Source organism: Pseudoflavonifractor phocaeensis, from assembly GCF_021531375.1.
In the GTDB taxonomy this organism is placed as follows: domain Bacteria; phylum Bacillota; class Clostridia; order Oscillospirales; family Oscillospiraceae; genus Lawsonibacter; species Lawsonibacter phocaeensis_B.
The window spans coordinates 1-57,288 of record NZ_JADYTU010000004.1 but is presented as its reverse complement, the minus strand read 5'-3'; the positions used below and the strand labels follow the sequence as shown (position 1 = coordinate 57,288).

Here is a 57,288-nt window from a genome sequence, read left to right as displayed (position 1 = left end):
CTATCGGCGGGCTTCTAAGCGGCGTGGAACCTTTCTTACAGCGTGCGGAAGGCAAAGACCGTCTCGCTGTGGAGATGCTGGCCCGCATGGAGGATGGGGGAGGGGAAGCCGTAGCAATTCATGGCGTTGGGAAACAGCTGGGTCTCCAGACACACAGCGTCCCGGGGACGCATGGTGGTCCCGTATTTGCCGGAACGCTCCGTCAGAAAGTTGGCGGTGTACACCTGCATGCCGGGCATGTCAGTTTCCACGGTCAGCTCAATGCCGGTGGAAGCGCTGCGCAGGATCGCGGCTGTCTTTCCGGAGAGGACAAAATTGTGGTCGTACCCGTTACCGTACTCCAATTGAAGATCCGCAGCGCCGATCTCAGCGCCGATCTTCTTGGCGGCGCGGAAATCAAAGGGGGTGTCCGCTACCTCCAACAGCCTGCCGGTGGGCAGGCTGCCGGCGTCATTTTCCGTGATGCGGCTGGCGAACACCTGAAGCTCATGGTCTAGGACGCTGCCTTGCCCGTTGAGGTTGAAATAGCTGTGGTTCGTCAGATTCACGATGGTATCCTGGTCGGTGTCAGCGTCGTATTGGATCCGAAGGGCGTTGTGGGACGTCAGGGTAAAGGTGACCTTCACCTCCAGGTTGCCGGGGTACCCCTCCTCGCCGTCGGGAGACAGGCGGGAGCAGACCAGAGAATCGTCCCCCAGAGGAAGAATGGTCCAAAACTGCTTGTCAAAGCCCTTCCGTCCGCCGTGCAGGTGGTTTTCGCCGTCATTCTTTTCCAGCGGATAGGTGTGTCCGTTCAGACGAAACGCGGCACCGCCGATCCGGTTGCCCACCCGTCCAATGGTAGCGCCCACATAGCCGCCGTTTTCCTCGTACTCCAAGGCGGTGTCATAACCCAACACCACGTCGGTCATACCACCGGCGCCGTTGGGGACTATGAGGGACTGTACCGTGGCCCCGTAATCCAATACGGTGACAGACGCCCCGGAGGGGTTTTCCAGGCGGTATGCCATAACAGGATGCTCGTTCCGGGTATTTCCAAAATTGCTGATGGTAACAGACATGGGGGAGACCTCCTGAGCAATCAAATATTTTCGAGAAATTGATTGACGAAATGGAGCGCCGCGCCTAACGGAACATTGTGCCGGCGTAAAACGCTCAGGTGCAGGTAATCGGAACTGGAGTCAAAGGGGTCGCCGGCGGCGACATATTCCCGCAAGAGCGGCAGATACGGGGGCAGGTATTGGGTCAGGAAGCCGCCCAACACCACGTCGCAGTCCAGTGCCATACGGATGTTGTTGATGCCGATGGCCAGGTGACGGAGGATGTCATGCCACAGGGCCTCATATTCCGGATTGTGCTGATCAATTCCGGTAAAAAATTCTTTCAGAGTGATGCCCAGGTCATTGCTGATCCGGAGAGCGGAACAGTAGGCCTCCAGGCAGCCGCGCTTTCCGCATTTGCAGAGAAGACCGCCCGGCTCGACGCACATGTGGCCGAACTCTCCGCTGCGCCGGTTGTCCCCGGTGTAAAGAGTACCGTTGGCCAGGACGATTCCGCCCACGCCGTTTTCCAAGGAAAGGTAGGCCATATTCCGTTGGCTGGCCCGCATGAACCACTCGGCGTAGCCGCCGCAGGTGCCGTCATTTTCGATATGGAAGGGGTACGGAATGTCTTTGGTCAGCCCCTGCAAGGAAAAGTTGCGCAGCCGGAGCGTTGGAGCCAGTGAAATCTGGTCGCTGTCGGGGGAGATAACTGCCGGCAAGGCAATGCCCACACCCAGCAGCCGGGTGCGGTCAATTTGGTTTTCGTCCAAAAAACGTTCCAGTTCCTGGGCACAGAAGGTCCCGAATGAGCCGAATTGTGTGAACTGGTCGAGGGTCTTGTGGGCGACCTTCTTATAAGCGATCTCCTGGAGCCGGAGGTCCGTTGCCACCAGGCGCAGACGGGTCTCTGTAATAGATACGCCTACGGCGATCCGGGCGTCAGGTACGATATCCAGTCCCATGGCCTTGCGGCCTCCGGTAGAGCGCTGCTCGCCGGAATACCGGACCAGCCCGGCGTCCATCAGTTCGGTCAGGTTTTGATAGACGGTGGGGAGACTGAGACCCAGATCGTGAGCCAGAGATTGCTTGGAACAGAACTCTTTGGACGTATATAGATGGTGGTAGATGCTGCTGCGCGTCTGCCGCCGACGCTCAGTGATTGTCGTGTCTAATTCCATTGAAAGACCACACTTTTACAAAAGTATTTAACATATTAATATATTAACATGATTTGGAAAAGAGTCAACCGATTTTTCGAGAAAAAATTAAAAAAGCGGCGAGGGAAAAAGATTTATCGAAAAAGGAACATGCCAAAAGAAAATACGGGGATTAGTCGTAATACACAATAATTGCCCATTGAATAAAAGCACAATAAACAAAAATGCCATGAGGGACCAAAAAGGAATTGACTTTTATAAATATATTTTATAAAATACGATTGCAGAAGCGGAAAGCTTCAAAATACTTCATATTTATGGAAAGTAAGGAGTAAAAGGTATGAAAAAGTTTCTTGCACTGGCCCTTGCAATGGCTATGTCCCTGACCCTGGTTGCCTGCGGCAGCAAGGATGGCGGCAGCTCCGCCCCCGCCGCCTCCGGCTCTAGCGACGCCTCCGTGTCTGTCAGCGGGGAGGGCGGCACCGTCGGTATCGCCATGCCCACCAAGTCTCTGGAGCGTTGGAACCGCGATGGTTCTTACCTGAAGGAGCAGTTTGAGACTGCCGGCTACGGCGTGGAGCTGAAGTACTCCGACAACGACGTGGAGCAGCAGAACAACGACATCGCCGCCATGATCGCCGACGGCGTGGATCTGCTGATCGTGGCCGCCATCGACGGCGACTCCCTGAGCAACGTTCTGGGCGACGCCAAGGACGCCGGCATCCCCGTCATCTCCTATGACCGTCTGATCATGAACACCGACGCCATTTCCTACTATGTCTCCTTCGACAACTACACCGTCGGCACCCTGCAGGGCCAGTTCGTCATTGACCAGCTGGGCCTGGATCTGGCCGACACCTCCAAGACCTACAACATCGAGTTCACCGCCGGCGACCCCGCCGACAACAACGCCGGTTACTTCTTCAATGGCGCTTTTGACACCCTGAAGGACTATATCGACGCCGGCATCCTGAACGTCGTCTCCGGCAAGACCACCTTCGAGCAGGTCGCTACTCCCAGCTGGTCCACCGACACCGCTCTGGAGAACATGCAGAACACTCTGGCTTCCTACTACTCCGACGGCACCGTGCTGGACGTGGCCCTGTGCTCCAATGACTCCACCGCTCTGGGCGTGGCTCAGGCCATCACCTCCGACTACGCTGGCAGCAACGCTCCCCTGGTTACCGGTCAGGACGGCGACATCGCCAACCTGCGCAACATCGTGGACGGCATCCAGACCATGACCGTCTATAAGAACGTGGCTAACGAGGCCATCGTCACCCTGGAGCTGGCCAAGGCCATGCTGGTCGGTGAGACTCCCGACGCCAGCCTGATCGACACCTTCGGCATTGACTGTGCCTATGATACCTCCTCCTATGACAACGGCACCGGCATCATTCCTTCCTACCTGCTGGTCCCCTCTGTCATCACCAAGGACAACCTGCAGGAGCTGGTGGACACCGGCCTGTATGCCTGGGACGGCGACTATCTGAAGTCCACTGCCAACTAAAGCGGCCTACATAACAATTCCAAAATGGGAAATGCGAGGGGCGGGGCACTCACCCCGTCCCTCGTTCTATTGTGATCCGCTTTTGGTTACGCGGATGAAAAGCAGGACATTTTCCTGATGCCGCGGCCATGCGGCGTAAGGAAGCAGGAGGAGGTACTGAACTTGGCAGACAACATTCTGGTGATGAAGAACATCACAAAGGAATTCCCCGGCGTCAAAGCGCTGGATAACGTCAACCTGGAAGTGGAGCGTGGGGAGATCCACGCCCTGGTTGGCGAGAACGGCGCGGGAAAGTCCACATTGATGAACGTACTCAGCGGCACCTACCCCTACGGAAGTTATACCGGAGATATCATCTATAACGGTGAGATCTGCCAGTTTAAAACGCTGAAGGACAGCGAACGGAAGGGCATCGTCATCATCCATCAGGAGCTGGCGCTGATCCCTGAGTTGTCCATCGGCGAGAATATGTTCCTTGGAAACGAGAGAAAAGGAAAATTTGGAATCGACTGGGACCGCACCTATCATGAGGCAGAGGAGCACATGAGTCAGGTGGGTCTGAAGGACAGCGCCACCACCCTGATCAAGGACATCGGCACCGGCAAGCAGCAGCTGGTGGAGATCGCCAAGGCCCTGTCCAAAAACGTGAAGCTGCTTATCCTGGACGAGCCCACCTCCTCCCTGAACGAGGAGGACTCCCGGATGCTGCTGAATCTGCTTCTGGAATTCAAGAAGCAGGGGATGACATCCATCATCATCTCCCACAAACTCAACGAGATCGCCTATGTGGCGGATAAGATCACCGTGGTCCGGGACGGCGCTACCATCGAGACCATCGACAACGCCAAGCGGGACATTGACGAGGACCGCATCATCCAGGGTATGGTGGGCCGCGAGCTGTCCGACCGCTATCCCAGCCGGGAACACAAAGTCAGCGCTGAGGTGGGCATGGAGGTCCGGGACTGGAACGTCTACCACCCGGTCTACACCGAGAAAAAGGTGGTCAACGATATCGCTTTCAACGTACACCGGGGTGAGATCGTTGGCTTCTCCGGCCTGCAGGGCGCGGGACGTACGGAGCTGGCTATGTCCATTTTCGGGCGTGCTTACGGCACCAACATTTCCGGCCAGCTGATCATCAACGGCAAAGAAGTGAATTTGAAGAACGAGCGCGAAGCCATCGAGGCCGGCCTTGCCTATGTGACGGAAGACAGAAAGGGAAACGGTCTGGTCCTGAACGATACTATCGCCATCAATAATACCATGGCCCGTCTGGAGAAGGTCTGTAAACGGGGCATCATCGACGTGGACAAGGAGAACGCGGTGGCCGAGGACTACCGGGAGAAGCTGAAGACCAAGACTCCCTCGGTGAAGCAGGCGGTGGGCAACCTCTCCGGCGGCAACCAGCAGAAGGTGCTGCTGGCCAAGTGGATGTTTGCCGATCCCGATGTGCTGATCCTGGACGAACCCACCCGCGGTATCGACGTGGGCGCGAAATATGAGATCTACTGCATCATGAACGATCTGGTGGCCCAGGGCAAGTCGGTGGTGATGATCTCCTCCGAGATGCCGGAGCTGCTGGGTATGTGCGACCGCATCTATGTAATGAACGAGGGAAATATGGTGGGTGAGTTCACCGCCCAGGAAGCCACCCAGGAGAAGATCATGGCCGCGATTTTGAAATCGGACAAAAATGATGAGAAAAAGGGAGCAGTGATCGCATGAAAAAGACTGGAAATAATACCATTGACACAATGCCGCTGGAGCAAAAGGCTGCGGTACACACCGCTCTGAGAAGAGCCGATGTGGTCAATTTTATCAAGAAGTACACCATGGTCATCGCTCTGGTGGTGGTGTTCGCCCTCTTTGCGATCCTGACCAAGGGACGGCTGCTGAATCCCCAGAACCTGTCCAACCTGCTGCTGCAGAACGCCTACGTTCTGGTCATGGCCTGCGGCATGCTGCTGTGTATCCTGACCGGCGGTAACGTGGACCTGTCTGTAGGTTCCACCGTCTGCCTGATCGGCGCCATCTGTGCCCAGCTGCTGGCCAACACCGGCCTGAACGCCGTGGTGGTCATCCTGATCTGCCTGGCCGCCTCCTGTGCTATCGGCGTGTGGCAGGGCTTCTGGATCGGCAACGTCCACATCCCCCCCTTCATCTGTACCCTGGCGGGCATGTTCCTGTTCCGCGGCCTGGGCCGTGTCATTCTGGGCTCCAAGACTGTGGCCATCCATGACGACCTGTTCCTGAGCATCTTCGCCTCTTACATCAACATCCCCGGCCTGGACAGCGGCAAGGTGAAGTGGTCCGCCTTTATCGCGGGCATCATCGTGGCCATGGTCCTGCTGGCCTATACCGCTACCAGCCGCGCCAAGAAGGCCAAGATGGGTTATAAGCAGGCTTCCGCCGCCTCTGCTTTCGGCAAGATCATTGTGATCGACGCTCTGGTCCTGTATTACACCTGGAAGCTGGCCCACTACAAGGGTATCTCCGTCATGCTGCTGTGGGTACTGGCCGTCATCTTCATCTACGCCTTCATCACCTCCAAGACCGCTTTTGGCCGTTACTTCTACGCCGTGGGCGGCAACGAGAAGGCCACCAAGCTCTCCGGTATCAACACCAAGAAGGTCTACTTCATGGCCTATGCCTCCATGTCCCTGCTGGCCGGCCTGTCCGGCCTGCTGGTGGCGGCCCGTATCGGTTCCGTCAACGGCGACACCGGCACCTCCTTTGAGATGGACGCCATCGGCTCCTGCTTCATCGGCGGCGCTTCCGCCTACGGCGGCTCCGGCACCGTCCCCGGCATCATGGTTGGCGCTATCCTGCTGGGCGTGATCAACCAGGGCATGTCCATCATCGGTCTGGACAACAACTGGCAGTACGTGGTCAAGGGCGCGGTGCTGCTGGTGGCCGTTATCTTCGACGTGGTGTCCAACCACAAGACCGGCAAGGCCGGCTAAGGAGGGCTTATGCTGTATATCGGTGTCGATCTGGGCACCTCCGCCGTCAAGCTGCTGTTGATGGATGAGGCCGGCCAGATCCAAAAGATCGTGTCCCGTGAATACCCCCTCTCCTTCCCGCAGCCCGGCTGGTCGGAGCAGAACCCCGAGGATTGGCTGCGGGAGACCGTGGCGGGCATCCGGGAACTGACTGCCGATTGCGACCGGACCCAGATCGCGGGTATCGGCTGCGGCGGTCAGATGCACGGACTGGTGGTCCTGGACGAGGACGACCGGGTCCTGCGTCCCGCCATTCTCTGGAACGACGGGCGCACCACGGAGGAGACGGAGTACCTCAATACCGTGGTGGGCAAGGAAAAGCTGTCCGACCTTACGGCAAATATCGCTTTCGCTGGCTTCACGGCCCCCAAGCTGCTGTGGATGCGCAAGCATGAGCCGGAGCTCTTCGCCAGGATCCATAAGATCATGCTGCCCAAGGACTACTTAAACTATATGCTCACCGGCGTCCACTGCACCGACGTGTCCGACGCCTCCGGCATGCTGCTGTTTGACGTAGCCAACAAGTGCTGGAGCCGGGAGATGCTGGACATCTGCGGCGTCCGGGAAGAGCAGATGGCAAAAATCTTCGAGAGCTACGAGTCGGTGGGCACTCTGAAGCCGGAAATGGCGCGGGAGCTGGGCCTGCCGGAGACGGTGCGGGTCTGCGCCGGCGCAGGGGACAACGCCGCGGCGGCGGTGGGTACTGCCACCGTGGGCGACGGACGGTGCAACATCTCCCTGGGCACCTCCGGCACCATCTTCATCTCCAGCGAGCGTTTCGGCGTGGACCCCAACAACGCACTCCACGCCTTTGCCCACGCTGACGGGCACTACCATCTGATGGGCTGCATGCTCTCCGCTGCCTCCTGCAACAAGTGGTGGATGGACGAGATCATCCGCACCCAGGACTACGCCGGCCAGCAGGCGGGCATCACCGATGAGAAGTTGGGCCGCAACCATGTGTTCTTCCTGCCCTACCTCATGGGTGAACGCTCCCCCCACAACGACCCCGCCGCCCGGGGAACCTTCATCGGCCTGACGATGGATTCCAGCCGGACCGATATGACCCAGGCGGTGCTGGAGGGCGTGGCTTTCGGCATCCGGGATTCTCTGGAAGTGGCCCGGTCCCTGGGCCTCAGCATCCCCCGCAGCAAGATCTGCGGCGGCGGCGCCAAGAGCCCCCTGTGGCGGAAGATCTTCGCCAATGTGCTGAATCTGGAGATCGAGACGGTGGAGACCGAGGAAGGCCCCGGCTACGGCGGCGCCATCCTGGCTGCCGTGGCCTGCGGCGAGTACCCCTCCGTGGAGGCTGCCGCTGACGCCCTGGTGAAGAAGACGGATACCATCCGTCCCGATCCCGAGATCGCGGCCCGCTATGAGGCGCAGTACCGGAAGTTCCGTGAGATCTATCCCACGGTGAAGGAGCTGTTCCCCAAGCTGCAGTGAGTGCCATGAAAAAGAAATATCATTATCTGAAGAAGAATCAGGCGAACCTCCGGGCTGCCTTTCGGGGCGCGGTCTCGGTGTACCTGGTGTACCTAGCGGTGCGGACTGTCCGGGGCGTGTATCAGGACCCGTACACTACCATGCCCGTCTGGGCCGCGTGGCTGGTGGGAGCGCTCTTCGCCGCCGTAGCGGTGAGCTTCGGCCTGTATACCTGGAAGCGGTATCAAGCTGACCTGAGGGACGCGGAGCTGCCCGAAGAAGAGTCTGAGGGAGACGAGTGATGGGAAAGTGGACGATGCGGGAAGCAGCAGCCCGTGTGATACTCCTGCTGGTGGGACTGTGTATCGCCCATCTGGGGGTGACGCTGTTCCTGCTGGCGGAGTTGGGCTCCGACCCCTTTAACGTGCTGATCCAGGGCCTGTTCCGGGCCATCCCGTGGCCCGCCTGGATGACCCACGGCCGGGTACATCTGCTGGTGTCCCTTCTGATCCTCTGCATCCTGCTGGTGGTGGACCGTACTTACGTCCGGATCGGCACCGTGCTGTGCATGGCTCTGGGCGGCCCCATCATCGACGTGTACATGGTGTTTTTGGCCCCGCTGTTTCAGGGACTGGCCTTTGTCCTGCGGCTGGCGGTGCTGGTGCTGGGGTGCGTGATCCTGGCCTTCGGCATGACGGTGGTCATTCGCTCGGAGGCGGGCACCGGCCCCAACGACCTGGTGGCCGTGGTGCTCAGCGACAAGCTCCGTAGGCCCTTCGGCTCGGTCCGGGTGACGGTGGACGTTTGCTTCGCCGTGGTCGGGTGGCTCTTGGGCGGGACGCTGGGCCTGGGTACGGTGGTCTGCGCCTGTCTGGTAGGCCCAACGGCCCAGATCTTCCTTCCGGTGAGCCAGCGGCTGTGTGACCGCTGGGTGGAAAAAATCGCGGGAGAGTCTCCTCTCCCCAAGAGGTGAAAGACATGAAGATTTTAAATGTGACCGACCCCGCCTTCGCCCCCTACGGCAAGGTCCTTCCCGGCTACGATACCGCGGAGCTGCTCCGCACCCTGGAGGAAGTGACTCCCCTGCCGGAGGGTGTGGCATATGTGCCCTCCCAGCCGGAGCTGGAGGCGCTGCCCATCGCCGGACTGCTCTCCAACAACGGCTACGGCGGTATGCCCATCCAGCTGGGCTGGTGCAACGGACATAACACCAAGCTCAACTGCCTGGAATACCACCGGGACAGCGAGATCAACGTGGGCACGGAGGACTTTATCCTGTTGGTGGCCAAGGAAGACGACATTGTGGACGGCCGGCTGGACACCGCCAAGGTAGTGGCCTTCCGTGCCCCCGCCGGCGCGGTGGTGGAGGTCTATGCCACTACCCTGCACTATGCCCCCTGCTCCGCCAAGAAGGGCCAAGGCTTCCGGGTGCTGGTGGCCCTGCCCCGGGGCACCAACGGCCCCAAACCGGCCATGACGCCCCTTGACGGAAATCTCGAGGACACCACTCTCTGGGCCTGCAACAAGTGGCTGCTGGCCCATGCGGAAAGCAGCGAAGCCGCCCAGGGCGCCGTGGTGGCGCTGGACGGCGAGAACATCGACATCGCCGCCGACATCTGATCGGCGGAAATAAAAAGGAAAGGGGAAATTACCATGTTCAACAACATTCCCGAGGTCAAACTCGGCATCATCGCGGTCTCCCGTGACTGCTTCATCGTCTCCCTGTCCGAGCGCCGCCGGGCGGCCATCGTGGCGGCCTGCCAGGAGAAGGGCCTGGACCTCTTCGAGTGCAAGACCACCGTGGAGAACGAGAAGGATATGCTGAAGGCCGTGGCCGAGGTGAAGGAAGCCGGCTGCAACGCCCTGGTGGTGTTCCTGGGCAACTTCGGCCCCGAGACCCCCGAGACCCTGATCGCCAAGAACTTCGACGGCCCTGTGATGTATGTGGCTGCCGCCGAGGGTGACGGCGACCTGATTAACGGCCGCGGCGACGCCTACTGCGGCATGCTGAACTGCTCCTATAACCTGGGCATGCGCCATCTGAAGGCCTTTATCCCCGAGTACCCCGTGGGCACCGCCCAGGATATCGCCAAGATGATCGCGGAGTTCAAGCCCATCGCCTGCGCCCTCATCGGCGTTTCCAACCTGAAGATCATCACCTTCGGTCCCCGGCCCCAGGACTTCTTCGCCTGCAACGCCCCCATCAAGGGCCTGTATGAGCTGGGCGTCGAGGTGGAGGAGAACTCCGAGCTGGATCTGTTGGTGGCCTACAAGGCCCACGCCAACGACCCCCGCATCCCTGAGGTCTGCGCCGACATGGCCAAGGAGATGGGCGAGGGCTGCTATTATCCCGACATGAACGCCCGGATGGCCCAGCTGGAGCTGACCCTGCTGGACTGGGCGGAGGAGCACAAGGGAGCCCGGAAGTATGTGGCCTTCGCCGACAAGTGCTGGCCCGCCTTCCCCGAGGCCTTCGGCTTTGAGCCCTGCTATGTGAATTCCCGCCTGGTGTCCCGGGGCATCCCCGTGTCCTGCGAGGTGGATATCTACGGCGCTCTGTCCGAGTACATCGGCATGTGCGTCTCCGGCGACACCGTGACCCTGCTGGACATCAACAACTCCGTGCCCGCCTCCCTGTATCACGAGGACATTGAGGGCAAGTTCCCCTATCAGCTGACCGACACCTTTATGGGCTTCCACTGCGGCAACACGCCCAGCTGCAAGCTGTGCTCTGACCGCGCCGTGAAGTATCAGCTGATCCAGCACCGCCTGCTGGAGCCCCAGGACTCTGAGCCCGACTTCACCCGCGGTACCCTGGAGGGCGACATCGCTCCTTCCGACATCACCTTCTACCGTCTCCAGTGCGACTCTGAGGGCCAGCTCCGGGCCTATATCGCCCAGGGCGAAGTGCTGCCCGTCAGAACCCGCTCCTTCGGCGGCATCGGCGTGTTCGCCATCCCCGAGATGGGCCGCTTCTACCGCCATGTGCTGATCCAGAAGCGTTATCCCCATCACGGCGCCGTGGCTTTCGGCCATTATGGCAAGGCCCTGTTCGAGGTGATGAAGTTCCTGGGCGTGGAGGATATTGCCTACAACCAGCCCAAGAACCTGCCCTATCCCACGGAGAATCCCTTCGCCTGAGCGAGGATGGAGTACCTGGACACAGTCCGGCAGCTGTATGAGGCATACCTTGCCAAAACGGAGCAGCTGGAGCGGGACCGCAAACCGGGGGACGGCCTGTTTGGGATGGGCAGCGGCCCCGCCGACGACCCCTGCCATGACCGGTTCGCCGAAGAATTGGAGGCGGTACTGGGGGCCATGGCGCGGGAAACGCTGTCATCCGGGCAGGTGAGGTCGGTGCTGGAATACATCTACCGCATGCCCCTGGAAAATAAAGAGAATTCCCTGGCCTACTGGATGCTGCTGGCGGTCCATAACCTGACGGTGGAGCTTGCACAGCGGCTGGACGCCCCGGACGCGGAGGCGTTGTGGAGGGATTACCGGAAGAAATACCCCCGCTGGGACCGGCTCCCGGCCCAAAAACGAGTTCTTTCTGTGCTGGACACAGGGCGGAAGGGATAGGGAAAAGACGGCCGTGGCCGGACAAAAGTGCCGCTCCGTTCCACAACGCCGATCACCACAATGTGACCTGAAAAAGCTCCCTTTAGAGGGATCATATCGAAAACCGACATGGCCGGGAACCTATGGGTCCCCGGCCATGTCAGTTTTTCCCAGGACTTTGGCAGAGGCAGGAGTAAAATTTTCCCCCATCTTGTAAAGACAATTTTTTTGCTGTATCATGAGAAACCTATATGGAACATGATATAACGAACTTTGCAGGAGGGCGATTATGGACATCCATGCCGCACGCCAACAACTGAGGACCAGAACGATTTACGACCTCCCGCTCCGCGTGACGTTCTATGCCCGGGTGTCCAGTGAGAGCGATGAGCAGCTCAATTCTCTGGGGAACCAGGTCCAGTATTATGGGGACCTGATCCGCAGAAATATCAACTGGACCTATGTAGAGGGCTATATTGATGAGGGCTTGTCCGCCGCCACCACCAAGAAGCGGGAAAATTTCCACCGCATGGTGGAGGACGGTAAGGCCGGAAGGTTCGATCTCGTTATTACCAAAGAGATTACCCGGTTTGCCCGTAACACCCTGGACTCCATCCAGTACACCCGGGAGCTGCTGAACGCAGGAGTAGGGGTCTTCTTTCAGAACGACAACATCAACACCCTGGACGAGGATTCGGAGTTGCGTCTGACCATCATGTCCGGCATTGCCCAGGACGAGCTGCGAAAGCTGTCCAGCCGTGTGAAATTTGGCCATCAGCAGGCGATTAAAAACAACGTGGTGTTGGGCAACAGCCGTATTTTCGGCTACCGCAAGGATGCGGGGCGTTTGCTCATTGACGAGGAAGAGGCCCCAATGGTGCGGGAGCTTTTCGAACTGTACGCCACCGGAGAATATTCCATGAAACAGATCGAGACGCTGTTCTGGGAAAAGGGCTACCGCAACCACAACGGCAAAAAAATTGCCCACACCACCATGTCAGGGATGATCTCCAACCCCAAGTATAAGGGCTACTATGTGGGCAATAAGGTGAAGGTCATCGACCTGTTCACCAAAAAGCAAAAATTCCTCCCACCGGAGGAGTGGGTCATGTTTAAGGACGAGACTGGAGATATTGTACCGGCTATCATACCGGAGGAACTTTGGGACCTGGCCAATGCCGTTTTGAAGAAGCGCAGCGAGGATGTGAAAAACCGCCAGGGCATCTGTAACCACGCCAATCTCCTCACAGGTAAGCTCTGCTGCACCCACTGCGGCGCATCCTACTACCGCCGGGATTCCGTGGACAGGAGCGGGAAGAAGAACAGCAAGTGGGTGTGCTCCGGAAAGATCAAAAACGGCGCCGGATCGTGCCCTTCCTTCGCTATTTATGAGGAGGAGCTGAAACCCATCCTGTTCCAGGTGTTTCGGGAGACGGAAGCCGACGCCGAAGCGCTGATCGAGGAATATATCCAGATGTACAAGTCCTTGGACCAAAACGGGGACTTGGCCAAACGCATCGCCACACTGGAGCAGACGATTGAAACAGCGGAGAAGAAGAGACAGAAGCTGCTGACCTTCAATGCCTTGGGAGAATTGTCCGACAGGGATTTCCTTGCCATGAATCAGCAATGTGCCGAAGAAATTGACACGGCCCAAAAAGAGCTGATGGAGTTGACTGCGCAGCGGGACTCCGCCGCTGATTTCAAAAAGCACATGGATACCATCCGCCGTGTCCTCCGGGAGGCGGAGCGGGACGCGGCGGACGGCGTGATCAACAAAGAATTTGTGGACAGATATATCGACAAGATCTTCGTCACGCCGGAGACAAATGGAACCATGCAGCTCCAGATCAAGATATTTACCGGGGAGACCACCGATAAATATCTGACCAATCTCAAAAGTCGTACGGGGCACACGTTCAAGAAGATGATTGAGTCCTACGAGAGCGGCCTGAAGTAAGGATTCCCGATTCAGGACAGTGTTTGCGCGGTAATCGTATCAGAGAACAAACAGCGGACCGGAACTTGTTTCCGGCCCGCTGTTTTGAGGTGGCAAATTTGACAAAAGTTTCGTGGATATCTGAGACAAAATCAGTTAAAGAGAAGAATTCTCAAAAACATATTTACACTAGTTCGCTAGCGTGCTAAAATGCTGAATCGAACCGAAGTGATCGGCGAAAAGAATGGAGGATATATAACCATGAAAAAGATTCTTTCTCTTGTGCTGGCTGCGGCCATGGCCCTGTCTCTGGCGGCCTGCGGCGGTCAATCTGACAACACCCAAGACCAGACCAGCGGTTCCGGTTCGGCTTCCAGCTCTGCCGGCAGCGCCTCCAGTCAGGCCTCTTCCGAGGACAGCTCCGCGGCCAAGAGCGATTTGGCCTATGTGCAGGATAAGGGCACTCTGGTGGTAGGCATCACCGAGTTCGAGCCTATGGACTACCAGGATGCTTCCGGCCAGTGGATCGGCTTCGACGCCGACATGGCCAAGGCCTTTGCCGATAGCCTGGGGGTAGAGGTAGAGTTTCAGGTCATCGACTGGGACAACAAGGTTTTTGAATTGGACGGCAAGACCATCGACGTGGTGTGGAACGGCATGACCCTGACCGACGAGGTCAAATCGGCTATGGAGTGTTCCAACGCCTACTGCAACAACGCGCAGGTCGTCATCGTTCCCGCCGACAAGGCCGCGGACTATCAGACGGTGGACAGCGTGAAGGGATTGGCCTTCGCCGTGGAGTCCGGTTCTGCCGGTAAGGCGGAGGTCGAGGCTCTGGGTGCCGACTATACCGAGGTCATGGACCAGGCCACCGCTCTGCTGGAGGTCAGCTCCGGTACCGCCGATGCCGCTGTCATCGACTCCCTGATGGCCGCCGCCATGGTTGGGGAAGGCACCAGCTATGCCGACCTGACCTATACCGTGGGCCTGAACAGCGAGGAGTACGGCGTGGGGTTCCGCAAGGGCTCTGATCTGGCCGCCGCGCTGAACGACTTCTTTAAGGCCGCCTATGCCGACGGGTCCATGCAGACCATGGCTGAGGCCTATGGCGTCCAGGCCGCTCTGATCGCCCAGTAAATCCAGTCGGTCCGGGAAGCCTTCCCGGTGCTGAAAACAGACACAAGGTGGGACGTCATGTTCGCGACAGTCATTGGTGCCCTGAATGTGGGCTTTTTGCAGACGCTGAAGCTGTTTGCGGTCACGCTGCTGGGGGCGATCCCGCTGGGTTTGATCGTTTCCTTCGGCTCCATGAGCCGGTGGGCGCCCCTCGGGCGTCCGGTGAAATGGTTTTTGGCAAAGACCCGGCGTGAGGCAGGCGGGTGCTCCCGTTTCCTGATGGGCCTTCGTCCGATCTCCCTGTTGACCCGGCTGCTGGTGTGGGTCATCCGCGGGACGCCCCTGATGCTCCAGTTGATCATTCTGTACTATGTGCCCGGCAAGGTACTGGATCAAAGCCCCTGGGGCAGCGGTGAGACGGGCCGGTTCCTGGCCTCGGCCATCGCCTTTATCATCAATTATTCCTGCTACTTCTCGGAGATCTACCGGGGCGGCATCCAAGGCGTCCCGGTGGGGCAGCAGGAGGCCGGCATGGTGCTGGGCATGACGAAGAGCCAAATCTTTTTTAAAGTTACGCTGCTCCAGATGATCAAGCGTATCGTGCCGCCAATGTCCAACGAGATCATCACCCTGGTGAAGGATACCTCCATCGCGCGCATCATCTCCATGCAGGAGGTCATCTGGGCGGGCTATGCCTTTATGAAGGGCTCCCACGGTTATTCCGGTCTGCTGTGGCCGCTGTTCTTCACCGGCGTCTATTATCTGGCCTTCAACGGCTTCCTCACGCTGTTTTTTGGCTGGATCGAGCGAAAACTCAGCTATTTTCGTTAGGGGGTGCCGCAATGCCGATTCTGGAAGTACATCACATCGAAAAACATTTCGGCGCCACCCGGGTCCTGGAGGACATCAGCTTCTCCCTGGAGGAGGGCAGGGCGCTAGCCATCATCGGCTCCTCGGGCAGCGGAAAGACCACTCTGCTGCGATGCCTGAATTTTCTGGAGACGCCTGACCGGGGGCAGATCCTGGTCAGAGGCAAGACGCTTTTTGACGCCGGTGATCCCGCCACCCAGCGGGAGAGTGAGATCCGGAAAAAACGGCTTCACTTCGGCATGGTGTTCCAGTCCTTTCATCTGTTTCCCCAGTACACCGCGTTGGAAAACGTGACCCTTGCTCCGCGGCTGCTGGCCAAGGAGCGGCCGGATTTCAAATCCACCAGGAGAGAGATCTGCGGAGAGATCGAGCGCCGGGGAAAGGAACTGCTGGACCAGATGGGGCTGGCCGACCGGGCCAGACACTATCCCCACCAACTCTCCGGCGGACAGCAGCAGCGGGTGGCCATTGCCCGAGCCTTGGCCATGAAGCCGGATATCCTCTGCTTTGACGAGCCCACCTCCGCCCTGGACCCGGAGCTTACCGGCGAGGTGCTGAAGGTCATCCGGTCTCTGGCTGAGCAAAAGACCACCATGATCATCGTCACCCATGAGATGGCGTTTGCCCGGGATGTGGCCGATCAGGTCATCTTTATGGACCGGGGTGTCATCGTGGAGCAGGGAGAGGCCCGGCAGGTCATCGAACGTCCCGCACGGGAGCGTACCCGCCAGTTTTTGGCCCGATACGCCCAGCAGTGAAAGAACAACGGACCGGCGCCCAGACGGGCGCCGGTCCGTTTGTATGATGTGTTGATTGACCGCATAGAGGGATGAGATGCCGGCGGCGGGGCCAGCAGGGGAAGGGATCATCAAGGGAAGGTCGAAATAGCTAATATTAGCACTCTTAAATATAGAGTGCTAATATTTACAATTTAGACACACTCTTTGCGAGAAATGTTCATAATCCCGGGCTATACTAAAGACAAATTTAAGAAGGACCTGAAAGCGGACACAGGGTCCGCCCAAAGAGGTCCGAAAGGAGTTTTTATTATGTATAGTCTGATTCCCTTTAGCCGTACCAACAGTCTGAACAACCTGTTTGATGATTTTGAGCGCAGCTTCTTCCCTGCGGAGCACCGCCAGATGCCTGCCTTCCGTACCGATATCAAGGACGAGGGCGACCACTACCTGATGGAGGCCGAACTGCCCGGCTTCAATAAGGAGGACATCGACCTGGACGTGAAGGACGGGATGCTGACTGTCTCCGCCCACCACGAGGAGACAGTGGAGAACAAGGACGACGCCGGCAAGTACATCTGCCGGGAGCGCCGCAACGGCAGCTACAGCCGCTCCTTTGACATCACCGGCATCCAGGAGGACGCCATCGGTGCTTCCTATGAAAATGGTGTGCTGAAGCTGACTCTGCCCAAGCTGGCGGAGATCCAGCCTCAGAGTCGTAAGATCGCCATTCAGTGACCCGATCCGGACAGGGGCAGACCGACGGTCTGCCCCTGTTTTTTGGAAAAATCCAAAGATCCCTCTTGAAAAAGAGAAAGACATGGTATATGATTAAATTAGCACTTAAGAATATAGAGTGCTAATCTTTGAGAAACTAAACCCGAGGTAAAGGAGGGTTTCATCCATTATGAACATGAATCAGTTTACACAGAAGTCTCTCGCCGCGATTCAGAACGCCCAGAGTCTGGCGCAGGAGTACGGCAACCAGCAGATCGAGCAGCAGCACTTGCTGCTGGCCCTGGTCAGTGACGGCGAGGGCTTCATCCCCCAGCTGCTCACCGCCATGGGCATGACCGTTCCCAGCTTTGAGGCGGCGGTCCGGGCCGAGGTGGGCAAGCTGCCCAAAGTGTCCGGCGGCGGCCGGGAGGCGGATAAGGTCTATGTGGCCCAGGATGTGGACAGGGCTTTAAAGGGGGCGGAGCAGATTGCCCAGTCCATGAAGGACGAGTATATCTCCGTGGAGCACATCTTCCTGGGACTGATGGACAGCGCCAACAGCGCCCTGAAGGAGCTGTTCCGCACCTACAACGTGAACCGGGAGAAGGTCATGCAGGCGCTGGCCAACGTCCGGGGCAACCAGCGGGTCACCAGCGACAACCCGGAGGATACCTACGACGCCCTGAAGAAATACGGCACCGATCTGGTGGAGCGGGCCCGGCAGAACAAGCTGGACCCGGTCATCGGCCGGGACGATGAGATCCGAAACGTGATCCGTATCCTGTCCCGGAAATCCAAGAATAACCCCGTCCTCATCGGCGAGCCCGGCGTGGGCAAAACCGCCATCGCCGAGGGACTGGCCCAGCGGATCGTCAAGGGGGACGTGCCCGGCTCTCTGAAGGACAAGACCATCTTCTCCCTGGATATGGGCAGTCTGGTGGCCGGAGCCAAGTACCGTGGCGAGTTTGAGGAGCGGCTGAAGGCTGTCCTCAACGAGGTGAAGAAGTCCGAGGGCAGGATCATCCTGTTCATCGATGAGCTGCACACCATCGTGGGGGCGGGTAAGACCGAGGGCTCCATGGACGCCGGCAACCTGCTCAAGCCCATGCTGGCCCGGGGCGAGCTGCACTGCATCGGCGCCACCACTCTCAACGAGTACCGCCAGTATATCGAAAAGGACGCCGCCCTGGAGCGTCGGTTCCAGCCCGTGATGGTCAACGAGCCCACGGTGGAGGATGCCATTGCCATCCTCCGCGGCCTGAAAGAGCGCTACGAGGTGTACCACGGTGTCAAGATCACCGACGGCGCTATCATTGCCGCCGCCACCCTGTCCAACCGCTATATCACCGACCGCTTCCTGCCCGACAAGGCCATCGACTTGGTGGACGAGGCCTGCGCCATGATCCGTACGGAGATGGACTCCATGCCCACCGAGCTGGACGTGATCCAGCGGAAGATCATCCAGCATGAGATCGAGGAGGCCGCCCTGAAGAAGGAGACTGACAAGCTGTCCCAGGAGCATCTGGCCGAGATCCAAAAGGAACTCTCCGATATGCGGGAGGAGTTCAAGGCCAAGAAAGCCCAGTGGGACAACGAGAAGGGGGCTATCGGCAAGGTCCAGCAGCTGCGCGCCGATCTGGAGGAGGCCAACGCCGCTCTGGAGAAGGCCCAGCGGGAGTACGACCTGGAGAAGGCAGCCGAGCTCCAGTACGGCCGCATCCCCGAGCTGAAAAAGGCTCTGGAGGCGGAGGAGCAGATCGCCAATGACAGCAAGGCACGTTCCCTGCTCCGGGATAAGGTCACCGAGGAGGAGATCGCCCGGATCATTGAGCGCTGGACGGGTATCCCGGTCTCCCGCCTGATGGAAGGGGAGCGGGAGAAGCTGCTCCATCTGGAGGACATCCTGCACCAACGGGTGGTGGGCCAGGACGAGGCCGTCCGTCTGGTGTCCGAAGCAATTTTGCGCAGCCGTGCCGGGATCGCTGATCCCAGGAAACCCATCGGTTCCTTCCTGTTCCTGGGTCCCACCGGCGTGGGCAAGACTGAGCTGGCCAAGACTCTGGCCGAGGCGCTGTTCGACAGCGAAAAGAATCTGGTCCGTATCGACATGTCCGAGTATATGGAGAAATTCTCCGTCTCCCGGCTCATCGGCGCCCCTCCGGGATATGTGGGCTATGAAGAGGGCGGCCAGCTCACCGAGGCAGTCCGCCGCAAGCCCTACTCCGTCATCCTCTTTGACGAGGTGGAGAAGGCCCATCCCGATGTGTTCAACGTACTACTCCAGGTATTAGACGACGGATGTATTACAGATAGTCAAGGCCGGACTGTGGATTTCAAGAACACCATCATCATTCTGACCTCCAACCTGGGATCTCAGTTCCTGCTGGACGGCATCCAGGACAACGGCGAAATCAGCCAGGAGGCCCGGGACCAGGTGAACGAGCTGCTCAAGCGCTCCTTCCGGCCCGAGTTCCTGAACCGGCTGGACGAGATCGTGTTCTACAAGCCACTGACCAAGGAGAATGTGACCCATATCGTCGATCTGCTGGTGGCCGATCTGAACAAGCGTCTGGCCGACAAGCAGCTGACGGTGGAGCTGACCCCCGCCGCCAAGCAGGAGATCATCGACGAGGCCTACGACCCCATCTATGGCGCCCGGCCCCTGCGCCGGTACCTCCAGCACACGGTGGAGACCCTCATCGGTCGGAAGATCATCGCCGACCAGGTAGAGTCCGGCGCCACTCTGACAGTGGACTGCCGGGACGGCCAGTTGGTCGTAGTGTAAGGACCTATATGCGAAAAAATCCCTCTGGAAGCTTCCGGAGGGATTTTTTTGCCGGCTGCGGCCCGCCGCCTCTGACGGAGGACTGGAACAGTTGCGGGCGCAAACTCTGGGGGGCCAACATGGACGGCCCTGTTTTATGTTTACAGGAACTGGGAAAAGTTGTCCATGTCTGCCTGAAGTCCCTCCAAAAATTGATGGATGTGGTAGCCGTCGGTGGCGGCGTGATGGCAGGTGATGGACAGGGGGAGAATCAGGGAGCCGTTCCGGGAGAATATTTTTCCCGCCTCCACCGAGGGAAAGTAGTAGGGCTTGTTGTCGTAGCTGTGGACGGCAAAGTGGGAGAAACTGATCCACGGGACACAGGAGATGGTGTAGGCGTTGGGGGGCGGCGGCGTCTGGGACTGAGCCAGAAAGCCGTGGTTGTCCCCATACGCGGTCTGGTTCTCAAGATAAGCCCGGTAAAAGTCGGAAAATTGCGACTGAAAAGGAGTCCACATCATGGAGAAGGTCTTGTCGTCTGGATGAAAGGCGGCGTACAGTGGGGTGAGGGAGTCAAAGTACCCCAGAACGCCGTCTTGCTCCGCAAGGCGAAATTCCACCTGATGGTTGAGCCGCCGGGTGACCAGCCACAGGTAGGCGGGGAAGAATTTCAGTCCGGCCTCCCGCAGAACATGGCGCAGAGATGTGACATCCAGCTCTACAGTGAGAGAGTAGCCGGTGGGGGCCATGCGGGAGAAGTAGCAGAAGATCTCCCGGCGGGGCCAGGAGGCGAGGTCAATGGGGGTAAAGTTCATGGGGCATCTCCTTTCGGTGTTGGGATGAGGGATCACTACCATCATAGGCGAAAAGAGAGGCTAAGACAATAAACGGACCGTTGAGATGGGAAGAAAAGGGCGCGCCGTGGAAAAACGGCGCGCCCTTTGTCACTTTGAGTCAGGAATTTTTTTGCGGGGAGCGGTTCAGCAGGAGGATGGCCCCAAAGATGGCGGCCATGCCCAGCAGTTTAAAAGGCGTGACCGCCTCGTGATAGACCAGGATGCCCAGCAGAGCGGCCACGAAGGGCTCGGCGGTGGCCAGGATGGCAGCCTTCCCCGCCTCGGCGTATCGCAGGCCCTCGGTGTACAGCAGGTAAGGCAGGATGCAGCACACCACCCCGATGCCCAGACCGCCCACGACGGCCCGCCAGTCGGCCAGCAGAGCCAGGTCCCGGTGGAGACCGGACAGGGGCAGGGAGAAGGCGGCGGAGAAGAGGAAGGTGTAGAAGGTGACGGTGGAGGCGGAGTATTTTTCAAGGGCGAACTTGCAGAAGATGGAATATAGGGCATATCCAAATCCGGAGCCCAAGCCAAAGAGAATGGTGGGAAGATTGACGGACTGCTGTCCCAGAGGGAGCAGTCCGGTGACCAGGACGCAGCCGGCGAAGGTGAGGGCCAGGGCGCCTACCTTCAGAGACGTGATCTTCTCCTGGAAACAAAGGGCGGACATCAGCGTGACAAATACGGGAGAAGTGTACAGCAGCACCGCGGCCACCGACATGGAGCTGCGGGAGATGGCGTTGAAGTAGCACCAATTGAAGAACAGCAGGGAGCAGACTCCCGTGCCGAAAAAGTAGTACCAGTGCCGGGGGTCGATCCTGAGGGCCTGCCGGTCAGTGCAGGCTAAAAACAGACCGTAGAGCAGTGCGGAGACGGTCACGCGGACAGCCACCCCTTCCATAGAGGACAGGCCGGCGGCGGTGAGCAGCTTCAAAAAGACGCCGATGCAGCCCCATAAGGATGCGGCGGTGATGATGTACAGGTAGGCTTTTTTCTCCATGTGTCTTGCCTCGTTTCCGGAAATCGAATATACTGGGCTTTGATCAAAGATGACCGACACGCCTGATCGGTGGACATTATCATACCAGAAACCATGGGGGAAAGACAAGATGCGCTATCCAAATATTTGCCAGGGGACCTTTCTGGCCCGGCCCAATCGGTTCATCGCCCATGTGGAGGCAGCGGGCCGGATGGAGGTGTGCCATGTCAAGAATACGGGCCGCTGCCGGGAACTGCTGGTGCCTGGGTGCAGGGTGTACCTGGTGGAGAGCGGAAACCCGGCCCGCAAGACCCGGTATGATTTGGTGGCGGTGGAGAAGGAACGGGAGCCTGGTCCCCTGCTCATCAACATGGATTCCCAGGCTCCCAACAAGGTCTTTGGGGAGTGGGCGGCCTCGGGAGCGTTCCGGCCGGGTCTGACCCTGCTGCGTCCGGAGATGACATATGGGAATTCCCGCTTTGATTATTACTGGGAGGCATCGGGAAACAGGGGTTTTGTGGAAGTGAAGGGGGTCACCCTGGAGGAAAACGGGGTAGCACGGTTCCCCGATGCCCCTACCCAGCGGGGGGTCAAGCACCTGGAGGAGCTGATAGCCGCCCGGGCGGCGGGCTATGAGGCAGCGGTATGCTTTGTGGTTCAGATGGAGGGAATGAACTGGCTGGAGCCCAACGACGCCACCCATCCGGAGTTCGGCGCCGCGCTGCGCCGGGCAGCCAAAGCCGGGGTGGAGGTGCTGGCTCTGGAGTGCCGGGTGACGCCGGACAGCCTGACGGCAAAACGCCCGATCCCCGTAAGGCTTTGAGGGTTGGCATAGAAATACCTTCGCGTGACGGCGAATTACTTTCTGATACAATAAGGACGCCGCGGCCGGTCACGGCCGCGGCGTTCCTATTCGGTTTATATTCAAATGGTAATGATAGACGACGGTATTACATCTCTCTGCGGCCCTCCAAAGCCCGCATTAACGTGGCGTCGTCGGCATACTCCAGGTGGCTGCCCACGGGGATGCCGTAGGCCAGCCGAGTCACCCGGACGGCGAAGGGCTTGAGCAGCCGGGACAGGTACATGGCGGTGGCCTCTCCCTCGGTGTCTGGGTTGGTGGCCATAATGACCTCGGCCACGCCGCCGGCTGCCACCCGCTCCACTAGAGACTTGATGTGCAGGTCGTCGGGACCTACATGGTTCATGGGGGAGATGACCCCGTGGAGCACATGGTACAGCCCGCCGTACTCCCGGGAACGCTCCATGGCCACCACGTCCTTGGGGTCGGCCACCACGCAGATGAGGGAGTGGTCCCGCTTGGGGCTGGCGCAGATGGCGCAGGGCCCGTCTCCCTCGGTCAGGTTCTGACAGACGGGGCAGCAGTGGATGGCGGTCTTGGCGTCCACGATGGCCTGGGCGAAGGAATTGGCCTCCTCCTCTGACAGAGACAGCACATAAAAGGCCAGCCGCTGGGCGGATTTCAGGCCGATACCGGGCAGCTTGGCAAAGTGCTCCACCAGATTTTCCAGAGCGGGGGGGAAATACTGCATGGGGGTGACCTCCAAAAGATGCACGGACCCGTAGGGCGGGGGCTTGCCCCCGCCGTTCCATGGCGGTGCGGATATGGTGGGCGGCGGGGGGCGAACCCCCGCCCTACAAAAGACTATTTACACACGCAGGGCTTGGATAGCGGCGGGGATATCCTCCTTGCCGTAGACGGCGGAGCCGGCCACCAGCACGTTGGCGCCAGCCTCGACCACCAAGGGAGCGATCTTGGGGGCGATGCCGCCGTCCACCTCCAGCTCACAGGCGGGGTTGTACTTGTCGATGATGGCACGAACCTGGCGGATGGTGTCCAGTTGGGACTCCATGAAGGACTGGCCGCCGAAGCCGGGTTCCACCGTCATGACCAGCACCATGTCCAGCTGTTCAATGTAAGGCAGAATGGCGCGGGCGTCGGTGATGGGCCGCAGGGCCACCGCCTTTTTCACGCCGCACTGGTCCATGACTTTAAGGGCCTCAGCGATGCGGGTGGGATGGTCGGCCTCCAGATGGACGGACAGCAGGTCCGCCCCGGCCTTGGCGAAATCCTCGATGTACCGCACCGGCTTGTCGATCATCAGATGGACGTCCAGAAACATGTCGGTGCACTTGCGGATGGACTTGACCACCGGGATGCCGATGGTGATGTTGGGCACAAAGCAGCCGTCCATCACGTCCACATGGAGGTAATCGGCGGAAGATACCTTTTTGATGTCCCGTTCCAGGTTGACAAAGTCGGCGGACAGGATAGAGGGGGCGATCTTGATCATAACAGGCTCCTCACTTTCCATTCAATCATACATGACATACGGGGGGCGGCAGCCAGGGGCAGTTTTGCTCCGGCGCGCATAGGATGCAGGGCGGAGAAGGGGAGCGCCTTCCGCTCCCCGGGTGCCCCGGGACCGGGACCTGCTCCAGGCCCAGCCCACGGCCGAAACCTGTCCCGGGAGATCCGGACGGTCCGCCGCTTTCTGATAGCCGCCCGCCGGCGGCAGAATGCAGCCGGCGGGCGGCGCTGAGTGCGTTCGCTCAGGTGTAGAAGTCGCCGGTGTCGGTCTCTGACACCTGATAGCCCTCCTGGCGCATGGCGTTCAGGATCTGCTCCTTGTGGTCGTGACCGAAGGCCTCCAGCGTGACCCGGAGCTCCACGCCGGATTGGCGGTTGATGTTGACGAACTGGTTGTGCTCCAGCTTGATGATGTTGCCGTTGTTTCGGGCCAGCACCTGGGCCACCCGCAGCAGCTCGCCGGGGCGGTCGGGCAGCTGGACGGCGAAGGTGAAGATCCGGCCCCGGCAGATCAGACCGTGCTGGACCAGAGAGGCCATGGTGATCACGTCCATGTTGCCGCCGGACAGCACCGACACCACGTTCTTGCCCTGGTAGCCAAGGTGACGCAGGGCGGCCACGGTGAGAAGGCCAGCGTTTTCCACCACCATCTTGTGCCGCTCCATCACGTCCAGGAAGGCCTCCACCAGTTCGCCGTCCTCCAGAGCCAGCACCCGGTCCACGTTCTGCTGAACATAGGGGAAGACCTTGTCGCCGGGGGTCTTGACGGCCACGCCGTCGGCGATGGTGGTGGCGGTGGGTAGGGTAACAACATGGCCGGCCTCCAGACTGGCCTTCATGGAGGCGGCGCCGGTGGGCTCCACGCCGATGACCTCCACATTGGGGTTGAGCAGCTTGGCCAGGGTGGACACGCCGGCGGCCAGTCCGCCGCCGCCAATGGGCACCAGGATGATGTCCACGTCGGGCAGGTCCTGGAAGATCTCATAGGCGATGGTGCCCTGGCCGGTGGCCAGAGTCAGGTCGTTAAAGGGATGGACATAGGTGAGGCCCTGCTCCTCAGACATCTTGGCGGCCAGTTCGGCGGCGTCATCAAAGACCTCGCCGTGAAGGACCACGTTGGCCCCGTAATCCTTGGTGTTGTTCACCTTGACCAGGGGGGTGGTGGTGGGCATGACGATGGTGGCGGCCACACCGGCGGCCTGGGCCGCGTAGGCCACGCCCTGGGCGTGGTTGCCGGCGGAGGCGGTGACCAGTCCGCGGGCTTTCTCCTCTTCGGTGAGAGTACTGATCTTAAAGTAGGCCCCTCGAATCTTGTAAGCGCCGGTGACCTGCATGTTTTCGGGCTTCAGGTACACGTTGTTGCCGCAGCTTTTGGACAGGTAGGGAGAGTGAATCAGAGGGGTGGGGCGCAGGACGCCCTGGAGCACGCTCCGGGCGTTTTTAAACTCTTCGAGGGTCAGCATATGGAATCTCCTTTATGTTATAAAAGTTCTGACAAAATCATACTCAATCTTTCCTCAGAAGTCAATGCAAAGCGTCCCGGCCCGGGCAAATTTCTTGACACCCCTTAGCATAAGGGGGTACAATAAAGTAATTCAGATCCTATGGTTGAAGCGGCCCCAAGGGGCGACGGAGGAAAAGAATATGGCCAAGCATGTAAAGCGTTCTGTGCTCCCTATCTATCTCATCGGCGTGACCTGGTTGGTCTATGCACTGCTGTTCCCACTGCACACGGTGATGCAGTTCATCACCTGCGCTGTGGCGTCCCTGGTAGTTTTTGTAATCGCCAAGGCCGTCTTCCCGGACAAGACCTATGAGATCCCCGGCGAGCCGGAGCCGGAGAAAAAGGCCGCGCCCAAGCAGGAGAAGAAGGCGGAGCCCAAGTCCACCGGAAACCCGGAGATCGACGCCCTGATCAAGGAGCGGGACCGGGCCCTGTCCGAGATGCGCCGGCTCAACGAGAACATTCCCGACGAGAAGATCTCCGCCCAGATCGACCACCTGGAGGAGGTCACCCGGAAAATCATCGACCATGTGGCGGCCAACCCCAAAAAGCTCCCCCAGATCCGCCGCTTTATGGACTACTACCTGCCCACCACCCTGAAGATCCTGAACGCCTACGACCGGATGGACTCCACCGGCATTTCCGGGGAGAACATCAGCGCCACCAAGGCCAAGGTGGAGGGAATGATGGACACCATTACCCAAGCCTTTGACAAGCAGCTGGACGCCCTCTTCGGAGAGGAGGCTCTGGACATCTCCACCGACATCACTGTCATGGAGAATCTGCTGGCCCGGGAGGGCTTCGGGCGCATGAACATCAACAACAGCGCCAGGGACGGCAAGGAGTCCGGCGGCGATGGGATCAAGCTGGAGCTGTGAGGAGCCCGGAACGATGAGATGCCGCAAGCGAAACGAAAAGGGAATGCGTCTGCGCACCGCTGTCATCTGGACGGTCTGGACCGGGTTGGAGACCGTACTGATCCTGAAAGAGTTTTGTTCTCCCTACCGGGACGGCGGACGCCTTTTTCTGTACATCTGCACGCTGATTTTGGTTCTGATAGGCTGCATATGCTTCTGGCGCCGCTATCTCACCTGTGATAAGACAACAAACAAATCTGACGATAAATTAGGAGGAAACGACCATGAGCGATGAACTGAATCTGACTCCGGAGCTGACCCTGATGCCCGAGACCGCGACTGTTGCTGCCCAGGCCCCCGCGGCTCCCGCCCTGACCCTGGATACCTCCGCTGATACCGCCCAGGCTGCCGCAGAGGCGGCCCAGAAGGAGCGGGACGCCAACGCCGTCAAAGTGGACGAGTCCATGCTTACCGAGGCGGAGCGGAAGATGGTGGATGAGTTCTCTCAGAAGATCGACATTACCGATTCCAACCTGGTGCTCCAGTACGGAGCCGCCGCCCAGAAGAATGTGGCGGCCTTCTCCGAGAACGCCCTGAACAACGTGAAGACCAAGGATCTGGGCGAGGTGGGCGAGGCCCTGTCCTCCCTGGTGGTGGAACTGAAGAACTTCGGCCAGCAGCCGGAAAAGAAGGGCATTGCCGGCTTCTTCCAGAAGAAGAAAAACGACCTGGAGGCCATGAAGGCCAGCTACTCCAAGGCGGAGACCAACGTGGACAAGATCGTCAAGGTACTTGAGAACCATCAGGTGGTCCTGATGAAGGACATCGCCATGTTCGACCAGATGTATGAGCTGAACACCAAGTATTATAAAGAACTGACCATGTATATCATCGCCGGCAAGAAGCGGCTGGAATACCTGAGAACCCACGATCTGGAGGACCTGCGGAAGAAGGCGGAGCAGAGCGGAGCTCAGGAGGACGCCCAGGCCTACAATGATTTCGCCAACCTGTGCACCCGGTTTGAGAAGAAACTCCACGACCTGGAACTGACCCGGATGATCTCCATTCAGATGGGACCCCAGACCCGTCTGCTTCAGAACAACGACACCCAGATGCTGGAGAAGATCCAGTCCTCTCTGGTGAACACCATCCCCCTGTGGAAGAGCCAGATGGTGCTGGCTCTGGGTCTGGAGCATGGCCGTCAGGCCACCGCCGCCCAGGCCGCCGTCACCGATATGACCAATGATCTGCTGCGTAAGAACGCCGACATGCTGAAGATGGGCACCATCGAGACGGCCAAAGAGGCCGAGCGGAGCGTGGTCTCTATCGAGACCCTCCAGCACACCAACCAGCAGCTCATCTCCACCCTGGACGAGGTCATGAAGATCCAGACCGAGGGCGCCCAGAAGCGGAAGGAAGCGGAAGCCGAGCTGGGAAGGATCGAGGGCGAGTTGAAGCAGAAGCTGTTGGAGCTGCGGGGCTGACAAGAAGCGCCGAATCCCCGAGCAGGGGAGCTTGGAGCGGTATGTATCTGACCGCGGAAGATCGAGGTATATTATGAAAATTTTCCAAAAAACCTGGATGGCGTGGATCATCACCGCCGCCATGATCGTGGGAGCTGTGGGCATCGGCCTGAGCAAAGGGAGCAGCAGCGCCGCTCCCGCCCCCTCGGGGCTGGATGATTCCCTGTCTACCGGAGCCTATGAACGGTGGATCGGGGACTTTGCAGGCGTACTCTCCCAGAACGAGGAGGAGCAGATCTGCCTCTACAATGCCAACTGGGACAAACGGTACGGCAGCATCATCGTGGTAGAGACCCTGGCCAACACTCCCAATACCAGCCTGGAGGAGTACACCTACGACCGGGCTGAGGAATTTGAGTTGGGTGCCTATGACGGTTATCTGACCATCGACCCCCAGAGCGGCGACGCCTATTTTGCCGTGGGTATGGACTACCCCCTGTCGGACAGCGAGGTGGGGGTCTATCTCAGCCAGTACCTCTACGACAATGTGGCGGCCGGCGAATACGGCCAGGGCGTGCTGACCCTGTTTGCCGCCCTGAACCAGTACTATCTGGACAACTACGGCGACGGTTCCGCCTCTGCGGTGTATGCCCAGTCCGGCGAAGCTTCCGGTATTTGGGGATGGATCATGCTGTTGATCATCATTCTGGTCATCGCCACCATCGCGGACCATCTGCGCTACGCCTCTTACCGCCAGCGGTACTACGGGGTTCCCAATCCCCCGGTAGTTTTCCGGCCCATCCTCTTCTGGCACGGGCCGGCTTACGGCTGGTACCGCCGGCGTTGGCGCCGTCCGCCGCCGCCGCCTCCCCCCAGAGGGCCTAAGGGTCCCGGCGGACCGGGAAGCTTCGGGGGCGGTCCCAGCGGTTTCGGGAGCAACTCCAGACCGGGCGGGTCCTCCTCCCGGTCTAGCAGCGGCTTCCGGGGCGGTGGCTTCAGCGGAAGCGGCTTCGGCGGTTCCCGGGGCGGCAGCTCCGGTGGGTTCCGGGGCGGCGGCTTCTCCGGCGGCAGCTTTGGCGGTTCCCGGGGTGGCGGCGGAAGCTTCCGTGGGGGCGGCTTCGGCGGCTCCCGGGGCGGCGGCTTCGGCGGAGGCCGAGGCGGCGGTTTTGGCCGCTGATCTTAACAACGAAAAAAGGATGGCCGCGGGGCGGCCATCCTTTTTTGCTTCATGGGCATACCGGACCGTTGTCTCTCATATAAATCGGAGGAACAAACGATTCAGGAGTGTGATGACCCATGAGACAGAACTCCGCTGACCTCAACCGCATCCAGCTGCACGGCCGTGTGGAAGCTCCCCCGGTCCTTTCCCACAGCAACCACGGCGTGGAGTTTTACCGGTTCCCCATAGCAGTGGTCCGGCTGTCCGGAGCGGAGGACCGGATCAACGTTGTGGCGGCCGGACCGCTGCTGGACCGGTGGGGCGCCCCGGAGCCGGGGGAGGAGCTGACGGTGCGGGGAGAAGTACGTACCTTTAACAACCGAACGGGGGTGGGGAACCGCCTGGTCATCAGTACCTTTGCCAAGGAACTGGTCCGGGAGCAGGGGGAGGACGAAAACCGGCTAGAGCTGACCGGGACCCTGTGCAAGCCCCCAAGTCTGCGGACTACCCCGCTGGGCAGGAGCATCTGCGACATGATCCTGGCGGTGAACCGGCGGTACGGGAGGGCAGACTATCTGCCCTGTATTGCCTGGGGCAGTTTGGCCTACCGGTGCGGGGACCTGGCAGTGGGGGACCAGCTGCGGCTGAACGGACGGCTCCAGAGCCGGGTGTACACAAAGACTGTGGAGGAACGGACCGAGGAACGCACCGCTTTCGAGGTATCGGTCATGTCCATGAGCCAGAAGGAGGATGCCGTTACCGGGTAAGTCCTCGTTTTTTTGACTGAGACCGCGGGGTGACATTGACATTAAAATTGAATTCCTCTATAATCTATCTTTATGTAAAAGAAGCGCTGAAAAGATAGATTGAAGGAGGAACACCCGTGGAACGACCCGCCAATGAGAACAAAATGGGCGTGATGCCGGTCAATCGGCTGCTACTGAACATGGCGGTGCCCATGATTATTTCCATGTTGGTCCAGGCACTGTACAATGTGGTGGACAGCGTCTTCGTTGCCAAACTCAGTGAAGACGCGCTGAATGCGGTGTCCCTGGCTTTCCCGGTACAGAACCTGATGATCTCGGTGGCGGTGGGCACCGGCGTAGGGATCAACGCCCTGCTGTCCCGGAGCCTGGGCCAGAAGGATCAGAAGCTGGCCGACCAGACCGCCCTGAACGGCCTGTTCCTGGCGCTGCTCAGCTGTCTGGTATTTACGGTTCTGGGTCTGACCTGCTCCCGGCTGTTTTACACGGTGCAGACGGATATCGCCGGCATTGTGGACCGTGGCACCCAGTATCTGACCATCTGCTGCGGCATGAGCGCGGGCTTGTTCGCCGCCGTTACCTTTGACAGGCTGCTTCAGGCCACCGGCCGTACCGTCCTGACCATGGTCACCCAGGCGGTGGGCGCGCTGACCAATATCATTTTGGACCCCATCCTGATCTTCGGTCTGTTTGGCTTTCCAAGAATGGAGGTTGCGGGCGCCGCTCTGGCTACCGTTATCGGCCAGATTGCCGGGGGATGCCTGTCTCTGGTGTTCAATCTGACCCGAAATCCGGACATCCACCTGTCGCTGAAGGGCTTCCGGCCAAGCCGCCGGGTCATTGGAGGCATCTACAGCGTGGGTCTGCCCTCCATCGCCATGCAGTCCATCGGCTCGGTGATGGTTTTTGGCATGAACCAGATCCTCATCGCCTTTACCGCCACCGCCACCGCCGTCTTTGGCGTCTACTTCAAGCTCCAGTCCTTTATTTTTATGCCGGTGTTCGGCCTGAACAACGGCATGGTGCCCATTGTGGCCTATAATTACGGGGCAAGGAAGCCGGACCGGATCGTCAAGACCATCAAGCTCAGCGTCATGTACGCCATGGGGATCATGTTCCTGGGCTTTTTAGCCTTCCAGCTGGCGCCAGACCTGTTCCTATCTATGTTCCTGGCGGAGGGAGAGACCAGCGGCGATCTGCTGTCCATCGGCGTGCCCGCGCTGCGGACCATCTCCATTAGCTTTTTGTTTGCAGGCTTCTGCATCGTGTGCTCCTCGGTGTTCCAGGCCCTGGGTCACGGTGTGCTCAGTCTGGCGGTGTCAGTGGTACGCCAGCTGGTGGTGCTGCTTCCGGCGGCCTTCCTCCTGTCCAAGATCCACGGGCTGGATACGGTGTGGTGGGCTTTCCCCATTGCCGAGGTGTTTTCCGTCACCCTTTGTACGATTTTTCTGCGCTGGGTATACCGCAGGGAGATCGTGGAGAACGGCGGAGACCGTTTCCAATGATGAATGGAATATCAATGAAAAATGTCGCGCCGGCCGCTGTTGCAGCGGCCGGCGTATGCTTTAGTTCAGATAATCTCCCACCGGGGACGTGTTGTACTGCTTGATGATCTTGATGAGAACAGAGCCGTCCTCTAAAGTCTCTTCAGAGAGGATTTTGTGCTGGACACGGCCGCGCTCCAACTGCTGCTTGTAGCGCCGGACCTCCTCCTGGACGGCGGACGCGGCGAGGTCACGGTCGGCATCCTCTTTGAGGAGAAAGTGGAGGGTCTGCTGGATGCAGGCGGCTTTGATGCGTTTCATACTTGTGCTCCTTTCTGTGTACAAAAATGTGAGGTGCAAATAAATGAACTATTTTGGCTACATTCTTATCATAACACTTGTTTTTTAAAAATTTCAAACACTTTTTTTACATGAAAATTCAATAAAAAAGCCGGGAGCGGAAGCTCCCGGCCTGGGCGCTGCTCTTACAGCAGGGCGATGACCTGATACATGAGAATGAAGTGGGCCGCGCTGCCCAGAAGAATAAAAACATGGAAGATCTCATGGCAGCCGAAGCGGGGATTGTTCCGTCCGGGCCACTTCACGGCGTAGAGAACGCCGCCCACGGAGTAGAGAATGCCGCCGGCCAGCAGCCAGAAGAAGCCGTAGGCGGGCAGGGTGCGGTAGATGGGGACGATGGCGAAGATGGCCAGCCACCCCATGGCCAGGTAGATGACGCTGGTGAGCCACCGGGGGATGGACAGCTTGGCAATGGTCAGGACAAGACCGGCGGCGGCCAGTGCCCACACGGCGGCCAGCAGAGCGGGGCCGCCGCGGTCTGCCAGAGCGGTGAGACAGATGGGGGTGTAGCTGCCGGCGATGAGCAGGTAGATGGAGCAGTGGTCGTATTTCCGAAGGGCGATGCGGACGGGGACCGACGTATTGAGACAGTGGTACAGGGTGCTGGCGGTGTACAGGCCGATCATAGACAGACCATAGACCAGAAACAGCCAGAAATGGAGCCATTTACCCAGCCCCGCGGCGCGGACCAGCAGGGCGGCGGTGCCCAGTACGGCCAGCCCGGCGCCCACGCCGTGGGTGATGGCGGACCAGGGACGCAGACCGTCGTAGGGGTCCCGGACCTCCCGGCGGCGGGGGGCGGGGCGGAAGAAGGCCTGATTTACAGAAACAGCATTGGAACGCATAGAGGGACACTCCTTTCCTTGGGAGGGACGGATCGCTTACTGTCCTCAGTATATCCCAATGGATGGAGAATATCAATATGAAAAATGACCAAATATAATTTTAAATATTAGATTAAGAGATAAAAAAGACGACGCCGAGCATTTCCCGGCGTCGTCTCTTTCATGTAATTAGCCCTGAGAGATCGCGCTCATGGGGCAGGTATCCGCGCAGGAACCGCAGTCCAGGCAGGAATCGGCATTGATCTCGTAATGATCAGCACCCTGAGCAATGGCGCCCACGGGGCAGGCATCCGCGCAGGAACCACAGCTGATGCAAGCATCGCTGATGACATAAGCCATAGTAAGTACACCTCCCTTAAAATGTACATTCATTCTATCACATCTTTCTAAAAATGCAATGCTAAATTTTAGAAAAGGCGGGCATGCTTAAAAAAGATTTTGGATGAGGTGAAATGTATGGCAGACAGTCGTTTTACATCCACAGCCCTGGGGGCCATCCGCCTGGCCCAGGAAAACGCGGCCCAGTTGGGGCACAGCTATGTGGGCAGCGAGCATCTGTTGTTGGGCCTGGCCTGTCAGGAATACAGTCCCGCGGCCAATGCCCTGCGGCGGGCTGGAGCGGACAGCAAGACCCTGCGGGCGGCCATCGCCCAGCGGGTGGGCATCGGGGTGCCGGCCCGGGCGCTGCACCAGGGGCTGACGCCCCACTGCTGTCAGGCTATCCAGGGGGCAGTGGGGGAGAGCCGGCGGCTGGGACAGCGGGCGGTAAATTCCGAGCATCTGCTGCTGGGCCTTCTGGGGGAGGAGAACTGCGCTGCGGTCCAGCTGCTGCGGGAGTGCGGTGTGGACGGGGGACGGCTCTACCAGACCGTCACCGCATCTCTGGGGGAAGAGAATCTGCCGCCCCGGAGGGCGCGGGAGCCGGAGCAGAGAGCTGTGCCTGACACCCGCCAGTTGGACCAGTGTGCCCGGGATCTGACCCGAATGGCGGCTGAGGGCAAGCTGGACCCGGTGATTGGCCGGGAGGAGGAACTGGAGCGGGTGATCCAGATCCTGTCGCGGCGGACCAAAAACAACCCCGCCCTGATCGGGGAGCCAGGGGTGGGTAAGACCGCCGTGGTGGAGAGCCTGGCGCTGGCCATCTCCGACGGCACCGCTCCGGCCCATCTGTTGGGGCGGCGGCTGTGCGCCCTGGACCTGTCCGCCATGGTAGCGGGGACCAAGTACCGGGGAGAATTTGAAGAAAAGCTGCGTCATGTGCTCAGCGAAGTGCGAAAGGCTGGGAATGTGATCCTCTTCATCGACGAGCTCCATACCATAGTGGGGGCCGGTAGCGCGGAGGGAGCCATTGACGCGGCCAATATTCTAAAGCCGGCCCTGGCCCGGGGAGAGATACAGGTCATCGGGGCCACCACCATCGACGAGTACCGCCGGCATATCGAAAAGGACGCCGCGCTGGAGCGCCGCTTCCAGCCGGTGACCATCCGGGAACCAAGCCGGGACCAGACGCTGACCGTTCTGCGGGGACTGCGGGGACGGTATGAGACTTACCACCATCTGACCATCACCGACCAGGCCTTAGAGGCGGCCGTGGATCTGTCCATCCGCTACCTGCCCCAGCGGTTTTTGCCGGATAAGGCCATTGACCTGGTGGACGAGGCGGCCGCCAAAGCGCGGCTGTGGGGGCGGGAGCTGCCTCCGGAGCTGAAGGAGCTGGAGGGCCGGGCTGTCCAGGCCGGCAGGCAGATGACACAGGCCATCCGGGAGCAGGATTTTGAAAAGGCCGCCATGATGCGGGACGCGGAGAGCGATTTTCGCCGCCAACTGGAGGGGGCCCGGAGCAAATGGCTGGCCGGGCAGGGGCCCAGACAAGTGGAAGAGCGGCACATCCGGGCGGTGCTGAGCCAGTGGACTGGCGTGCCGGTGGAGGGGCCCGACGAGACGGACCGGCGGGTGCTGGCCCAGCTGGACCGGGAGCTGCGCCGCAGTCTCTTGGGCCAGGACCGGGCGGTGGAGGCGGTGACCCGGGCCGTCCGGCGCAGCCGCCTGGGCCTGAAAGACCCCAGGCGGCCGGTGGGATGCTTCTTGTTCCTGGGCCCCAGCGGCGTGGGAAAGACCCAGCTGTGCCGGGCCCTGGCCCAGGCCCTCTTTGGCTGTCAGGAGGCGCTCATCCGCTTCGACATGTCCGAGTATATGGAAGCTCACACGGTATCCCGGCTCATCGGCTCGCCCCCGGGCTATGTGGGACACGAGGAGGGGGGACAGCTCACCGAACGGGTGCGGCGGAACCCCTGGTCTGTGGTGCTGCTGGACGAGCTGGAGAAAGCGCACCGGGACGTGTGGTCTGTCCTGCTCCAGGTGATGGAAGAGGGAGTGCTGACCGATGCCCAGGGACGAAAAACCGACTTCCGGAACACGGTGCTTGTCATGACCTCCAACCTGGGTGCGGGCCGCTTTGCCCGGGGCCGGCAGCTGGGCTTTTCGGCGGGGGGTGCCGCGGAGCGGGAGGAGCTGGAGCGGGCGGTGCTGTCTGATGCCCGGAGCACCTTTTCCCCCGAGTTTCTCAACCGTCTGGACTCCATTTTGGTGTTCCATCCGCTGGACCGGGAGACGCTGGGCGCCATTACCCGCCAGCTGCTGTCCGAGACCGGCAGCCGTTTGAGCCGTCTGGGAGTGGAGCTGAAGGTGGAGGACCCGGCAGTGGAGCTGCTGGCGCGCCAGGGCAGCGACCGGGAGTATGGGGCGCGGCCGCTGCGCCGGGCCATCTCCGCCCTGGTGGAGGACCCGGCGGCGGACCTGCTTTTAGAGGGACGAATGAAGAAGGGAGATACGCTGAACGTGGTGGCGGAGGATGGCAGAGTCCAGGTCCGTCTGGTGTGAAGTCAGTCTGAAACTGAAAAAACGGGAACTGCCATAGGCAGTTCCCGTTTTTCTGAGTTGGATTACACCAGCAGGTTCCTCTCGGTGCTGGGATCGAAGAGATGGATGAGCTCGGAGGGGAAGGTAAAGCGGATCTGAGTACCATAGGGGATGCCGCCGCGGTGCTCGGCGGGCAGCTCGGTGGTGGGCACCCGCAGGACGATGTCCTTGCCGTTGCTGCTGACGTGGAGATAGATCTCGCTGCCCATCATCTCAGACACATCGACCTGAGCGGAGATGGTGTGCTCGCCGCCCTCGGGGGCGAAGTGGACGTGCTCGGGACGGATGCCGATGGTCACATCCATGCTGTCCAGGCCCTTGTCGGCCAGCTTTTTCTGGACGTCGGCGTCCAGCTGCATCTTGGCGCCGTGGACGGAGATGGAGTAGCCGCTGCCTTCCTTCACCAGCTTGCCGTCGAAGAAGTTCATCTGGGGGGAGCCGATAAAGCCGGCGACGAACAGGTTGGCGGGGGAGTTGAAGACCTCCTGAGGTGTGCCGATCTGCTGGATGAAGCCGTCCTTCATGATGACGATACGGTCACCCAGAGTCATAGCCTCGGTCTGGTCGTGGGTAACGTAGACGAAGGTGGTGTCGATGCGCTGACGCAGCTTGATGATCTCGGCGCGCATCTGGTTACGCAGCTTGGCGTCCAGGTTGGACAGAGGCTCGTCCATCAGGAACACCTTGGGCTCACGGACGATGGCGCGGCCGATGGCCACACGCTGACGCTGGCCGCCGGACAGCGCCTTAGGCTTGCGGTCCAGATACTGGGTGATGTCCAGAATCTCAGCGGCCTCACGGACGCGGCGGTCGATCTCGTCCTTGGGGAACTTGCGCAGCTTCAGGGCGAAGGCCATGTTTTCGTACACGGTCATGTGGGGGTAAAGAGCGTAGGACTGGAAGACCATGGCGATATCACGGTCCTTGGGTTCCACGTCGTTCATCCGCTTGTCGCCGATGATCAGGTCGCCGTCGGAGATCTCCTCCAGGCCGGCGATCATGCGCAGGGTGGTGGACTTGCCGCAGCCGGAAGGACCGACCAGAACGATAAATTCCTTGTCGGCGATCTCCAGGTTGAAGTCGTGGACGGCGGTTACCTTGTTGTCATAGATCTTCTTTACGTTCTTCAGGGATACAGTTGCCATGTTTACAGGGCCGTAAGAGTTCCGCATCCGCAAAACTCCCTTGCCCACGAAGAGCGAAACTCCGTGGACGTTGCGACAGGTCTCCACACTGCCGTACCGCCGGCCCGGCGGGATTGGTCTCCTCCTTTTTTATGGCTCCGGGCGCGCTATAAGGTAGGAGTAGCGCACCGGCGCCTATTTCAGATTAGGACAGGTTGCCAAGCTCTATTGTACCATGAAAAATGCTGATTTTCAAGGTGGTATCTCCATCAAATGTGGAGATATTTGACAGACTTTTGTCCGTTGTACCGGCCGGGATCACTGCTGTACCAGCGCGCCCTTGAATACGATGGCCCGGATGGCCAGCGTGTCCTGGTCCAACAGGACGAAGCTGGCCTCCTTGCCCTCCTCCAGGCTGCCGGTCCGGCCCTCAATGCCGATGGACCGGGCAGGGTTATAGGAGCAGGCCCGCACCGCGTCCTCCAGGGGGATGCCGAAAGCCACAGCCTGGCGCAGACAGCCCATCAGGCTGGTGACCGACCCGGCCAGCGTCTCGGGATGACCCACGATGGTGGCGCGGTTGCCGTGGACCTCGATCTCCTGGCCGCCGAAGGGATACTGGCCGTCAGGCATACCGGTGGCCCGCAGAGAGTCGGAGATCAGGATAACGCGCTCCTTGCCGAAGAGCTGGAACGTAAGGCGGACCACGCTGCCGTGGATGTGGACGCCGTCACAAATCAGCTCGGGCATTACATGGGAGGCGTCAGAAGCGGCTCCGATGACAGCGGGATCGCGGTGGTGCAGGGGAGGCATGCCGTTGTAGAGGTGGGTGGCGTGGTCGGCGCCGGCGGCAAAGGCGGCGCTGGCCGTGTCATAGTCTGCCGTGGTGTGTCCCACGGAGACATGGATGCCGTCCGCCGTGGCGGCCTTCACGAAGTCCAGACCGCCCGGCTCCTCGGGAGCAACCGTGACCAGCTTGACGCAGCCCTCAGCGGCCTCCTGGAGGCGGCGGAGCATGGCTACGTCGGGGGCATGGAGGAAGTCACCGTTCTGGGCGCCCTTTTTGGCCATGGAGAGGAAGGGACCCTCCAGATGCAGCCCCACCAGCTCGGCACCGCCGGCGTTTTTGGACCGGTGGGCGGCGGCGTTTTTGCAGATGGCGGTCAGTTCAGGCTCCAGCAGGGTCATGCCGGCGGGGCAGATATAGGTGACGCCCTGGCTCAGCTCATAGTCGGCCATGCGCTGCAGGCCGTCGGGCGTAGCGTCGCTGAAGTCCTCGCCCACGCAGCCGTGGAAGTGGACGTCCACAAGTCCGGGGATGACATAGCAGCCGGCGGCGTCCAGCGTCTGGCTGTCGCCGCTGGCGGCGGAGAGCAGAGCGCCGTTGGTGCAGACGTCGCGGGTTACAAAGCCCTGTTCCAGATCAAATACCTGGCCGCCTGTTACTCGCATACGGGCACCCCCGCGGCGACCAGCTTGCTCAGAGCGGCCTTGTCGCCCACCAGGACTACGTCGCTGTGGAGCTGGAGGATGGAAGCGGGACAGTGGGGATCAATGGGGCCGCAGAAGGCGTTGTACACGGCGTCGGCCTTGTCGGCGCCGCTGGCGATCAGCAGCACCCTGCGGGCGGCCATGATGCAGCCGATGCCCATGGTCAGAGCCTGACGGGGCACATCGTCGGCGCTGGCGAAGAAGCGGGCGTTGGCGTCGATGGTGCTCTGGGTCAGATCCACCACATGGGTCTCCTTCACGAAGATGTCGGCGGGCTCGTTAAAGCCGATGTGGCCGTTGCGGCCCAGACCCAGCAGCTGAAGGTCGGCGTAGCCCAGGGAGCGGACCAGCTCGTCATACCGGGCGCACTCGGCGACGGGGTCGGCGGCCAGACCGTTGGGCACATTGGTGTTGTTCACATCAATGTCGATGTGGTCAAAGAGGTTGGTCTGCATGAAGTAGCGGTAGCTCTGGTCATGGGTGGGAGCCAGGCCCTTGTACTCGTCCAGGTTGACAGAGCGGACCTCCTTGAAGCTGAAGTCGCCCCGCTGGTTCCAGGCGGCCAGCTGCTTATAGGTGCCGACGGGGGTGGAGCCGGTGGCCAGACCCAGCACGCAGCTGGGATTGCGGATGACTTCCGCGGAGATCAGGTTGGCCGCACGGCGGCTCATGGCGTCATAATCTTCGGTCAGATAAATTCTCATGGGAAATCCCTCCTCAGCAGTATTTGGCGATGGCATCCTGGATCTGCTTGGAGCAGGCGTCCACCACGGCCTTGTCGGAGTCGATCAGGTTGGCCAGAGGAGCGCGGACGCCGCCCATGTCCAGACCATACTGCTGCTTGATGACTTCCTTCATCACGGCGTACAGGTTGCCGTGGGCGGAACACAGCTTGTAGATGATGCGGCAGATCTCGTTCTGGATCTTGGCGGCCTCAGCCATCTTGCCGGCGTGGAACAGGTCCCACACCTTCAGGAACAGCTCGGGCATCACGGCGTAGGTGCCGCCGATGCCGCCAGTAGCGCCCATGGCCAGGCCGGAGATGAACTGCTCGTCGGGACCGTTCATGACCACGAAGTTCTCTCCGCCCTCGTCCTTCCACATCTGGATGTCCTGGGTGGGCATGGAGGAGTTCTTCACGCCGATCACACGGGGGTTCTTCAGCATCTCTTGGAGCAGGGGGATGGACAGAGCCACGCCGGCCAGCTGGGGAATGTTGTAGATGATGAAGTCGGTGTTGGGGGCGGCGGCGGAGATGTCATTCCAGTACTGGGCAATGCCGTAGGGGGGCAGATGGAAGTAAATGGGGGGGATAGAGGCGATGGCGTCCACACCCAGGCTCTCGGCGTGGGCGGCCAGCTCCTGGCTGTCCTTGGTGTTGTTGCAGGCAACATGGGCGATGATGGTCAGATCGCGGCCCTTGGCCTCGGCCATCACGTTCTCCAGCACCAGCTTGCGCTCGGCCACGCTCTGGTAGATGCACTCGCCGGAGGAGCCGCCCACATACAGGCCGCGGACACCCTTGCCGGCCAGGTGCCGGACCAGAGCCCGGGTGCCCTCGGGGGAAATGTTGCCCTGCTCATCATAGCAGGCATAGAAAGCGGGAATGACGCCCTGATACTTTTTGATGTCCATTACAATCAAACTCCTAACTTGAATGATTTTGATTCTGCGTTCCTACTGGGGTCTTAACCCTTGACAGCGCCCATGGCGATGCCCTGGGTGAAGTACTTCTGGAAAACGAGGAACACGATGATGATGGGGATAGCTGCCAGAGCCGCGCCGGACATAAGCAGGCCCATGTCGATGGAGGTCTCGGCCTGCATGGTGGCGATGCCCAGGGAGATGGTGAAGTTGGCGTTGCTGGTCAGCATGACCAACTGCATGAAGTAGTCATTCCAGGAGTTGATGAAGGTGAAGATGGCCAAAGCGCCGATGCCCGGCTTGATCATGGGCAGGACGATGGTGGCAAAGGTGCGCATCTCGCCGGCACCGTCCACACGGGCGGCTTCCAGGATCTCACCGGGGATGCCCTCGGAGAACTGCTTCATCAAGAACACGCCGAAAGGCCAGCCAACCGTGGGGAAGATGACGGCCCAGAGCTTGTCGATCAAGTGCAGGGAGGACATTTCCCGCAGCAGAGGGATGAGGATGACCTGCTTGGGCAGGGCCATGGCGCACACAATGAGAGAAAACAGAATGGCCCGGCCGGTAAAGCGCTTCTTAGCCAGAGCATAGCCGGCCATGGCGGCGGTGATGCAGGTGAGGATCATAGCCATGACAGCCATGAATACCGTGTTCACCAGCCAGCGGATAGCGCCGGGGACCGTGGGACCCACCGAGAAATAGGCCGCTTTACCGGTAAGAACCTCAGAGAAGGGGATGCCCAGCTCCCACAGGGGGGCGGAACGGCGGACAAAGAGCTTTTCAAAGTTGGCCGTGGTCCATTCAGTGGGCCACAGGGACGGGGTGGTGGCATAGATGTCCTGGCTGGTCTTGAACGCGCCGGTGACGATCCAGTACAGGGGGAACATAAAGAGAATGGCCAGGATGATCAGCACGATCAAGCTGAAGGCCCGGTAGGCCTTGGTGCGGTTGGAACCAATTTTCATCGTTTATTCCCCCCTTACTTCTCTTTGGCCAGCTTGAACTGCAGGGCGGACAACAGACCAATGAAGATGGCCAGAATCACGCCCATCGCGTTAGCATAGCCAAAGTGGCCGGCCTTTTCAGTCAGCTTGAAAGCGGTGTAGTAGATGTAGTACATCACCGTGTTGGTGTTAGAGCCGCCCTGCGTCAGCAACTGAATGAGGGCGAAGCACTGGAAGGAATTGATGGTGGTGATGACCAGGATATACAAAGTAGTGGGCATGATCTGGGGCCACTTGATCTTCCAGAAGACCTGGAGGTTGGTGGCGCCGTCCACACTGGCGGCTTCGATCAGGGACTGGTCCACGTTGCCCAGAGCGGAGACATACAGCACGATGGGCTGGCCTACCGAGGTGGTGAACAGGATCAGGATGATACACCAGATGGCGAAACGGGAATCACCCAGCCAGTTGATGTTCTTTTCGATCACGCCGGTGCTTTTAAGGACGTAGTTGAAGATGCCGGTATAGTTGTCGAACATCCATTTCCACACCACGGTGACGGCCACAGAGCCGGTAACCACGGGCAGATAGAAGATGCAGCGGAAGGCGGACAGCAGCTTGCCGTTGAGCTTATAGATGGCGGAGGACACCCAAAGGGAGAAGGCGCACACCGTGGGGACGCTGACGATGACAATGAGGAAGGTATTCCACAGAGCCTGGAGGAAGGTCTTGTCCTGCCACAGGTCCACGAAGTTCTTCAGTCCGACGAAGTTGCCCAAACCTGCCGTATGCATATTAGCGTCGGTCAAGCTGGTAAGGATACAGATGACCATGGGGATGATGACGAAGCCAACAAAGAAGATCAAACTGGGCAGCAGAAATAAGTAGCCTGAGATATTCTCCCGCCGCTGCAGTGCGCGGCTCATGGCGGGTTGATTTTGTTTGGCCAAAACAAATCGCTCCTCTCTCGGAAAATGGCGGATCAGAACATTCGGCACGGAACTGGCCGGGAGCGGCCTGCGCCGTACATGTCCTTTTATCCGGGAGAAGGACGCGCCCCTTCCCTGCTGTGCGCAGGGAAGGGGCGCGCTACCCTTCTTTCAGTAAGAGTGCTAGCTCGCTGTTTCGTAGATGGATCAGCCCGCGGCAGCGGTGTTGGCCTCGGCCATGAAGGTATCCACAGTGGAGGCGATGTCGGCGCCCTCGCCGATATCCTGGAGCATGTTCCACCAGGAGGTACGGGCCTGGGCCCAACCGGCGGTAACCTGATAGTAGTCACCCAGGTAAGGCATCAGCTTGGAGTACTCGCTCATGATGTCGTTGCCGTTCCAGATGTTGGTCAGGTCGGCGCCCTCGGCGCTGTCACGGACAGCGAAGAAGTTGGCGGCCTGAACGGCGTCGGCAACGTGCTCGGAGTCAGCGAAGTACTTGATGAAGGTCTTGGCAGCCTCGATCTTGGCGGCGTCGCCGTTATCAAAGACGCCAAAGCCCCAGATGCCGCCGCAGAGCTTGGACTCGCCGGTCTCGGAGGGGAAGCTCATGCAAACGATCTCGTCGCCGCTGATGGTCTTGCCAGCGCCGGTATCAGCGCCGTTGGGGTTGAGCTGCTGCGCGATGTTCCAGCAGAAAGCCATCTTCAGCACGCCCTGATAGAACTTGGCGATCTCGTCGCCGCCCTGCAGGGAGGCGTCAAAAGCCACGCCGTCCATGCCCTTCAGCTGCTCCAGAGCCTTGATGTTGGCGGGATCGTTCCAGGTGTAGGCGCTGTGCTCGGCATTGGTGAAGGTGCCGCCGTACATGTTGTTGATCAGAGCGCGGGTGCCCTGGTCACCGCCCTGGCCGCCGCAGAACACGGCAGCGACGGTGTCGCCATAGTGATTGTACAGAGCCTCAACAGCCTTGATAAAGTTCTCGGTGGTCCAGGTGTGGTTCTCCAGATCCAGGTACTGGTCGGCGCCGGCAGCCTTGAAGGCATCCAGGTTGACGCCCATGCAGTGGGCGGTCATGACCACGGGGTACTCATAGACGGCGCCGTCAGCAGCGGTGCAGGCGGCCAGAGCGGAGGCGTTGATCTCGCTCTTATCGGTGTCGTCCAGCATGTCGGACAGGTCCACCAGATAGCCCTTGGCGCCCCAGTTGGCGACCAGGCGCTCGGGGCCTTCCATGATCAGGTCGGGGGTGGACTTGGAGGTGATGGCGGAGTTGACCTTGTCGTCGCCGTCGGCGTAGGCCAGGTACTCGACCTTGACCTTGATGCCGGTCTCAGCCTCAAAGGCCTCCATCAGGGGATTGACGACGTCTTCCTTACCCCAGTTGCCGACGGGGTAGACCCACAGGGAGAGTTCGGTGGCCTCCCCGGCGGGGGCAGGCTGGCTGGTGGAAGCGTTGGCGGAGCCGCTGCTCTCAGCGGGCTTGCTACCGCCGCCGCAGGCGGTCAGCCCCAGAGTCAGGGCCGCGGCCAGAGCAAGAGCAAGAATTCTTTTCATGGTTTTGTGTCCTCCTTGTTTTTGATAAAATTTTCGGGTTTCCGAGCGCTCTATCTAGTCAAATTGTATAAGAGTATAGAGGGTTTGTCAATATAAATTTCAAAAAAATTTCATAGAAATTTTTTTTGAAATTTTTTTTCAAAACCAGCTCTTATACATGCTTTTCCGACAGAGCGTCGGCCACCTGGGCGCGCCGCTTCTTGCAGCCCTCCAGATCCCGGCGGCATACCTCGGAAAAGAGGATGTCGATGAGATAGAGCTGGGCCACCCGTGCCGGGATGGACCCAAGCTGGAGGGGGGATTCCCGGGAGCCGCACTCCAGTACAATGTCGGCCTGGGCGGCTCCGGGGGAATTGAGGTACCGGGTTACCAAAATGATGGTGGCCTTCTGTGTCTTGGCGGTGCGGAGCACATCCATCAGGTCGGTCGTGGTGCCGGAGTAAGAGAAGTAAAGGATGGCGTCCCGCTGGCACAGCTGGGAGGCGTAGATCACCTGCATGTGGGAGTCAGTAACGGGGAAATAACCGGTAAAGGAGGTGGAAAACAGGTGGGCCGCCTCCTGGGCCATAAGCATGGAGCCGCCCTGACCCATACACAGAACCTTATCCGCGCGGAGCAAGGCATCGGCCGCCGACTGGATGGCGCTGGGCCGGATCAGTGTTTCCGTCTCCCGAATGGCGTCCATGCTGGAGACAGCCAGCTTGTGAGCCAGACTGGGGATGGTGTCCTCGTGTGTGACCTCTCCGGTCAGGGGATTGGAGAGGCCGGTGCGGGATGCCGCCGAAGCGGCGATGGCCAGCTTAAAGGCGGCAAAGCCGTTGTAGTTCAGCCGGCGGCAGAAGCGGGAGATGGTGGCCTCCGCCACGCCCGTCGCCTCGGCAAGCTCGGAAATAGACATGGCCTGGGCCTTGGCGCCGTTTGAGATAATAAAATCAGCTACCCGTTTCTCGGCGGAAGTAAACTGGTAGTATTCGTGGGAGAGCAGCTGAAAAATGTCGTTTTCGCCCATGGGAGGTCACCGTCCTTTCGTTATGACCTTGCCCCGGACTCAGCGGGCCAGAAGCTCGCCCAGCATGGTGTCGCACTGGATCAGGCAGCGGGGAAGATGGAAGGGCCCCTTGAAGGTGGAACCCTTGGTAGACGGCATGGTGGGCAGACCGTCCCGGCGCAGGTAGCCGTACCACTCGCCGTTTTCGGGGTCGGCAAAGTGCTCCTTGCAGTAGGTCAGGGTCTTGTCGAACCAGTCCAGATACTTTTCCTCGTTGGTATCCCGATAGAGCATCAGGGAGGCGATGAGGATCTCGTTGTGGGGCCACCACAGCTTCATGTCGTGCTCATAGGCTTCCGGGGGCTTGCCCAGGCAGTCGGTGAAGTAGAGCAGACCGCCGTACTCCTTGTCCCAGCCGGCCTCGATGGCCCAATCAAAGATCTGGGCGGCTTTTTTCACCAGCTCCTGGTCGCCGGTGCGCTTGGCGTGCTCCAGCAGGAACCAGACGCCCTCGATGTCGTGGCCGGGGTTGACGATGCGGCCCTCGGTGTAGTACAGCCGGGGGGTGCCGTCCTCTGCCACGTTCTCCAGCACGCACTTCAGCTCGGGGTGGACATGGTACCGGAAGATCTCGTCCACGCAGGCCTGGGCCCGTTCCTCATACTCAGCCTTGTGCTCGGGGTCCACCTGAAGCAGGGTGCCGATGACGTTGAGGATGATCATGGGGATGCCGAAGGCGCGGCCGGTGCGGGTCTCGGGGATGGTCTTGGGGCCCATGCCCACGGGGTCGGCCATGCCGTGGGCCAGATTCCAGTACAGGTTGTAGGCCCGGCGGGCGCGCTCCAGGTGCTCCTTCTCGCCGGTGACGCCGTAGTATTCGGCATTGGCCAGGGCGTAGAAGGCCTCAGAGAAGTAGTAGCGGCGCTGGCGCAGGGGCTTGCCGTCCTCGGTGACGGTGAAGTACATCCGGTCGCCGGCGGCGCGGTTGATGCAGTACTGCTCCATGAAGTCCAGACAACTCTTGCTGGCGGCCAGCCACTCATCCTTCACACCGTACACACGGCACAGGTGGGCGAACATCCAGCCGCAGCGGCCCTGCATCCAGACGCTCTTGTCGGTGGAGTAGATCTCCCCCTTGCGGTCCAGACAGGTGTACACACCGCCGTGCTCCTTGTCCATGCCGTGAGCAAGCCAGAAACGCACGCTGGCGTCCAGCTCCTGCTCAATCCAATCGCGGTAGGACTGCAAACGATTTTTGTCCATAGGATTCATCCTTTCTCCACATGTTGGGATAAAATAATCCTAGCCTGTTTTGTAGGATACGTCAAGATAAAAAGAAAATTTTTTGCAGACCCTTGACAAAATGAAAAAAACTGTTAGCCTATCAGTAACGGTAAGTGGAGCTTTTAATAAGAAGATATGTGCAACTACATTGAAGGAGGAATTGATGTGAAACACCTTGGCATTGAGGTCACAATCAAAAATGTCCCGTCTCTGGACCCTGGATTCCTTCCCCTGAATCGTTATTATGAGAGCTTCCGCAAGGACGCGAAGGAGCCCTTCGACATTGCGGTGGAGCGGGCCTCCGGCCAGATGGCCGTGTTCAAGACCGCTATCCACGGCACGCCGGAGTTCTTTGACGCCGATGTGTACTATGTGGAGCGGCTGGTCAAGACCCTGCTGTGGATGAAGGGCGGCTTTAAGGTCTACCTGTCCGGCAGCGAGGCGGTGTGCGACGCCATCGCCAAGATGTATGCCGCCGGCGGCCAGCAGGAGTTCGATTGGGATTATATGGCGAGTGTGTTTGAGCAGCCCTTCCAGGTGGTCCGGGTGGACAAGGTCCCCGAGGCCAAGGACGAGCCCAAGCGCATCGGCGGCCATCTGGACGGCTGCCGCATCGGCTTTGACGCCGGCGGCTCTGACCGGAAGGTGTCCGCCGTCATCGACGGCGAGAGCGTGTACAGCGAGGAAGTGGTCTGGTTCCCCAAAACCAATTCCGACCCCGACTACCACTATGAGGGCATCGTGGCCGCGCTGAAGTCCGCCGCCGAGCATATGCCCCGGGTGGACGCGGTGGGCGTCTCCTCCGCCGGCGTGTACATCAATAACCGGACCATGAACGCCTCCCTGTTCCTGAAGGTGCCCAAGGACCAGTTTGACGCCAAGGTGAAGGACATCTATATCCGGGCCATCACCGATACCTTCGGCGACGTGCCCTACGCCGTCATCAACGACGGCGACGTGTCCGCCCTGGCCGGCACCATGAGCCTGAATGACAATAACGTGCTGGGCATCGCCATGGGCACCAGCGAGGCCGTGGGCTATGTGGACGAGAACGGCTGCATCACCGGCTGGCTGAACGAGCTGGCTTTCGTTCCTGTAGACGCGGCTCCCGACGCCATGCGGGACGAGTGGTCCGGCGACATCGGCTGCGGCGTGAAGTACTTCTCCCAGGACTCCGTCATCAAGCTGGCTCCCCGGGCCGGCATCGAGCTGGACGAGAGCCTGTCCCCCGCCGAGAAGCTGAAGGTGGTCCAGAAGCTGATGGAGGCCGATGACCCCCGGGCCGCCAAGATCTACGACTCCATCGGCGTCTATCTGGCCCACGCCCTGGCCCTGTACTTTGATCTGTATCACTTCAAGCATGTTCTGCTCCTGGGCCGGGTCATGTCCGGCAAGGGCGGTGACCTGATCCTGAGCCGCTGCAAGGAGGTTCTGGCCGACGAGTATCCTGAGGTCAACAAGGCCATCCTGCCCAGCCTGCCCGACGAGAAGTTCCGCCGCGTGGGCCAGTCCGCCGCCGCGGCCAGCCTGCCCGAGCTGAAGAAGTAAGGGATGAAAAAGCATATTCTCTGCCTGGGCGATTCCAATACCCACGGCTACTGTGCTGACCCAGCCGATTGTGCCGATGGGGCTCTGGCGCGGTTCAATGAGGAGGAGCGGTGGACCCGCCTGCTCCAGAAGGCCTTGGGCGAGGAATACCTGGTGGTGGAGGAGGGCCTGTCCGGCCGTACCACGGTCTTTGACGATCCCCTGTACGAAGGGCTGAGCGCTCTGACCTACCTCTACCCCTGCCTGAAAAGCCACGAGCCGGTGAGTCTGCTGGTCATTATGCTGGGGACCAACGACACCAAGGAACGTATCGGCGCCAACGCCTACGCCATCGGTCTGGGAATGCGCCGGCTGGTCCAAAAGGCGCAGACGGTGGACTGCTGGGGCCCCAACGGGACGCCCAATGTTCTGGTCATTGCCCCGCCCGCCATCGGAGAGGGGGTCAAGACCTCTGCCGTGGCCGACGAGATGGGTGTGGGCGCGGTGGAAAAGTCCCGTCAGGTGCCCGCAGAGTACGAACGTGTGGCCGCCGAGACCGGGGTCCACTTCCTGGACGCAAACCAGGTGGGCTGCGCGTTCAATCAGGTGGATTTCATGCACCTGACCCGGGAAGGGCACGCCGCCTTGGCCGCCGCTCTGGCAGAGCTGATTCCCACTTTGCTGTAACGGTTCAAAAATTGAAAAAGAGCCTTCCGGTCATAGACCGGAAGGCTCTTTTCATTTTAAGAACGGTTTATTCTTCGCCGTTCTGCTTCAGGAAAGGGGCAAAAATCCGCTCCAGGAAAAAGGAGACGGTGTAGGCGGCCAAGGCGGGCAGAAGGATGACAGAGATCGGCCACCAGAGGATCACGCTCCGTACAAGCAGCACCACCGCGGTGACCACGATGGCCGATGGCAGATGGGCAAAGACCAAACGGCAGGCGGTCCGGACCAGAGCCATGGGGGTAAAGGTAAAGCGGGAGAGGATGGCGCAGGCGAAGAGCCAGACCGCCAGGGGAACGCAGGACAGAAGCTGGTAGGCATAGACCAGCACCCCGGCGGCCTGATTGCCGGCCGCCGCCATGGCGTAGGTGACCCGGAAGACCAGCAGGTAGACCACGACCAGGACCAGAAAAGGCAGAGTCACCAGCAGGGAGGTCTTCAGTTCGGCGCGGAAGGTATTCCAAAAGCGGACGTAGTCCCCGGACTCCCCAAGGCGGACACCGTGATAGACCGCGTCATAGAGCGCGGTGGTGGAGGCACCCAGGGTGACCAGGGGAATGGAGCAGAACAGCCAGCACAGGGACAGGCCGAACAGGTCCATGACCCGGGCGAAGGTGCGCCAGAAGGGGTTGTTGGCGTTGAAGAGAGAAGACAACATAGGCAATTCCTCGACCTTGATCTGGATTGCGCCGCCACAGAGAGAGTCAGCCGGCGGCATGGAGGGACCGCGGAGCGGCCGGCGCATTATAATCATTATACCGCCCGAAGGAGAAAACAGCAAGCCCGGAGAGAAAAACAGAGGGGCCGGTGAGGGATATAGAGAAAATCAGCGGTCGGAGCTCTGGCTCCGGCCGCTCAGTCTGTCGAAAAAGAGCGGCTGGAGCGGGGCTTTTTCTGATAGATATGGTAGAATGGGCAAGGGTGATGAAAGATGCTGGAACGCGGAAAAATGGATCGAGATCTGGTAGAGTTCGTAGTCATAGACCAACTGGTGCCGAAGGAGCATTTGCTGCGAAAGATAGATGCAGCGGTGGACTTCACACAGCTGTATGAAATGGTGGAGCCGCTCTATTGTGAGGATAATGGGCGCCCCAGCATTGACCCGGTGGTGTTGTTCAAGATGGTGCTGATCCAGCATCTGTACGGCCTTCCCTCGCTGCGGCGGACAGCGGAAGAAGTCAGCGCAAACAATTGCTATCGCTGGTTTCTCGGTTATCCCTTGCAGGAGGAAACGCCGCATTTTTCCACGATGAGCTATAACTTCCGGCATCGGTTCACCGAAGAGACCGTGGATCGGGTATTTGCGTGGATTTTGGATGAGGTAGCCAAGGCAGGCTATCTGTCTCCCAAGGCCGTCTTCATTGACGGTACTCACATCAAGGCCAACGCCAACACGAAGAAGCAGATGAAGGAACAGATCCCAGCAGCTGCCAGGAACTATGCAAAAGACCAGGGCGTAAAAAACCAGCAGCAGGCGGCGCAGGGGCACGCTCCGGCGGATACGCAGAGCGGCCACGGCCAGGAAGATGCCCACACCTACGGCCACAGTGACCACCAAAACCTGGGTGTCGATGGCGGGGACCTGCTTGGCCAGAACCTGGAGATCGGGCTCCGCCATGGTGCTCAGCACACCCAAGAGGAAGTAGATCAGCACGGGAAGGAGCAGGCGGCGGGTCCGGCTCAGCGCCACGCCCATCCCGTCTCCCATGGGGATCATGGACATGTCTACGCCCAGCGTAAAAAAGCCCATCCCCAGAACGAGCAGCACAGCGCCGAAGAGGAACAGGACCAGCGTGCCTGGTTCCAGCGGCGCAATGGTGATGGACAGAACAAAGACGATGGCGGTGATGGGAAGGACGGAGGCCATGGATTCCCGGTTCTTTTCGGCCAGCTGTTTGTTGAAATGCAAGGAAGCATACTCCTTTCTCCGGAGATGGGATCGTTGATTGGATTATAAGGGAGGAAAACAGGGGGTGTCAAACGGCGGAAAGGACGGATGTTAAGAAAACGGCGGAGGGCGGAGGGGCGGACGGGAAGAAAAGGGACAGTATCAGCATACGCAAAAGCCCCTTCCAAACATGACGCCCGGAGAGAAATCTCTCCGGGCGTGGCCAAAAAGGGAAAAAACCGCATAAAAAAGCGCCCCGGTGAGGGGCGCAAAGGGCGGAAGCCCTTGACGGTTTCTTTACGGGAAACAGAGATTTTTAACGGGGGAACTCAGAACTCCTGCCACGCCACCGCTCCGATCTGCCGGGCACACAGACACAGACTGTATCCGGGAGCGAAGGGGAGCAGACGCAGCTGGAGACCCGCCTGAACAGGAAAACGCCCCTGGCAGTCCACCACGGAGAAATCGGCGGGGTCGTCGAAGAAACCCCGGCCGGTGAACTTGACCCAGCTCTCCTTGGCGCACCACAGATCGAAAAAGTCCCGGTACTGCCCCCGGGCCAGCCAGGCGTCCTCCAGAGGATGGAAAAAGCGCCGGGACAGCCGGGCCGGGTCGGCGTGGGAACGGTGGATCTGAAGGTCCAGTCCCAGGGGGCGGTCGGCGAAGGCGCACAGCCACCACTCGCCGCTGTGGGTGAGGGAGAAGTGGAGCCCGGGGACCTGGGGGAAAAAGGGCTTCCCCCAGGGACCGGTCCGGAGTTCTCCAAAAGCGCCGGGATCAAGACCGCTGTATCGCTGGGCGGCTTGAACCAACAGCGTATGGGAGCCGTCTCCTCCCTCCTGGAAGGGATGGCGAAAGATCGTGACCGGGGTGCAGTCTGCCTCCATGGTCAGGGCTGGGTGAAGCCCTTATGGGCCAGGTAGTCGATGACGTCCTTGACCTGGTGCAGGTGCCACACCTCCCGGGTGGGGATGGTGGTGTCGAAGTGGTCCTCAAAGGCGCTGATGATGTTCATCACGTCAAAGGAGTTCAGGGCCAGGTCCTGAACGAAGTCGGTCTCATAGGTGATCCCCTGTTTGCCGGTCACGTTGTATACGATGTCCTGGATCAGTTGAAGCATGACAGTTTTCTCTCCTTGTCAGTTGGCGTGCCGCTTGATTTTCTTGGTGCCGGTCTTGTTGAACTCCTTCTCCCGGATGTTGACCAGCTGGATCTGCTGATAGGTGGGCAGGTCCCGGTTGATCTTGTCCACCTCCTGCTGGAGGTGCTCCAGGATCTCGTAGGAGCTGAGCCCCTCGCAGCGCTGGGGATCGGGATAGATGCTGGCAGTGAGCTTCACGTCGTCGGCAAAGGCCCCGTTGGCGGTGCCGCTGACCATGACTTCCTTCACCATGGGGATGGCGGAGAGCAGCTCTTCCAGCTTTTCCGGAGAGACCTTCTTGCCGTTTTTAAAGACGATCAGATTCTTCTTCCGCCCGGTGAGGTAGAGAAAGCCGTCCTTGTCGGTGTAACCCAGATCGCCGGTCCGGAACCAGCCGTCCTCCAGCGCCTGGGCGGTCTGGAGCGGGTCCTTATAGTAGCCCTGCATCACAGAGGGGCCGCGGACGCAGACCTCGCCGTCGTCCAGCTGGACCTCCAGCGTCTTCAGCGGCAGGCCCACAGAACCCATCTTATTGGCATAGTTGCAGTTGACGGAGATGAGGGGGGCGCACTCGGTAATTCCGTAGCCTTGGAGCATCTGGACCCCCAGAAGGTCGAACTCCTCAGACAGCTCCCGGCTCAGATGGGCACCGCCGCAGATAATGAGATGCAGGGTGCCCAACGCCTTCTCCCGCAGCTGTTCCAGGGTCTTGAACTTGACCGGGAGGTGGAGCTTGCGGCACAGTGCGGCCACCTTCATCAGGGTGCGGAGAGAGTCGGCCTTTCCCGCCTTCTCCACATTCAGCCACATCTGGTTGTTGATGGCCTCCACCATCAGGGGGACGGTGAGCATGGTGTCGGGCTTGGCCAGGTGCAGGTCCCGCATGGCGGTCTTGAGATCGCCGTTGATGTACAGATGGGCGCCCCGGAGGAAGGTGTTGAGCACCGCGCAGTTCAGGCCGTAAGCATGGTAGAAGGGCAGGGAGCAGAAGACCCGGTCATAGAAATACACATAGAGGCTGGAGTCGCACAGGTTCTGCATCACCGCCTTCTGGCTGAGCATGACCATCTTGGACTGGCTGGTGGTGCCGGAGGTAAAGACGATCTCGGCGGTCTGGTCCAGAGCCACGGGACAGGGGGGCTGGGGATCGTCGGCCTCCAGGGACCGCCCCAGCTTGTAGAGAGAGTCGATGGCGTCTGCCCGCTCGTCGCCGGACTGCCCGCCCATCAGGATGACGCGCTCCACGCTGCCGCTGTCCAGCAGGGGAAGGCAGATGGGCAGGAAGGTGGGGGACAGGAAAAGCAGATGGGCGTCCGACCGGCAGACCATCTCCCGAATGATGCTGTCGGCCTGCTCCGTATCCACGCACACAGCCACGCAGCCGCAGGATACCACCGCCAGAAAGGAGATGATCCAGTCGGCGCTGTTCTCGCTGACGATGGCCACATGGGAGCCGGCCTCCAATCCCTGGTGTAGCAGTCCCCGGCGCAGATGGGCCACCTTCTGGGTCAACTCCAGATAGGTGAGGGTCTTTTCCTCCTGACGGCGGGTGAACCAGGACAGGGCGGGACGGGGGCCGTAGGTCTTGGCGATGCCCGCCAGAAATTCGGGGAAGGTATCGTAAAAAGGAACGGTGTAATCCGCTTTGTTGTAAGGGCGTGTTTTCATGCCGGACCTCCTGTTGGTAGTTGATGATCAATCTGAAACAAGCTGACAGAGCGCGCGGTCCTGAATTTCCTCCCGCATCTTGTCCCGAAAATCGGGTTCCTGCACCATTGATTGAAAGACTTCCGTGATATGGGCGTCCAGCTGGGAGCCCTTGCACCGGGACAGCTCGTCCATGGCCTTTCGGAACCCCAGGCCCTTGCGGTACTGACGGTCAGAGGTCATGGCGTCAAAGGTATCGGCCACGGCGATGATCCTGGCCTGTTCGGGAATGTCCTCCCCCCGGAGTCCATCCGGGTAACCGGAGCCGTCGATCCGCTCGTGGTGGCTGAGAATGGCGGGGAGAATGGGCCGGAACTGGCTGATGACGGAGAGCAGATCCGCCCCGTTGCGGGGATGGGTCTTGATGATCTCGTACTCCTGGTCGGTGAGCGTTCCGTTTTTCAGCAGGATGTCGTCGGGGATGGACAGCTTGCCCACGTCGTGGAACAGACCGGCCACCCGGACCCGCTCGCAGTACTCCGGGTCCCGGCCCAGCCGGAGGGCGATGTGGTAGGCATAGAAGGAGACCCGGTCAGAGTGGCCGCGGGTGTAGGCGTCCTTGGCATCCACCACCAGGCGCATGGTGCTGACCATCTCCAGATAGCCACTCTTCAGCTGACTGTATGCCTGGTCCAGCTTGTGGTTTTTCTCCTGGACCAGCGCGTGGAGGCGGGCGTTGCAGATGGCGGAGGAGGCCTGGCGGGAGAAGACCTCCATCAGCTGGATCTGGTCATACTTGGGGGCTTCCTTCATGAGGACGGACAGCAGACCGAAGCAGGCCTGCTCGCTGTCCACCAGGGGGAGAATCAGCTGCTTTCCCAACGTCAGGGAGCTTTTGCCCTCCAGCTGGGAGAGCAGGTCCTCCACCTCGCCTTGCGTCAGGGGAGAGAAGCCGTCCCCCACCGCCCGAGAGGTAAAACGCCGCTCCGCACCGGGGGATAGGGCGGGCTGGCAGTAGGAGTCATCCAGGGTAAGGACCGCGTGGGCACAGGGCAGCAGGGAGGAGGCGGTGTGTAGGATGCTGTCGGTGATGTGCTCCATGGAGCGCAGGTCGTGGATGGCGGGCAGGGAGTCCATGATAGAGGACAGGCCGTCCTTATAGCTGCGGATGGTCCGCAGCTGCCGGATGGACTTCACGCAGGATTCCACCAGCAGTTCCAGCTGATCGAACCGGTCGCTCTTTTCATAGTACCCCTGGATGTCCAGCGCCCGGATGGTCTTGATGGGGGGCGCCATGCTCTTGTGGCCGGTGAGCAGGATGATAAAGATATCGTGGTTGAACTGGCGGACCTGCTCCACCACCTGGTCGCCGCAGATGGGAGTCATCAGAAAGTCCAGCAGCAGGATGTCGTAGCGTCCCTGACGGATACGCTCGATGGCCTGGTAGGGGTCGTTTTCCACATCGACCTGGTAACCGGAACGCTGAAAGTATGCCTGGATGGTTGAGGTCATGATGGGGTCGTCATCCAGAGTCAGGATGGAGAAAGCACTTTCCTTGGTGTTTTGTCTGTACTGTCTCATAAGCGGCTACCTCGATTCACATTCGGGATGGGGGGGAGCGTGGGGGAGTCGGCGGTGTCAGGGGATTCGGTGTCTATTGAGTCAGCGGGGTCCAGCGGGATGGTCATGCCGAAGATGGCGCCGCCTCCGGGGTTGTCCTCGCACCACATGGTGCCGTTGAACTTGCCGTGGATCACGGCGTTGGAGATGTACAGCCCCAGACCGCTGCCCTGGGCTCCCTTGCTGGTGACCATCTCCTTGAACAGCCGGTTGCGAATGGTGGGGGAGATTCCGGGGCCGGTGTCCTTGACGTAGATCTTCACCTGGCCGCCCTCCGGCTCCAGCCCCAGGGTAATGCAGCCGCCGCCCACCTGCTTTTGCGCGAAGATGGCGTTGGTCACCAGATTGCCCAGGACCTGGACCAGATTGTTGATGTCGCCGTGAAGGGTGATGTTCCGGGGGCTCTTGTACTCGGCCACCAGAGTACACCCCGCGCTGATGAGTTCGTGGCGCATCAGCATGGTGGTCCGTTTCAGCAGCTCGTCCAAGGTGAAAAGGGACTCGTCAAAGGCGCTGACACTGGTGGCCTGCCCCTTGATGGCGGTAATAATATCCGACATGTAGGCGGTGGACTCCTGAATCTTCTGGAACCAGGCCCGCATCTCGCCATAGATCTCTCGGTAGTCGTCGGCGGTTACGCAGGGGTCGGAGAGGCTGGACAGGCATTCATCAATCAGAGTGTCCGCCGCCGAGATACAGCCGGAGATGCTCATGATAGGGGTTTTCAGATTGTGGGCCAGCCCTCCCATCATCTGGCCCAGGAAGGCGAAGCGCTCCTGCTCCATCATGCGGTTCTGACTGTCCTGCAGTTGGCGCATACTCTTTTTCAGCTGGGTAATATCTTTGAAGATGAGGACATAGCCCACCGTCTTGTTATCCAGCACCAGCTGGGAGACGTCAGTGACGTAGAAGTTCTTCTGGAGCACACCGCCCCGGTTGACCGTGGCCGCCTGCTCATAGGAGATGGTGGACTGGGATTCCTGACAGGCGTCCACGGCGGTGATCATGTTGTAAATGGCGGTCTTTTTGGAGACGTCCTCCTCCTTGACGCAGTCCTTCAGATACCGGTTTTCCGTGATGCCGTACCGGGAGGCAAAGACGGAGGCAAAGGGCTTGTTGTAGTTGAGGACCAGTCCATGGTCGCTGAGGATCAGATAGCAGTCCGAGATCCAATCCAGCATGTACTGGGTGGCTACCGGAGTGATGTCCAGCAGATTGAGCCGGTAGATGGCGATGCCGTTGAACAAAATCAGCGGCAAGAAGCTGAGGGGAGTGGCGGTAATGGGGAGGTTCAGCCCTGAGAAAGTGGCCACGATGCTGACCAGCAGGGGACAGAGCCCGCCCAGGAAAAGCATGAGGCTCTGCTGAGAGTAGAGCTTGCCGGGATTTCTGCGGACGAAGCTGAAGATCAGTCCGAAGCTGATCAGAAAGCACAGGTAGCTGTGCAGGCCGGTGACCAGCACGAAGGGACCGAACTGGATCTCGCTGCGGATGATGGAAAAGACCCGGTACTGCAGGTGGTGAGCGTCATTGGTCAGACAGACGATGACCGCCAGAACGGGGACCACCAGACAAGACAGCGTCCACTTGGGGAGTCGGTCCCGCCCCTGCACAAAGACTAGCGAGATCATGAGGTAAATAGCGGGGATAGAGATGCCCAGATAGGTCAGACTGTCCAAAAATGCCAGAAATTCGATGTGATCCGGCGGTGTGCGCCACATGATGAGCATCAAAACGGCCCAGTAGGAGTAGACCAGCACCAGCCACAGATACAGCTTGCTGAGCAGGGAGCGCTGCTTGGGGCTGTGAAACAGCCAGAAGATAAACAGGGCGATTCCAGCCAGGGTCAGAAGAAATACGGTGGCCGAGAAATCAGATACCACAAGATCTCATCCCTTCTTACAGACGTTCCGCTGGGTCGAAGCGGAAGGCGCGCAGCAGACGGCCTGGACCGGGCACCGCGTCCCGGAAGCCGGCCTTTTCCAGCTGCTGCATGGTCAGAGTACTATCCACCTTGATAGCGGCGCCGCCCTCCTTCAGCTGGTTCCAAAGATTCAGCAGGGGGGCCAGCAGATCGCCGCGGACATCCACCGGGGCGTCCGCAAGCAGCCGGTCAAACTCGCCGTCGGGCAGAACACGCAGATCGGGGACCACCGCCCGGGCGGCCTCCTCCACCGTGGGCGGATTGGGGCCCTGGAGGTGGAAAACCGTCTGGGGGGCGTGGCGCAGAGCTACCGCCGCCTGGGCGCACCAGTCGATGGGAGTCAGCTCCATAGGCGCAGCGGCCATGGAGGCGGGAATGGCGCCCATGGCGTGGATGCCCCGCAGGGTGAGCCAGAAGGCGTTGCTGCCGGGATTTTTCTGGAAGGTGCCGTCCTGCGCCCGGCCCACCAGCCGGCCCAGGCGGAATACCCGGGCGGTGAGGCCGGAGCGGACCGCCTCAAAAACGGCGTCCTCCGCCAGGAACTTGCTGCGGACATACAGGTTCCGCCGCCAGTTCTGGCCGATGTCAAAGTCACGCTCGGTAAAGACGGCGGCCTCGTCACGGCCGGCCAGCCGGTCACCGGCCACGCTGGTGGTGGACATGTGGTAGAGGGGCGCGTTGGCGGCCCGGGCCAGCTTGATCAGCTCCCGGGTACCGCCCAGATTGACAGCCAGCAGCGCGTCGCTGTCGGCGGCGTAGTGGCGCACGTCGGCGGCGCAGTTCCATACCGCGTCCACCCGGCCGGACAGGGACTGGTAGTCCCTGGGGGACAGCCCCAGACCGGCGGCGCTGATGTCGGCCCGGATGACCTCCACCTGGTTCCCCAGACCATCGGCCCAGCCGCTGCCGAAGTACCAGGCCAGGGTGGCCTGGAGCCGGGCGGGGTCCCCGTCCCGCATGGTGCACAGCACCTTGGAGACGCCGTTTTCCAGCAGGGCGCGGAGAATGTGGGCTCCCAGAAAGCCCGTGGCCCCGGTGAGCAGCACCGTCCGCATGACCCGCTTGCCGCCCGAGGGGGACAGGTCGGGGACCTGGCGGGGATATGCCTGCCGGGGGGAGGAGACCACCAGGGTGCGGGCGGAGGAGGCGGAGGGAGCGGGGTGGTTCTGAAGGTCGGCGCTCTGGGGGCAGAGCAGGTTGGCCTGCCCCCTGGCGGTAGGCTGTTCATAGAACTGGGCCAGGGACAGGGTGAGCCGGCTGTTGTTGTAGTAGCTCAGTACGCTCAGAGCGGCCAGAGAGGTGCCGCCCTGCTCGAAGAAGGAACGGTCGGGGTCCACGTCCCGGCAGTTCAGCACCCGCCGCCACAAAGTCAGGATCCACTCCAGACTTCCGGGGACAGCCTCGGAGGGGACAGGCGGTTCCTTGGAGACGGGAGCCGGCTCAGACACCGCCGGAGGGGCGGCGGAAGGCTGACAGATCACGGGGGGCTCCGGGACCGGCTGGGGCGCGGG

General features: G+C 60.2%; 51 protein-coding genes and 2 pseudogenes. 26 read left to right on the top strand and 27 right to left on the bottom strand.

Going from position 1 to position 57,288, the window contains the following annotated elements; genetic code table 11:
- Positions 1 to 35: 35 nt before the first annotated feature.
- On the bottom strand, positions 36 to 1,061 hold the full coding sequence (locus I6E39_RS02965; RefSeq protein ID WP_235379909.1) for an aldose epimerase family protein: 1,026 nt from the start codon (positions 1,059 to 1,061) through the stop codon (positions 36 to 38).
- A gap of 20 nt (positions 1,062 to 1,081) precedes the next feature.
- Complete coding sequence (locus tag I6E39_RS02960) at positions 1,082 to 2,221, bottom strand: ROK family transcriptional regulator (RefSeq protein WP_235379906.1); 1,140 nt, start codon at positions 2,219 to 2,221, stop codon at positions 1,082 to 1,084.
- A 319-nt stretch (positions 2,222 to 2,540) separates the two neighbouring features.
- Between I6E39_RS02960 and I6E39_RS02955 the strand changes: the two genes are divergently transcribed.
- The 15 genes from I6E39_RS02955 (at position 2,541) to clpB (ending at position 19,862) form a co-directional block, all read left to right on the top strand.
- Positions 2,541 to 3,710 carry a substrate-binding domain-containing protein gene (locus I6E39_RS02955; protein WP_235379904.1) on the top strand — a complete coding sequence of 390 codons (1,170 nt, stop codon included), beginning with the start codon at positions 2,541 to 2,543 and terminating at the stop codon, positions 3,708 to 3,710.
- 162 nt (positions 3,711 to 3,872) lie between these two features.
- Positions 3,873 to 5,435 (top strand): multiple monosaccharide ABC transporter ATP-binding protein, encoded by a 1,563-nt coding sequence (gene mmsA, locus I6E39_RS02950; RefSeq protein WP_235379902.1) that lies wholly within the window; start codon positions 3,873 to 3,875, stop codon positions 5,433 to 5,435.
- On the top strand, positions 5,432 to 6,673 hold the full coding sequence (locus I6E39_RS02945) for an ABC transporter permease subunit (protein ID WP_338127108.1): 1,242 nt from the start codon (positions 5,432 to 5,434) through the stop codon (positions 6,671 to 6,673). The genes mmsA and I6E39_RS02945 overlap by 4 nt, the downstream gene beginning before the upstream one ends.
- A 9-nt stretch (positions 6,674 to 6,682) precedes the next feature.
- The gene (xylB, locus tag I6E39_RS02940) at positions 6,683 to 8,158 is read left to right on the top strand and encodes a xylulokinase (RefSeq protein WP_235379901.1); all 1,476 of its coding nucleotides are present in this window, start codon (positions 6,683 to 6,685) and stop codon (positions 8,156 to 8,158) included.
- Positions 8,159 to 8,163: 5 nt separating this feature from the next.
- Positions 8,164 to 8,439 carry a hypothetical protein gene (locus I6E39_RS02935; RefSeq protein ID WP_235379899.1) on the top strand — a complete coding sequence of 92 codons (276 nt, stop codon included), beginning with the start codon at positions 8,164 to 8,166 and terminating at the stop codon, positions 8,437 to 8,439.
- Positions 8,439 to 9,110 (top strand): YczE/YyaS/YitT family protein, encoded by a 672-nt coding sequence (locus I6E39_RS02930; RefSeq protein ID WP_235379897.1) that lies wholly within the window; start codon positions 8,439 to 8,441, stop codon positions 9,108 to 9,110. The genes I6E39_RS02935 and I6E39_RS02930 overlap by 1 nt, the downstream gene beginning before the upstream one ends.
- A gap of 5 nt (positions 9,111 to 9,115) precedes the next feature.
- On the top strand, positions 9,116 to 9,757 hold the full coding sequence (locus I6E39_RS02925) for a DUF4867 family protein (protein ID WP_235379894.1): 642 nt from the start codon (positions 9,116 to 9,118) through the stop codon (positions 9,755 to 9,757).
- A gap of 33 nt (positions 9,758 to 9,790) precedes the next feature.
- A complete protein-coding gene (locus I6E39_RS02920) occupies positions 9,791 to 11,278 on the top strand; it encodes an L-fucose/L-arabinose isomerase family protein (protein ID WP_235379893.1) in 1,488 nt (495 codons plus the stop codon).
- 6 nt (positions 11,279 to 11,284) lie between these two features.
- Positions 11,285 to 11,719, top strand: coding sequence for a hypothetical protein (locus I6E39_RS02915; RefSeq protein WP_235379890.1), 435 nt, complete (start codon positions 11,285 to 11,287; stop codon positions 11,717 to 11,719).
- Positions 11,720 to 11,987: 268 nt separating this feature from the next.
- Positions 11,988 to 13,658, top strand: coding sequence for a recombinase family protein (locus tag I6E39_RS02910; protein WP_235379888.1), 1,671 nt, complete (start codon positions 11,988 to 11,990; stop codon positions 13,656 to 13,658).
- A 240-nt stretch (positions 13,659 to 13,898) separates the two neighbouring features.
- Positions 13,899 to 14,774, top strand: coding sequence for a transporter substrate-binding domain-containing protein (locus I6E39_RS02905; protein ID WP_235379886.1), 876 nt, complete (start codon positions 13,899 to 13,901; stop codon positions 14,772 to 14,774).
- Positions 14,775 to 14,831: 57 nt separating this feature from the next.
- Entirely contained in the window at positions 14,832 to 15,584 is a 753-nt protein-coding gene (locus I6E39_RS02900) for an amino acid ABC transporter permease (RefSeq protein ID WP_235379884.1), read from the top strand.
- A gap of 11 nt (positions 15,585 to 15,595) precedes the next feature.
- The gene (locus I6E39_RS02895; RefSeq protein ID WP_235379883.1) at positions 15,596 to 16,381 is read left to right on the top strand and encodes an amino acid ABC transporter ATP-binding protein; all 786 of its coding nucleotides are present in this window, start codon (positions 15,596 to 15,598) and stop codon (positions 16,379 to 16,381) included.
- 291 nt (positions 16,382 to 16,672) lie between these two features.
- A complete protein-coding gene (locus I6E39_RS02890) occupies positions 16,673 to 17,098 on the top strand; it encodes an Hsp20/alpha crystallin family protein (RefSeq protein ID WP_235379882.1) in 426 nt (141 codons plus the stop codon).
- Positions 17,099 to 17,267: 169 nt separating this feature from the next.
- Positions 17,268 to 19,862, top strand: a complete 2,595-nt coding sequence (gene clpB / locus I6E39_RS02885) for an ATP-dependent chaperone ClpB (protein ID WP_235379880.1) — start codon at positions 17,268 to 17,270, stop codon at positions 19,860 to 19,862.
- Between the two features lie 140 nt (positions 19,863 to 20,002).
- Here clpB and I6E39_RS02880 read toward each other — a convergent pair whose 3' ends face one another.
- Together I6E39_RS02880 and I6E39_RS02875 are read right to left on the bottom strand one after the other, a co-directional pair.
- The gene (locus I6E39_RS02880; RefSeq protein WP_235379878.1) at positions 20,003 to 20,656 is read right to left on the bottom strand and encodes a CatA-like O-acetyltransferase; all 654 of its coding nucleotides are present in this window, start codon (positions 20,654 to 20,656) and stop codon (positions 20,003 to 20,005) included.
- A 139-nt stretch (positions 20,657 to 20,795) separates the two neighbouring features.
- Entirely contained in the window at positions 20,796 to 21,677 is an 882-nt protein-coding gene (locus tag I6E39_RS02875; RefSeq protein WP_235379876.1) for a DMT family transporter, read from the bottom strand.
- Positions 21,678 to 21,786: 109 nt separating this feature from the next.
- On the opposite strand from I6E39_RS02875, the gene sfsA reads away from it, so the two are divergent.
- On the top strand, positions 21,787 to 22,479 hold the full coding sequence (gene sfsA / locus I6E39_RS02870; protein ID WP_235379874.1) for a DNA/RNA nuclease SfsA: 693 nt from the start codon (positions 21,787 to 21,789) through the stop codon (positions 22,477 to 22,479).
- Positions 22,480 to 22,606: 127 nt separating this feature from the next.
- Here the strand turns inward: sfsA and recR are convergent, their stop codons facing one another.
- From recR to ilvA, 3 genes are all read right to left on the bottom strand, one after another.
- Positions 22,607 to 23,209 carry a recombination mediator RecR gene (gene recR / locus I6E39_RS02865; protein WP_235379873.1) on the bottom strand — a complete coding sequence of 201 codons (603 nt, stop codon included), beginning with the start codon at positions 23,207 to 23,209 and terminating at the stop codon, positions 22,607 to 22,609.
- A gap of 117 nt (positions 23,210 to 23,326) precedes the next feature.
- Positions 23,327 to 23,971 (bottom strand): ribulose-phosphate 3-epimerase, encoded by a 645-nt coding sequence (rpe, locus tag I6E39_RS02860; protein ID WP_235379871.1) that lies wholly within the window; start codon positions 23,969 to 23,971, stop codon positions 23,327 to 23,329.
- A gap of 259 nt (positions 23,972 to 24,230) precedes the next feature.
- Positions 24,231 to 25,451, bottom strand: a complete 1,221-nt coding sequence (gene ilvA / locus I6E39_RS02855; RefSeq protein ID WP_235379869.1) for a threonine ammonia-lyase — start codon at positions 25,449 to 25,451, stop codon at positions 24,231 to 24,233.
- Between the two features lie 181 nt (positions 25,452 to 25,632).
- On the opposite strand from ilvA, the gene I6E39_RS02850 reads away from it, so the two are divergent.
- From I6E39_RS02850 to I6E39_RS02825, 6 genes are all read left to right on the top strand, one after another.
- Positions 25,633 to 26,370, top strand: coding sequence for a 5-bromo-4-chloroindolyl phosphate hydrolysis family protein (locus I6E39_RS02850; RefSeq protein WP_235379867.1), 738 nt, complete (start codon positions 25,633 to 25,635; stop codon positions 26,368 to 26,370).
- Positions 26,371 to 26,383: 13 nt separating this feature from the next.
- Positions 26,384 to 26,644, top strand: coding sequence for a hypothetical protein (locus tag I6E39_RS02845; protein ID WP_235379866.1), 261 nt, complete (start codon positions 26,384 to 26,386; stop codon positions 26,642 to 26,644).
- Positions 26,634 to 27,833, top strand: a complete 1,200-nt coding sequence (locus I6E39_RS02840) for a toxic anion resistance protein (RefSeq protein WP_235379865.1) — start codon at positions 26,634 to 26,636, stop codon at positions 27,831 to 27,833. The genes I6E39_RS02845 and I6E39_RS02840 overlap by 11 nt, the downstream gene beginning before the upstream one ends.
- A 73-nt stretch (positions 27,834 to 27,906) precedes the next feature.
- Positions 27,907 to 28,989: a TPM domain-containing protein gene (locus I6E39_RS02835; RefSeq protein ID WP_235379864.1), complete on the top strand. Its 1,083-nt coding sequence runs from the start codon at positions 27,907 to 27,909 to the stop codon at positions 28,987 to 28,989.
- A 119-nt stretch (positions 28,990 to 29,108) separates the two neighbouring features.
- The gene (locus tag I6E39_RS02830; protein WP_235379863.1) at positions 29,109 to 29,738 is read left to right on the top strand and encodes a single-stranded DNA-binding protein; all 630 of its coding nucleotides are present in this window, start codon (positions 29,109 to 29,111) and stop codon (positions 29,736 to 29,738) included.
- Positions 29,739 to 29,854: 116 nt separating this feature from the next.
- On the top strand, positions 29,855 to 31,240 hold the full coding sequence (locus tag I6E39_RS02825) for an MATE family efflux transporter (RefSeq protein WP_478358204.1): 1,386 nt from the start codon (positions 29,855 to 29,857) through the stop codon (positions 31,238 to 31,240).
- A 60-nt stretch (positions 31,241 to 31,300) separates the two neighbouring features.
- On the opposite strand, the gene I6E39_RS02820 is transcribed toward I6E39_RS02825, so the two are convergent.
- The 3 genes from I6E39_RS02820 to I6E39_RS02810 form a co-directional block, all read right to left on the bottom strand.
- Positions 31,301 to 31,540 (bottom strand): hypothetical protein, encoded by a 240-nt coding sequence (locus I6E39_RS02820; RefSeq protein ID WP_235379862.1) that lies wholly within the window; start codon positions 31,538 to 31,540, stop codon positions 31,301 to 31,303.
- 164 nt (positions 31,541 to 31,704) lie between these two features.
- The gene (trhA, locus tag I6E39_RS02815) at positions 31,705 to 32,424 is read right to left on the bottom strand and encodes a PAQR family membrane homeostasis protein TrhA (RefSeq protein WP_235379860.1); all 720 of its coding nucleotides are present in this window, start codon (positions 32,422 to 32,424) and stop codon (positions 31,705 to 31,707) included.
- 168 nt (positions 32,425 to 32,592) lie between these two features.
- On the bottom strand, positions 32,593 to 32,763 hold the full coding sequence (locus I6E39_RS02810) for a DUF362 domain-containing protein (RefSeq protein WP_235379858.1): 171 nt from the start codon (positions 32,761 to 32,763) through the stop codon (positions 32,593 to 32,595).
- A gap of 117 nt (positions 32,764 to 32,880) precedes the next feature.
- Here I6E39_RS02810 and I6E39_RS02805 point away from each other — a divergent pair, with 117 nt between their 5' ends.
- Entirely contained in the window at positions 32,881 to 35,304 is a 2,424-nt protein-coding gene (locus I6E39_RS02805) for an ATP-dependent Clp protease ATP-binding subunit (RefSeq protein ID WP_235379856.1), read from the top strand.
- A 62-nt stretch (positions 35,305 to 35,366) separates the two neighbouring features.
- Here the strand turns inward: I6E39_RS02805 and I6E39_RS02800 are convergent, their stop codons facing one another.
- The 9 genes from I6E39_RS02800 to I6E39_RS02760 form a co-directional block, all read right to left on the bottom strand.
- On the bottom strand, positions 35,367 to 36,488 hold the full coding sequence (locus I6E39_RS02800) for an ABC transporter ATP-binding protein (RefSeq protein WP_235379855.1): 1,122 nt from the start codon (positions 36,486 to 36,488) through the stop codon (positions 35,367 to 35,369).
- A gap of 297 nt (positions 36,489 to 36,785) precedes the next feature.
- On the bottom strand, positions 36,786 to 37,919 hold the full coding sequence (nagA, locus tag I6E39_RS02795; RefSeq protein ID WP_235379853.1) for an N-acetylglucosamine-6-phosphate deacetylase: 1,134 nt from the start codon (positions 37,917 to 37,919) through the stop codon (positions 36,786 to 36,788).
- The gene (gene nagB, locus I6E39_RS02790; RefSeq protein ID WP_235379851.1) at positions 37,910 to 38,662 is read right to left on the bottom strand and encodes a glucosamine-6-phosphate deaminase; all 753 of its coding nucleotides are present in this window, start codon (positions 38,660 to 38,662) and stop codon (positions 37,910 to 37,912) included. Before nagB ends, nagA begins: the two co-directional genes overlap by 10 nt.
- Positions 38,663 to 38,675: 13 nt before the next feature.
- Positions 38,676 to 39,593 carry a dihydrodipicolinate synthase family protein gene (locus I6E39_RS02785; RefSeq protein WP_235379849.1) on the bottom strand — a complete coding sequence of 306 codons (918 nt, stop codon included), beginning with the start codon at positions 39,591 to 39,593 and terminating at the stop codon, positions 38,676 to 38,678.
- 53 nt (positions 39,594 to 39,646) lie between these two features.
- Positions 39,647 to 40,570 carry a carbohydrate ABC transporter permease gene (locus tag I6E39_RS02780; RefSeq protein WP_235379848.1) on the bottom strand — a complete coding sequence of 308 codons (924 nt, stop codon included), beginning with the start codon at positions 40,568 to 40,570 and terminating at the stop codon, positions 39,647 to 39,649.
- 14 nt (positions 40,571 to 40,584) lie between these two features.
- Positions 40,585 to 41,475: a carbohydrate ABC transporter permease gene (locus I6E39_RS02775; protein ID WP_235379975.1), complete on the bottom strand. Its 891-nt coding sequence runs from the start codon at positions 41,473 to 41,475 to the stop codon at positions 40,585 to 40,587.
- A gap of 210 nt (positions 41,476 to 41,685) precedes the next feature.
- Positions 41,686 to 43,035, bottom strand: coding sequence for an extracellular solute-binding protein (locus I6E39_RS02770; RefSeq protein ID WP_235379846.1), 1,350 nt, complete (start codon positions 43,033 to 43,035; stop codon positions 41,686 to 41,688).
- 151 nt (positions 43,036 to 43,186) lie between these two features.
- The gene (locus tag I6E39_RS02765) at positions 43,187 to 44,044 is read right to left on the bottom strand and encodes a MurR/RpiR family transcriptional regulator (protein ID WP_235379845.1); all 858 of its coding nucleotides are present in this window, start codon (positions 44,042 to 44,044) and stop codon (positions 43,187 to 43,189) included.
- A 39-nt stretch (positions 44,045 to 44,083) separates the two neighbouring features.
- Entirely contained in the window at positions 44,084 to 45,286 is a 1,203-nt protein-coding gene (locus I6E39_RS02760; protein WP_235379843.1) for an AGE family epimerase/isomerase, read from the bottom strand.
- Positions 45,287 to 45,472: 186 nt separating this feature from the next.
- Between I6E39_RS02760 and I6E39_RS02755 the strand changes: the two genes are divergently transcribed.
- A complete protein-coding gene (locus I6E39_RS02755) occupies positions 45,473 to 46,855 on the top strand; it encodes an ROK family protein (protein WP_235379842.1) in 1,383 nt (460 codons plus the stop codon).
- 3 nt (positions 46,856 to 46,858) lie between these two features.
- Positions 46,859 to 47,521 carry a GDSL-type esterase/lipase family protein gene (locus tag I6E39_RS02750; RefSeq protein ID WP_235379840.1) on the top strand — a complete coding sequence of 221 codons (663 nt, stop codon included), beginning with the start codon at positions 46,859 to 46,861 and terminating at the stop codon, positions 47,519 to 47,521.
- A gap of 67 nt (positions 47,522 to 47,588) precedes the next feature.
- Here I6E39_RS02750 and I6E39_RS02745 read toward each other — a convergent pair whose 3' ends face one another.
- Positions 47,589 to 48,215 (bottom strand): DUF624 domain-containing protein, encoded by a 627-nt coding sequence (locus tag I6E39_RS02745; protein ID WP_235379838.1) that lies wholly within the window; start codon positions 48,213 to 48,215, stop codon positions 47,589 to 47,591.
- Between the two features lie 273 nt (positions 48,216 to 48,488).
- On the opposite strand from I6E39_RS02745, the pseudogene I6E39_RS11180 reads away from it, so the two are divergent.
- Positions 48,489 to 48,809 (top strand): annotated as a pseudogene (locus tag I6E39_RS11180) (transposase); the annotation flags it as partial.
- A 246-nt stretch (positions 48,810 to 49,055) separates the two neighbouring features.
- Here I6E39_RS11180 and I6E39_RS11175 read toward each other — a convergent pair.
- From I6E39_RS11175 to I6E39_RS02710, 7 genes and pseudogenes are all read right to left on the bottom strand, one after another.
- Positions 49,056 to 49,424, bottom strand: a pseudogene (locus tag I6E39_RS11175) (DUF1538 family protein); the annotation flags it as partial.
- 350 nt (positions 49,425 to 49,774) lie between these two features.
- A complete protein-coding gene (locus I6E39_RS02735) occupies positions 49,775 to 50,332 on the bottom strand; it encodes a 4'-phosphopantetheinyl transferase family protein (RefSeq protein WP_235379834.1) in 558 nt (185 codons plus the stop codon).
- 2 nt (positions 50,333 to 50,334) lie between these two features.
- Complete coding sequence (locus I6E39_RS02730; RefSeq protein ID WP_235379832.1) at positions 50,335 to 50,565, bottom strand: acyl carrier protein; 231 nt, start codon at positions 50,563 to 50,565, stop codon at positions 50,335 to 50,337.
- 18 nt (positions 50,566 to 50,583) lie between these two features.
- Entirely contained in the window at positions 50,584 to 52,254 is a 1,671-nt protein-coding gene (locus I6E39_RS02725; protein ID WP_235379831.1) for an AMP-binding protein, read from the bottom strand.
- A 27-nt stretch (positions 52,255 to 52,281) separates the two neighbouring features.
- Positions 52,282 to 53,814, bottom strand: a complete 1,533-nt coding sequence (locus I6E39_RS02720) for an HD domain-containing response regulator (RefSeq protein WP_235379829.1) — start codon at positions 53,812 to 53,814, stop codon at positions 52,282 to 52,284.
- Positions 53,811 to 55,736 (bottom strand): histidine kinase N-terminal 7TM domain-containing protein, encoded by a 1,926-nt coding sequence (locus I6E39_RS02715; protein ID WP_235379828.1) that lies wholly within the window; start codon positions 55,734 to 55,736, stop codon positions 53,811 to 53,813. Before I6E39_RS02715 ends, I6E39_RS02720 begins: the two co-directional genes overlap by 4 nt.
- Before the next feature lie 16 nt (positions 55,737 to 55,752).
- Positions 55,753 to 57,288 (bottom strand): SDR family oxidoreductase (locus tag I6E39_RS02710; protein WP_235379826.1); only part of this gene is annotated, 1,536 nt, incomplete at its 5' end.

Coding starts and splice junctions, on each gene's coding strand:
- I6E39_RS02965 (WP_235379909.1), bottom strand. CDS start 1,061: ATGTCTGTTACCATCAGCAATTTTGGAAATACCCGGAACGAGCATCCT.
- I6E39_RS02960 (WP_235379906.1), bottom strand. CDS start 2,221: ATGGAATTAGACACGACAATCACTGAGCGTCGGCGGCAGACGCGCAGC.
- I6E39_RS02955 (WP_235379904.1), top strand. CDS start 2,541: ATGAAAAAGTTTCTTGCACTGGCCCTTGCAATGGCTATGTCCCTGACC.
- I6E39_RS02945 (WP_338127108.1), top strand. CDS start 5,432: ATGAAAAAGACTGGAAATAATACCATTGACACAATGCCGCTGGAGCAA.
- xylB (WP_235379901.1), top strand. CDS start 6,683: ATGCTGTATATCGGTGTCGATCTGGGCACCTCCGCCGTCAAGCTGCTG.
- I6E39_RS02935 (WP_235379899.1), top strand. CDS start 8,164: ATGAAAAAGAAATATCATTATCTGAAGAAGAATCAGGCGAACCTCCGG.
- I6E39_RS02930 (WP_235379897.1), top strand. CDS start 8,439: ATGGGAAAGTGGACGATGCGGGAAGCAGCAGCCCGTGTGATACTCCTG.
- I6E39_RS02925 (WP_235379894.1), top strand. CDS start 9,116: ATGAAGATTTTAAATGTGACCGACCCCGCCTTCGCCCCCTACGGCAAG.
- I6E39_RS02920 (WP_235379893.1), top strand. CDS start 9,791: ATGTTCAACAACATTCCCGAGGTCAAACTCGGCATCATCGCGGTCTCC.
- I6E39_RS02915 (WP_235379890.1), top strand. CDS start 11,285: ATGGAGTACCTGGACACAGTCCGGCAGCTGTATGAGGCATACCTTGCC.
- I6E39_RS02910 (WP_235379888.1), top strand. CDS start 11,988: ATGGACATCCATGCCGCACGCCAACAACTGAGGACCAGAACGATTTAC.
- I6E39_RS02905 (WP_235379886.1), top strand. CDS start 13,899: ATGAAAAAGATTCTTTCTCTTGTGCTGGCTGCGGCCATGGCCCTGTCT.
- I6E39_RS02900 (WP_235379884.1), top strand. CDS start 14,832: ATGTTCGCGACAGTCATTGGTGCCCTGAATGTGGGCTTTTTGCAGACG.
- I6E39_RS02895 (WP_235379883.1), top strand. CDS start 15,596: ATGCCGATTCTGGAAGTACATCACATCGAAAAACATTTCGGCGCCACC.
- I6E39_RS02890 (WP_235379882.1), top strand. CDS start 16,673: ATGTATAGTCTGATTCCCTTTAGCCGTACCAACAGTCTGAACAACCTG.
- clpB (WP_235379880.1), top strand. CDS start 17,268: ATGAACATGAATCAGTTTACACAGAAGTCTCTCGCCGCGATTCAGAAC.
- I6E39_RS02880 (WP_235379878.1), bottom strand. CDS start 20,656: ATGAACTTTACCCCCATTGACCTCGCCTCCTGGCCCCGCCGGGAGATC.
- I6E39_RS02875 (WP_235379876.1), bottom strand. CDS start 21,677: ATGGAGAAAAAAGCCTACCTGTACATCATCACCGCCGCATCCTTATGG.
- sfsA (WP_235379874.1), top strand. CDS start 21,787: ATGCGCTATCCAAATATTTGCCAGGGGACCTTTCTGGCCCGGCCCAAT.
- recR (WP_235379873.1), bottom strand. CDS start 23,209: ATGCAGTATTTCCCCCCCGCTCTGGAAAATCTGGTGGAGCACTTTGCC.
- rpe (WP_235379871.1), bottom strand. CDS start 23,971: ATGATCAAGATCGCCCCCTCTATCCTGTCCGCCGACTTTGTCAACCTG.
- ilvA (WP_235379869.1), bottom strand. CDS start 25,451: ATGCTGACCCTCGAAGAGTTTAAAAACGCCCGGAGCGTGCTCCAGGGC.
- I6E39_RS02850 (WP_235379867.1), top strand. CDS start 25,633: ATGGCCAAGCATGTAAAGCGTTCTGTGCTCCCTATCTATCTCATCGGC.
- I6E39_RS02845 (WP_235379866.1), top strand. CDS start 26,384: ATGAGATGCCGCAAGCGAAACGAAAAGGGAATGCGTCTGCGCACCGCT.
- I6E39_RS02840 (WP_235379865.1), top strand. CDS start 26,634: ATGAGCGATGAACTGAATCTGACTCCGGAGCTGACCCTGATGCCCGAG.
- I6E39_RS02835 (WP_235379864.1), top strand. CDS start 27,907: ATGAAAATTTTCCAAAAAACCTGGATGGCGTGGATCATCACCGCCGCC.
- I6E39_RS02830 (WP_235379863.1), top strand. CDS start 29,109: ATGAGACAGAACTCCGCTGACCTCAACCGCATCCAGCTGCACGGCCGT.
- I6E39_RS02820 (WP_235379862.1), bottom strand. CDS start 31,540: ATGAAACGCATCAAAGCCGCCTGCATCCAGCAGACCCTCCACTTTCTC.
- trhA (WP_235379860.1), bottom strand. CDS start 32,424: ATGCGTTCCAATGCTGTTTCTGTAAATCAGGCCTTCTTCCGCCCCGCC.
- I6E39_RS02810 (WP_235379858.1), bottom strand. CDS start 32,763: ATGGCTTATGTCATCAGCGATGCTTGCATCAGCTGTGGTTCCTGCGCG.
- I6E39_RS02805 (WP_235379856.1), top strand. CDS start 32,881: ATGGCAGACAGTCGTTTTACATCCACAGCCCTGGGGGCCATCCGCCTG.
- I6E39_RS02800 (WP_235379855.1), bottom strand. CDS start 36,488: ATGGCAACTGTATCCCTGAAGAACGTAAAGAAGATCTATGACAACAAG.
- nagA (WP_235379853.1), bottom strand. CDS start 37,919: ATGCGAGTAACAGGCGGCCAGGTATTTGATCTGGAACAGGGCTTTGTA.
- nagB (WP_235379851.1), bottom strand. CDS start 38,662: ATGAGAATTTATCTGACCGAAGATTATGACGCCATGAGCCGCCGTGCG.
- I6E39_RS02785 (WP_235379849.1), bottom strand. CDS start 39,593: ATGGACATCAAAAAGTATCAGGGCGTCATTCCCGCTTTCTATGCCTGC.
- I6E39_RS02780 (WP_235379848.1), bottom strand. CDS start 40,570: ATGAAAATTGGTTCCAACCGCACCAAGGCCTACCGGGCCTTCAGCTTG.
- I6E39_RS02775 (WP_235379975.1), bottom strand. CDS start 41,475: ATGAGCCGCGCACTGCAGCGGCGGGAGAATATCTCAGGCTACTTATTT.
- I6E39_RS02770 (WP_235379846.1), bottom strand. CDS start 43,035: ATGAAAAGAATTCTTGCTCTTGCTCTGGCCGCGGCCCTGACTCTGGGG.
- I6E39_RS02765 (WP_235379845.1), bottom strand. CDS start 44,044: ATGGGCGAAAACGACATTTTTCAGCTGCTCTCCCACGAATACTACCAG.
- I6E39_RS02760 (WP_235379843.1), bottom strand. CDS start 45,286: ATGGACAAAAATCGTTTGCAGTCCTACCGCGATTGGATTGAGCAGGAG.
- I6E39_RS02750 (WP_235379840.1), top strand. CDS start 46,859: ATGAAAAAGCATATTCTCTGCCTGGGCGATTCCAATACCCACGGCTAC.
- I6E39_RS02745 (WP_235379838.1), bottom strand. CDS start 48,215: ATGTTGTCTTCTCTCTTCAACGCCAACAACCCCTTCTGGCGCACCTTC.
- I6E39_RS02735 (WP_235379834.1), bottom strand. CDS start 50,332: ATGGAGGCAGACTGCACCCCGGTCACGATCTTTCGCCATCCCTTCCAG.
- I6E39_RS02730 (WP_235379832.1), bottom strand. CDS start 50,565: ATGCTTCAACTGATCCAGGACATCGTATACAACGTGACCGGCAAACAG.
- I6E39_RS02725 (WP_235379831.1), bottom strand. CDS start 52,254: ATGAAAACACGCCCTTACAACAAAGCGGATTACACCGTTCCTTTTTAC.
- I6E39_RS02720 (WP_235379829.1), bottom strand. CDS start 53,814: ATGAGACAGTACAGACAAAACACCAAGGAAAGTGCTTTCTCCATCCTG.